Below are 55,533 nucleotides of genomic sequence, written 5' to 3' on the forward strand. Positions count from 1 at the left end.
CGCGCGCGTAGTGGTCGAACCACCAGCGCGCGTCGGCTCCGGTGCTGCCGGCCTTGGGCGAGTCCGGGTGGCGCACGCCCTCCAGGAAGGCCGCCAGCTCGGTGCCGGTCTCGACGACCTGTTCCGGGATGCGGTCGCCCTTGCGGGCGAAGGTGAGCAGTTCCTCGGCGGTGGCGACGTCGCCGCGGTCGATCAGCGCGCTGATCCGGGCGAGGTCCGCCGCTTCGAGCTTCAGCTCGACCAGTTGCTCGCGCAGCTGGTCCGTCTTCTCCACCATCCGGTCCTTCAGCTGGGAGACGACGTCCCGCACCCGTTCCAGCAGCGGACGGAACCGCAGGCTGCGGTCCGAGGTCTTGAGGTCGAGGAGCTGGGCCGCCAGATGGCTCTCCTGCTCGGGGGTGAGCAGGTTCTGCAGGCGGACCTGCGCGAAGAGGTTGTCGGCCTGGCGCAGGGCCGCGTCGGCCCGCTCCCGCCAGTGGGCCTCGGCGTCGCCGAGCCTGCGCCGCCACGCGTCCAGCTGGTTCGCCTCGGGCGCGGCGACGGTGCCCAGCCGGCCCGCCGCCGCCAGGTCGAGCAGTCGCCCGGCGATGTGCAGGTCACCGCGGTCGAGGTGGGCGGCGAAGGCCTTCCCCGGGTCGGCGGGCCGCACGAGCTCCAGCAGCGCGTCCAGGGAGTCCGCGGCGCCGAGGTCGGGCGTGTCCTGGCCGTCGGCCGCCACGGTCCAGGCCAGGCGGGGCAGGACGAGCAGCACGTCGGTGCCGGGCAGGCCGGGCAGGGCCCGTGAGACGCCCCGGGAGTCTCTGGTGCCGATCCAGTCGAGCAGCAGCCGGACCGCCTCGCCGCCGGGGCCCGGCAGCGGCGCCGCCTGCCGCGCCGCCCGCAGCGCCGCGACCAGCTCGCTTCCGAGCCGCCGGCTGTCGCCGCGCGGCGGCATCTCGGCGACCTGGACCGCCTCGCGCAGCAGCGCCATCACCTCCCCGATGCGCCCCCGGAGTTGGTCCAGGGCGGTGGCGATGATCTTGGTCTTCCGCTGGTTGGGCGAACTGACCCGGCGCGTCGCCTCCCTGATGATCCGATCGATCGCGTCGTGTTCCCCGTAGGTGTTCTCCAGGTCCTGACGGAGCTCTTCGGAGGTGGCGCCGCCCGCCGACCACGCCACGATCAGGTTGAGGGTGTGCCCCAGCTCCGCGTCGTCCTTGAGCAGGGTCTGGAGCACCCGCGACGCGAGCTGGTACGCCACCTTGCTGGTCCCCAGACGGGCCTTGAGGGCCTGCGCCCGGTCACGCAGGTCCGCCGGGTCGACGGTGTCGTCCTGCCCGAGCCGGACCTCGTCGCCCGGCTGGACGGACACCCCCCTGCGGATCTCCAGGGCCAGCGTCCGGAAGAGCTCGTTCCAGACCTCGGGCAGGCCCGGGAGCTGGGCGAAGTCGTTGACGATCGGCAGCGCCCACCCCGCCTGCAGTCCGCTGCGCACCGCGGCGGCCAGCGCGATGAGGTAGCCGTCGCGGTCCTCCGCGGTCGGCAGCGCCCCGTCCTCGACGCCGATCTGCAGGGCTATCGCGGCCTGCTGCCCGGGGACCAGCCCGAACGCCGACGTGGCGAAGGCCAGGGACTGGCGCCGCTCCCGGCGCTCCCGGGCGGCCGTGGTCAGCCAGTACGCCTCGGCCAGCCGGCCCTCGGAGATCAGCTGCGCGACCGGGGAGGGGCCGGCACCGGTCCGCGTCCAGACGTCGGTCGGCTCGGCGGTCGACTCGACGGTCACCGGTGCCGCGACCGGCTCGGCGGCCTTCGGCTCGGCCTCGGGCGAGGTCTGCTTCGGGATGCCGAGCGGGTGGACGGCGCGCTTCTCCACCAACTGCTCGGGCACGACCGGCGGTTCACCGATCGCGACCGTGGCGGTGGTGGCGGGCCCGACTCGGCTGTCGGACTCGGCCGCGGTCCGCGGGGACACGGACGGCTCCGTCGGTACGGTCTCCGGGGCCTCGCCGGCCGGCGCCGGCTCGGATCCGGTCGCGCCGTCGCCCGCCGTGGGCTCCGCCGGTACGGTCTCCTGGACCGCGAACTCCTCCTCGGGGACCGGCGTGTCGAGGGTGTCGACGGGCTGCTCGGACGCCTCGACCGCGACCTCCGGCGGCTGCGCTTCGCGCTCGATCGCGGCCGGGACGGCATCCGCCTCCGCCTCCGCACCGGCCGGGGACGGCAGTTCCTCGCCCGCGGCCTCGGCCGCCCCGTCCGGCCCGGCGGACTCCTCGGGGCGGGTGACGTCGGCCGGGCCGGGCACCGGCTGCCGTTCCGTGACCGACCGCAGCTCCCGGAGCCGGGTGTCGATGGCGTCGATCTCCACCTGCAGCGCACTCCGCACGCCCGCGTAGTTCACCGTGGCCACCATGGCGACGAGGTCCGCACGCTCGGCCTCCGCCGCCGCGATCTCCTCGACGACCTTCGCCGAGCGGACGTCCGCCAGGATCCGGTCGAGGTCGTCATGGGTCTGCGCGGCCGTCCACCGGACGTCGGCGCCGAGTCCGAGCGCCAACTCGGCCGTGGCAGCCCGCCGGTCGTACCAGGCGTCCACCGCCGCGGACAGGCCGGCGTCCCGATTCCCCGCTCCCCGGCGGACGTCCACCGCGAGGCTCTCCAGCCGCCCGGCCAGCGCCTCGCCTTCCCTGCGCAGGCGGTGCGCAGCGGCTTCGAGCTGCCCCGCCAGGTCGTCAGACACCAAGTTCTCCCCGTCTGCGGCTTCGGATCGTGTGCTGTGCGGGTCGCCGCACTGGTCCTCCTGCGCGGCCGCGCCGAACCCGGGCGGCTCCGCCCTGCTCGCGCGCCGGCGTTTCGGCTCGGGCCAGTCGGCCGGCGTGACAGCGGCCTCCCACAGTGCGTCCCAGTGCTCCAGGACCCGGCCGCGCTCGGGCATGTCCTCGTCGGCCAGCGGATACCAGTGGAGGGCGAGGCAGGCGAGCGACGGTGGCAGGCTCGTCAACACCGCCGTCAGGCACTCGGTGCCCACGCTCTGTAAGCCCTGTTTCGTGAAGCCGCGCTGACGGGCCATCTGGTCGGCCACCTCGTGGCCGACCGCGGCTATGTGCAGGAGCAGGTCCATGGGCGCCTTGGCGACCCAGGAACGCATGCCCGCGGCGTTCGCGCCAGCCTGCCGGGTCGGTTCGCCCCGGTACGCGAAGGGGTGGCCGTGCACGACGGCGACGAAGGCGAGCAGGTGCTGAAGGGCATCCGGCGGCTGACTGGAGAGCCAACGGCGAAGTTCGGGAGCTGGCGGCACGCCCGCCATCCTCACACGCTCCCGAGCTCGTCCGCAGGGGAATCGGCCAGTTCAGCACTCCCTCTCGGCTTTCAAACATCGGATTGACGAGAGGTCGTACACAACCCGGGCGGCGGGTCAACCGGGGACGGGCCCCGGGCGGCGGGTCAGGGGCGGGCGGCGCGGCGGATGATGAGCATGTCCTGGGTGTGGCCGATGGCGTAGCCGCCGGCGGGGAGGGCGAAGTGCTCCTGGACGTAGGCGGTGAGGGCCGTGCGGGAGGGGCGGGGGTCGAGGGCGGCCAGGTCGGCGACGTTGACCATGAACTCGGCGACGTCCACCGCCTCGGCGAGGTGGGGCGTGCGGTAGTGGAGGTCGAGGGTTTCGAGGTCGTAGTCGTGCTCCGGGTGCCGCTCGCGCAGGCGGTCGGCGAGCGGGCCGAGGTCGTAGCGGACGCCGGTGAAGTGCGCGGCCATCCGCATGCAGGGGCTCTCCGGGTTCTGGAGCACCACCAGGAGGGTGCCGCCGAATGCCGTCCAGTCCAGGGCGCGGGTGACGGTGCCGAGCCAGTGCGCCTCGGGCACGTAGTAGAGCACGTGCGAGAGGTGGACGAGGTCGGCCTGCTCGGGCGGGTGCGCCCGGTCGAGCGGCTCCGGGAGGACCAGGGCGTCGGGGCAGACCGTGCGGAGCTTGTCGCGCATCGCGGCGCTGGGTTCCACCGCGATCGTGCGGTCGAAGGAGCGGCTCAGGTAGGCGGTGGTGCGGCCGTCGCCCGCGCCGAGGTCCAGCAGGACCCGGCGGTGCGGCAGGGCGGCCGCGATCTCGCCCAGCCGGGCGTGGGTGATCGGCTTCTCGTCGGTGCCGGCCAGGAAGAGCTCGAACGCCCGACGGTAGTCGGCGCTCGCCACGTCCAGCACCCGGACCGGATCCGCGTCCCTCGTCCTGGTCTCCACTGTCGGCCTCCCCTGTTGACGGCGTGTCGGGTCGCGCCATTGCACCGCGGGGGCGTGGCGCGGGGGTGCAGTGACGTTCCTGCCCGCGTGTCGGCCGGGTTCCGCCGCCAGGCCCCCCGGGCGACCGGCCCGGCCCCCGGTTAATCGGTGGCCGGGGCCTCGCGGCCGCTCCTACAGTGTCCGCCGGATCAAGAACGCCCAGGGAGCCGGACATGCGTGTGCACTACCCCCGGACGCCGCATCTGCCCTGGTCACCGGGCGCCGCGGCGGACGACGTACGGACCGGGGACCTGTCCGCACTGACCGGCGCCGAGGTCGTCGTCACCGAGAAGCTGGACGGCGAGAACACCACCCTCTACCGCGACGGCCTGCACGCCCGCTCGCTGGACTCCGCCCACCACCCCTCCCGCGCCTGGGTCAAGGGCCTCCAGGGCCGGATCGCCCCGCGCATCCCGGACGGCTGGCGGATCTGCGGCGAGAACCTGTTCGCCCGGCACTCGATCCCGTACACCGACCTGGAGAGCTGGTTCTACGGCTTCTCGGTCTGGACGGGTGCGACGGGCGGAGCGGGCAGGACAGGCGCCACGGGCGGGACGGGCGGGCCCGACGGCCGGGACCACTGCCTGGACTGGGACGACACCGTCCGCTTCCTGCGCCGCCTCGGCATCCCCACCCCCCGGGTGCTGTGGCGCGGCCGCTACGACGAACGGGCCCTGCACGCCCTGCGGTTGGACCTCGACCACCAGGAGGGGTACGTGGTGCGGACCGTCCGGGGCTTCCCCCGGGCCGAGTTCGGCGAGCGGGTCGCCAAGTGGGTGCGCCCGCGGCACGTGCGCACCGACACCCACTGGATGCACGCCGCGGTGGTCGAGAACGGGCTCGGCCCGGGCGCCGCGCTCTGGGCCGTACGGTCCGGTGCGCTGCCCGAACCCCCCGCCCTCGCAGCCGCCCTGGGGATCCCTGAACTCACCTTCCCGCCCGAGGAGTTGGCCCAGGTGTCGGCCCGGCTGGACGACCTGGGCCGGGGCGGCGACGCCCGGCTGGCCGGCGTGCTCGCCACCGCGCTGCGCACCGCCCCCCGCCAGTCGCTGGCCCCTCGGCTGGCCGGACCGCTCGGCCTGCCGCTGGCCCGGCGGGTCGCCGACCTGGTCGGGCTGCACCCGGCCCTCCAGCGGCCCTACCCGGACGAGGAGCGCCGCGCCGGGCTGGTCAGGCTCTCGGCCGCCGCCGACCTCGGGGTACTGCACGCCGTCGCCGCGACCGCCGCCCCCGGCCGGGCGGAGCGCGAGCTGGTCGCGTGGTCGGCGCTGTACGCCGAGGACGCCGGGCTGCTCGACCAGGCGCCGCTCGCCCCGCTGCGGGCCGGCCTGCGCGAGGCGCTGGCCGGCCTGGACCGCGACGCCGCCGACCGCTGCTGGGCCCAGGCCCGCGAGGCGTACGCCCTGGGCCGGATCGCCACCGCCGAGGAGGCCGTGGCGGCCACCTGGCGCTGGCGCGACGGCCGCTTCCCCCGGCTGCTCCACCTCTGCGGCCCCTCCGGCAGCGGCAAGAGCAGCTTCGCCGCCGGGCTCGGCGGCGTGGCCGCCCGGATCAGCCTGGACGACCTGCGTGCCGCCCGGGGCTCGCGCGCCGACCAGCGCGACAACGCCGAGGTGCTGCGCGTCGGGCTGGCCCGACTGGAGGCCGCCCTGGTCCCCGGCGGCCCCACCGGGCCCACCGCCGTCTGGGACGCCACCTCGCTCAACCGACAGCAGCGCTCCCTCGTCCACGCCGTCGCCCAACGCCGCGACGCCCTGGTCACCCAGGTCGTGCCGGTGGTCGGCGCGGACGAGCTGCTGCGCCGCAACGCCGTCCGGCCGCACCCGGTGCCCGCCGAGGTGCTCGCCTCGCAGCTGCACCGCTACGGCCCGCCGTACCCCGGCCAGGCGCACCGCACCTGGTACGTCGGCCCCGGTGGCACGGTGGAGGACACGGCGGGCACGATCGACGAGCAGGAGGACTGATGCGCCCCATCGAACAGATCTGCCAGCGCATCCGCTGGGACGCCCGCTTCGACCCGGCCCGGTTCACCCTGGGCGTGCGCCAGCGCGACGACCGCACCGAGCGCGTCCCGCTGGAGGCCTTCACCGCCTCCGGCGAGATCCCCTGGCACCGGGTGCACTGGGTCGAGGCGGACGGCGTACGGGTCTGGGACCGCGCCTCGGGCGTCGACCTGCTCGACCGCACCGAGGCCGGGCGCCGCACCGACCCGCCCCGGCTGCCCGCGCCCTTCTTCACCGCGACCACCCCGTACGCCTGGCACCCGGACGGCGGCTGGCGGCCCGCGGAGGCCGGTCCGCGGGCCCCGACGGCCGCCGGCCTGCGCGTGGTCACCTGGAACACCCTCTGGGACCGCTACGACACCGACCGCATCGCCTCCGCCCGCCGCAGGCCCCTGCTGCTCGCCGCGCTGGCGGCCGCCGACGCCGACGTCATCGCCCTCCAGGAGGTCGAGCCCGCCCTAATCACGCTGCTGCTGGCGGCGCCCTGGGTCCGCGCCGGGTACACCCTGGGCGCCGACCCGCTGGGGCCCGAGGTCGACGACCACGGCCTGCTGCTGCTCAGCCGGATGCCGGTGCTGGCGGCCGGACGGCACGCGCTGGGCCCGCACAAGGCCGTCACCGCCCTCTCGATACGGACCGCCGGCGGACCGCTGACCGTCGCCGCCGTCCACCTCAGCAGCGACCACTCACCGGACGGCGCCGGCCGGCGCCGGGCCGAACTCACCCGACTGGCCGAGGGCTTGGCAGGGGTCGAGGGCGAGCTGCTGCTGCTCGGGGACTTCAACGACGCCCGCTCCGACGCGTCGGGACCGGCCGCCGCGCTCGGCCTGCGGGACGCCTGGACCGAGGTGCGCGGGCCCGCCGACGACACCCCGACCTTCGACCCGACGGCCAACCCGCTCGCCGCGGTCTCCTCGCTGACCGGCCGGCCGGGCCGCCTGGACCGCGTCCTGCACCGCGGCGACGGCACCCACGCCACCGCCGCCGTCCTGCTCGGCGACCGCCCGGCCGAGGACGGGCTCCTCCCCTCCGACCACTACGGCGTGGCCGTCGACCTCGTGCTCGACGTACTCGACGTACTCGACGGCGAGGGCTCGGCCGGCCGCTCACCGGGCGTCCTGGAGGCGGCGCCCACCGCCCGCACCGCCGTCGCCTGGCTGCCGCCCGAGGAGCTGTGGCCGCCGATCCAGCGGCTGCGCGAGGCGTACGACCCGCAGCTGCGCCGCTGGCCCCCGCACGTCAACCTGCTGTTCGGCTTCGTCCCGGAGGCCGAGTTCGACCGCGCCCTGCCGCTGCTGGGCGCGGCGGCCGCCGAGGTGGCGCCGTTCACCGCGCGACTGGAGGGCGTGCACACCTTCGGGCACCGCGAGGACGCCACCGTCTGGCTGGACCCGGCCGCCGCGTCCCCCGCCCCGTGGGCGGCGCTGCGGCACGCGCTGGAGCGGCGCTTCCCCCGTTGCCGCGGCCGGGCCGAGGGCTTCACCCCGCATCTGACCCTCGGGCGCAGCGAGGACCCACAGCGCGCGGCCGCCGACTGCGCGGCCCGGCTCACCGCGGTCCCGGCCCGGGTCGGCGAGTTGGTGGTGCTCTCCCGTCGGGGCGCCGAGCCGATGCGGCCGCGCGCGGTGGTCTCACTGGGGACGGGCGAGGTGCGGACGGTGCCCGAGCAGCCGATCGCCTCGCCCGCCCCGGAGTCGGCCCGACACACCGACACCGCCCGGGCGTTGGCCCGGCTCGTCGCGGCGGCCCTGCCGGAGGGCGTGGTGCACACGGTCGGCTCCCGGCGGCTGGGCTGCCAGCTCGACGGAGGGGACCTGGACCTGGTGGTCGCGCTGCCCGGCGCCGCCGACCTGCCCGCCGTCCGCGCCCGGGTGGCAACCGCGCTGCCGCGGGCCCGGGGGCTGCGCGAGGTGCGCGGCGCCCGGGTGCCGGGGCTTCGGCTGGCCGCCGACGGCCTGTCGGTCGACCTCGTGGTGGCCTTCACCGGCGCGCTCGATCCGGCCCGAGCCGTCGACCGTCGTGCCGATTTGGGCGAGGCCGAGGCCGTCGCGCTGAGCGCGGTCACGGACGCCGAGGCGATCCTCACGGCGCTCGGCGACCGCCACCCCCGCTTCGTCCGGTTGGCGCGCCAGGTCAAGGCCTGGGCCCGGGCGCGCGGCCTGGACTCCGCGCCCTTCGGTCAACTGCCTTCGCTCGCCTGGTCGGTGCTGGCCGCGCGGACCGTCCTGGAGGCGACCGGCGGCCCCGAGGACGACCTCTTCCTGCGCTTCGCCGAGACCTGGGCGAGCTGGGACTGGCGCCGGCCGGTCGCCCTCACCGGCGACCCGACGCCTCCTTGCTCGGGCCCGCTCACCGTCCTCACCCCCTCCGCCCCGGTCCGCAGCTGCACCACCCAGGTCGGCGCGGAGCTGCGCGACCTGCTCACCGAGGAGCTCTACCGCGCCTGGGAACTGACCACCGAGGCCGCCGAGGCCGGCAAGGCAGCCGAGGCCGGTAAGGCCGGTAAGGCAGCCGCCGCTGCGGCCGCCGAAGCCCCCTGGCCGGCCCTGCTCGCCGCGCCCCCGCTGCACCGCCGGCACGCCGCCTGGGCCGTGGTCGGCACCGACGAGGAGTCACTCGGCCTGGTCCGGGGCCGCATCCGCGCCCTGCTGACCGCCCTGGAGGAGGCCGGGGCCACCCGGCTGCACGCCTGGCCCCACCCGTACCGGACCGCCGACGGCCGCGTCCACCTCCCGATCGGCCTCGGCCCCGCCCCGCTCCCCGCCGCCCGGATCGCCCCGCTCGCCAAGGCCTGGTCCCGGACCCTGCCCGGCGTCCGGGTCGAGTACGTCGACGGCGGCGGCGTCCCCACCCCGACCCGCTGAACCACCGGCCGCCCCGGCCCGCCGAACCACCGGCCGCCTCGGCCCGCCGGACCCATCCCGATCGCCCGCACGACGCCCGCCCGAGGAACCACACCGACCAGCCGAACCACCCCTTCCCGTCCGGCTCTTCTGGACAATCGCCCGCAAAATTTGCCACGGTGAGGACCAGCGGCCCAGCCATCGATCATGCGGCCGAAGCCCCATGGGAGCTCCCCCGTGCCCTCCGCCGACTTCCCCGCCTTCTACCTCGGGCAGAGCGTCTTCTCCGACCCCGGCGCCCACCTCCCCCGCTACACCGAACTCCCCAAGGATCCGAGCCGACTCGCCCGGATCGCCCGGAACCTGATCATCCATCGGCTCGAAGGCCAACTGTTCCACCACCCCATCCCGGCCGACCGGCTCCACCACGACGCCGAGACGCGCTACCTCGACGACATCCTGGACCTGATCGCCGACCGCGACCCGGCCCCGCTCAGCCACCCCCGGGCGCCGGCCGACCGCTTCGTCGGCGTCTGCCGGGACCTGGCCCTGCTGCACTGCTCCTTCCTCCGCCACGTCGGCGTCCCGGCCCGGCTGCGCTGCGGCTTCGCGGACTACCTCGGCCCGGACGGCTTCCACTGCGACCACGTGGCCACCGAGTACTGGGACGACCGTCGCGGCTGGCTGCTCGCCGACCCTCAGCTGACCGACCCGAAGGTCGCCGCCGCCTGGGAGGTGGACTTCGACCCGATGGACGTCCCGCGCGACCGCTTCCTGGTCGCCGGCCGGGCCTGGCGCACCATCCGCTCCGACCGGGCCGCCGCCGACTCCTTCGGCGTCCACCCGCCCGAGGAGGGCCCGCTCAACGGCGAGTGGTTCGTCGCCCACTCCACCCGGCTCGACCTCGCCGCCCTGAACAAGGTCGAGACCCTCCTCTGGGACACCTGGGGCACCGCCTCCACCAACACGCCCCACGCGCCGTACGACGAGGTGGCCCACCTGACCGTCGGCCCGGTCGACCTCCCCTCCGTCCGCCGCCTCTTCGCCGAGCACGACGCCCTGCGCACCCCGAGGACCGTCCTGTCCCTGGCCCCCTTCAACGGCCCCCGCGAGGTCACCCTGCGCTGACGGCCCGGTCGTGGTGTGACCAGTGAGGCTCTCCCCGGGCAGGGGCCGAGGCTGCGGGGCACTGTCAGTGTCAGTGATGTGCCGTACGGTCCTGCCATGGCAGCCGAAATCGATCTGACTCTCGATTGCGCGAACGCGCAACTCCTCGCCGATTTCTGGAAGACGGCACTGGGCTATATCGACGAGCCTCCGCCCGCTCCCTTCAGGACCCGCGAGGAGTGGCTCGCGCAGTTTGACCTGCCGGAGGACGACTCGGAGTACGACGGGGCATGGCTCTGCGATCCCGACGGCGTAGGCCCTCGCCTCTCCATCCTCGAGGTCCCCGAACCGAAGACGGCGAAGAACCGGCTTCATATCGACATTCGGGTGCCGGGACACGGCAGTGCCGGTGAGCGGTGGGCGCAGATCAAGGCGGAGTCCGAGCGGCTGGTGAAGGCGGGTGGGGCCGTCCTGCAGGAGTTCGGCGGGCACCACGTTGTGATGGCCGACCCGGAGGGCAACGAGTTCTGCGTCGCCGCAGCCTCGGCCTGAGGCCGGCAGAGGTCGGGGACGTTTCCCGGCCTCTGCCCTCGCCGGCCAAGCGCTGGGCGGACCGCTACCGCTCGCTCGGCGAGGCCGGCATGAGCGACCGTTCCAGCCGGCCACACCGACTGGCTCCACACCAACACCCTCAAGCAACGCGTCCGCCAACTCACCACCGACAACCGCACGCTCGATGAACGACTCAAGGCCGCCCGCTCCAACCTGCGGTTCCAGGACCGCCGCGTCGCCGACCTCGAAGCGCAGATCGCCATCCCACCGGGATGGTCCGCGCTACGCGGGGCGAAGAGCGGGGTCGATCTCGGCCAGAATGTCGTGCAGTTGACGGGCCCCCAGGGCAACACGGTCGTCAGTGTCCGACAGGATCTCCTCGCACAACTGCAGCGCCTTGTCCCGGTCTTCGGAGAAGATGCTGAACACGTCGACGATTGCGGTGTGGATCCAATCGCTGTGACTCGGATTGGCGACTGCCATCGCGGAGGCGACTATCGTCAGCCCGATCTTGTCCCTTCGCCGAAGCACGGCTTCCGCGGTCACCCGGGTGACGAAGGTGTCACCCGGGTCAAGCACGAGCTCCAGCAGTGGCCCGAGGGCCTCCTGCATGTCGGCGAGGGCCGCCAAGCCGCGACCGGCATCCGCCCGGTCACGGTAGTCCTGGCTTCGCCCGAGCTCGCGGAGCGCCACGACAGCGGCACGCCGCCGATCACTGTCCCCCCGCAGCAGGGCGCGCAGTCGCCTCACCTCAGCAATCAGGCGGGGCATGTCCTGTCGCGCGGAAGCGATGAAATCAAGATCGGCATCCAGTTGCAGGTCCGGACTGACCTGGACCCGTTCCCCGTTGGTGAACCGACTGAGATAGATCTCATCGTCCTCCACAGCAGTGGCCGGGGCGATCTGGATGCAGCTCGCCCCACCGGTCGCACCGCGAGTTTCCAGCACGGGAACCCACGGACCCGTGGATACGGCCGCGATGCGCACTTCCATGGACTCAAGCTCTTCTTCAGTCGGCATGACCGGATCATCCACCCCGACCGGGCAGACCGTCCACAGGATGCCCAGCAGGCCAAGGCGATCACCGCAGTCCGCTGCACAGGATGCCAACGGGTCCTCACCCTCGCAGCGGGCCAGGCGCCGCAGGGTGCGCTCGCTCATGAACCGCAGCCCCAGCTCCTCCGCCTCGACAGCAGGCATCGCCGTCAGCTCAACGGCCTTGGCCCGACGATACTCACCGAACGTGGTCGTCGCCGGATCGACGCCCGGCCGCGGTCCCCCCGGGTAAGGCCCGCTCCGGATACCCGGCCCGGTGTCCGGTCTCGGCCTCCAGCACGTGCTCGGCCCGGATACGGGCCTGCCGCAGCTGTTCGGGCGTCAGATCCGAGAACACCGTCCCCCGCCGGTCCCGGGCCGGCCGGTAGCCGCCGGGCGGGGTGAGCGGGCGGACATCGGGATGGCCGGCCAGCCAGCGAAGCGACCGACGACTCCGCTCGCCGTCAGCGTCCGCGAGGACCACCCGGCCCAGGTGGGGCTCAAGCCCCTACGACCCCTCAGCGTGGATCAGTGAGGATCCCCGAGAGCACGCGTCGCGCGTCACGGGCGTCAGCGCTGTCCTCGCCCAGGCTGTTGGCGCACGAGACGAGCGTCTTCCACAGCGCCCAGCCGCGTCCGCGCGCCCAAGTCGCATCGTCGACGCCCAGCCGCTTCCGGAACACGTCGCGGCCGTCGGCCGAGAGCAAGGTCCACGCGATCGCGAGGTCGCAAGCGGGGTCCCCCACGCCACACGTACCGAAGTCGATGACGGCAGCGAGCTGTCCGTGCTCAAGGAGCAGGTTTCCCTTGGCAAGGTCGCCGTGGAACCAGAAGTCGGTCCCGTCCCACTGAGCTTCGAGCGCCTCAGTCCACAACTCATGTGCCGGCGCGACGTCGATGTGGCCGCGCAGCTCGTCGAGCGCACCGAGCGCCTGCGCGTCGTAGGTCCGCAGCGTCGCTCCACGGAACCAGTTGTGCTTCCCAGGCTGTGGCCCTTCCGAGGCATCGATGCTCTGCAACGCGGCAACGAAGTCGGCCAGGCCCTCGGCGAGGCGGATCGGATCGACAACTGACTCGAACGTCGCGGGCGTGCCGTCGATCCACCCGTAGACCGACCACGCGAACGGGTAGGCCGCACCAGGGCTCCCCTTCGCCAGCGGCACCGGGATCGGCAGCGGGAGAGCGGGGGCCAGCTCGGGTAGCCAACGGTGCTCCTTCTCCACGGCCAGGGCGTACTCCTCCGCGCTGGGCAGCCGGAGCAACATGTCGTCGCCCAAGTGGAAGGTCCGGTTGTCCCAGCCGCCGTTCTCCACAGCCGTCACAGGTAGTGCGGCCCACTGTGGGAACTGTTCGGCAACGAGCCGACCTGCCTGTTCGGCGCTGACGGTGATCCGCTGGGGCATGGGCCCAAGATCTGGAACATCGTTCAACAGATACCCCCTTGTCAGGTAGAGCGCAGCCAGTCGAGGCAAACGGCGCCTCATCTCGACTTGATCATCGAAGTCGAAGCCCCGATCGGAGTCCAGGCCAGGATGCTGGATCGCGAAGGCATCGTCGGGAAGTTGCGCACCAGTTGCCTGGAGATGGGCATTCCAAGCGATGGTCAACGCCGCCTCGCAGTCGATCACCCCGTTGGGAGCGGCAGCACGAACCGCTGGCAGATCGGCCAGCGAGTCCGGATCGGTCAGGACTCGCTCGAACACACGTTGGCCCTGCACTATCAGCCAGCCACGGAAGTAGTCGAACGCGTCATCAGAACACCCGCCGTTGATGATGTAGGCGGCGGCCCACAGCGAGTTCCGGTAGGAGTGGGCCAGCAGCTCCCGCAGGACGTGATCGGCAGCAATGATCTCGTCGCGCGGTCGGGCGGAAAGCAGGGTCACTGCCATGGCGGCAACTGCTTCCCCATCCGCCGGATCGGAGACCCTGCATCGGGCGTCCTCGATCAACTTCCAGAACCTCTGAGCATCCATGACGCCAGAGCATGGCAGTCCCGTCCGACACCAAGCGCGGAGTGTGTTCGGCTACTGACCACTCGGCACCAGGTCCGAAGACCCAAGGTCCTCGACTCAGGACTGGCGCATGTCAGCGTCAGATGCCGGCTCCCGCAGCTCGGCGGGCACATTGGATGCATCTCGCCAGGCGCCCACGATCGCGAGAAGCGCCTCCCATGCTGCCTCGGCGGCGGCACCGGGCTGGCCACGGTCGAGTTCAGCGAGCAGCCGCTTGCAGAGGAGGTTGGTGACGTCATACAGTGCGCCCGAGGCGCGAGACACATCGGCCATACCCGAGTCCGAGGGGTGCGGTGGTTCGCCGGGAAGCCGAATGGCAACCGAACCAGCGGAGTAACTCCGCCCATGAACGAAGTCACGCAGAGCGCGGAGCTGTTCTCGGGTCGGCAGTGTCGGCCGGACAGTTCGCTCGGTCACGAACCGACTCTACCGACGCTGCCTCTCTGCCACTCCCGATGCCTGTTCCGGCTACTGCGTACCGGCTCAACTGCTGAGCCAGGAAACAGTAGTTGGAACCTCAGGCTTCTTGCGACCAGCCGTGAGATGTGTCCGCTCTGCCGGCCGCGCACAGCCGCACCCGGTGACGCTGGAGGTCGACCTCGGCGACCTTCACCGTGATCAGTTCGCCTTCATCGACAAGCTGATCCGGGATCTCGACCGGCCTGTCAGTCAGCTCAGAGAGATGAAGGAACCCCACAACATCGGGAGCAAGCTGCACGAACACGCCAAAGGGAACGATCTTGGTGATCGGCCCGGCGAGGACCCGGCCGACCTGATCCGCAAACCGAATGAGCGGATCTTCCCGCAGCGCCTTCAACGAGAGCGTGACCTGACCGGAGCGCGTCTCGGCGACGATCACCTCAGCGGTGATCCGCTGGCCGGCTTCGACCGCCTCGGAGGGGTGGTTGATCAAGGCCCACGTCAGGTCCGGCACCCGGATGAAGCCGGTGCACAGGCCGTCCGGTTCACCATCGACGTGGACGAAGACCCCGAAGTTGTGAACCTCGGAGACCGTCCCAGCGACGACCTGCCCTCGTTCAAACGCGAGGAGAAAAGACCGCAAGGCCGGAATCTCGCACGCCCTGGCGGAGAGGTGAAGCCGGCCCTCGCGCCAACGCCCGATCTCTTCGGCATCGATCTCCTGACCGACCTCAAACAGCTCGGATGGATGCTCCGTCCGGCGCATCGACGCTTCCTGCCGAGGAATCCGACCGATCTCAGTCGCCCCTCCTTCAGCATCTACGAGCTGCACCAGGACGTCTGCCCCGTCGAACCCGATGACCTTTACCGTTCTCACGACCCCCGGACGGAGGTGGTTGATCAAGGACTGCGTGCGAGGGTCAGGGGCTGGCTCGGACATGGACGCGAGCCTAGTCGGCGCCGGCCTCGCTGGGTCCCAACTCTCGTGACCAGGTTCCAACCAACGCGTCACGGCTCAGCTACGGACTGCAGTCAGAAGGTTGGCGCGGCCAGGTATCGGGCCCCGTGGCCAACAAGCATGTGAGGTCACAGCCGACGGCCTCCCCGCACCCCAGATCCGAAAATTTCATTGCGCAATTTTTCTTTCAGATCTATCGTCGAAGCATGCCCGAAGAGCCCCGGCCCGACCGGATCACTGACCTGTCCCGCCTGAAGGCGTTCACCAACCCGCTGCGGATGCAGCTCTACCGCCTGCTCTACGCCGCCGGCAGCGCGACCGCCTCCCAGCTCGCCGAGCAGGTCGACCAGGCGCCGTCCCTGGTCAGTTACCACCTGCGCAAGCTCGCCGAGCAGGGTTTCGTCACCGAGGCGAGCGGCCGGAGCACCGACGGCCGGGAGCGCTGGTGGCAGGTCGCCTCCGAGGAGGGCTGGGGCTTCCGGGAGTCCGAGCTCGCCGGCACGCCCGAGGGCGCCGCCGCCGTCAACGCGGTGACCAAGGGCCTGGTCGACTCCCGCTCCGCCCAGTACCGCGCCTACCTCGACCAGAGCGCCGCCTGGGGCCGGGAGTGGGCGGACGCGGCGTTCAGCTCCGAGTGGATGCTCGATCTCACCGCACCCGAACTCGCCGAACTGAACGAGGAGTTGCAGGCCCTCTCGCGCCGCTGGCGGGAGCGCGGCAAGGCCGCGAGGACGGCCGGCGACACCGTCGGCCGCGAGCACGTGTCCGTCCACCTGTACGGGTTCCCCTTCCGCCCCTGACACCGGCGCCGCCGTGTCCCCGACCGCCGGAGTCCCCGATGACCCTCGCGGAACCGACCCTTTCCCGCGCGAGCGCCACACCGCCCGCCCACCGCGACGGCAACGTGCTGCGCTGGCTCGCCGCGTACACCGCCTCCCTGATCGGCGACAGCGTCTACTTCGCCGCCCTCGCCTGGGCCGCCCAGCGGTCCGCCGGGCCCACCGAGGTCGGCCTGGTCATGGCAGCGGGCGCCGCCCCGCGCGCCCTGCTCATGCTCGGCGGCGGCGTCCTGGCCGACCGGCTCGACCCGCGCCGGGTGATCCTCGGCAGCGACGCCCTGCGCTGTCTGCTGATCCTCTCGGTGGCCGCCGCCATCGCGCTGACCACGCCCGCACTCTGGCTGCTGGTCGCGGTGGCGCTGGTCTTCGGTGGCGTGGACGCCCTGTTCGTCCCCGCCGTCGGTGCCCTGCCGCCCCGGATCACCCGCCCCGACCAGCTGGCCAGGGTCACCGGCCTGCGCTCGCTGGCGATGCGCCTCGGCCAGATCGCCGGACCGCCGCTGGGCGGCCTGGCCATGGGCCTGGGCGGCCCGGCCGCCGCCTTCGCGACCGCGGGACTGCTGTTCGCGATCTCGCTGCCGCTCCTGCTCTCCGTCCGGATCAGCCCGCTCGAAGCCCCCTCGAACGACGCGCAACCGAACGGCGCGAACGCCGCCCCGCCCCGGCGCGGCACCCCGCGCGCCGAGCTGCTCGACGGGCTGCGCTACATCCGCCGCCACCCCCTGCTCGGCCCTCTGGTCGCCGCCGGAGCCGTCTGCGAACTCGGCCTCACCGGCACCCTCAACGTCGGCATGGTGCTGCTCAACGCCGAGCGCGGCTGGGGCCCGTCCGGCTACGGCTGGATCGTCGGCTGCTTCGGCGCCGGGGCCGCCGCGAGCGCCGCGCTGCTCGCCGTCGTCGGGCGGCTTCCCCGGGCCGGCCTGACCATGGCCGGCACCCTGCTGGCGGGCAGCGTCGGTGCGGCGGCCATGGCGCTGGTGCCGCAGCTGTGGACGGCGGCCGTCCTCGCCGCCCTGGTGGGCCTGGGCGCGGGCGTCTTCGGCAGCCTGGACAACGCCCTGATCCAGACCACCGCCGACCCCGCCTACCTGGGCCGGGTCACCTCCGTCATGATGCTCACCATGGTCGGCCTCGCCCCGCTCAGCTATCCGCTGGTCGGCGCCGCCATCGGCGCCTGGGGCGCCGCCCCGGTCTTCGTCGGCTGCGGCGCCCTCTCCTGCCTCGGCGCCGCGCTGGCCCTCGCCTCCCCGGCGGTCCGCCGCGCCGAGCTCCCGCGCGCCGCCCGTTGAGGTCTCCGACCAGCCCGCTACCAGGTGACCGGGAGCGCCTCGACGCCGTAGACCGTCGAGCCCTCGCGGAAGCGGAGGTCGGCCTCGGGGACGGCGAGCCGCAGGGCGGGGAAGCGCCGCAGCAGGGCCGGCAGCGCCACCTTCAGTTCCAGCCGGGCCAGTTGCTGCCCGAGGCACTGGTGGGCGCCGAAGCCGAAGGACAGCTGGGCGACCGGGCGGCGGCGCAGGTCGAGGTCGTCCGGGCGCTCGGGGACGAGTTCGGGGTCGCGGTTCGCGGTCAGCGGGGAGAGCAGCACGTGCTCGCCCTCGGCGATCCGGTGCCCGTTGACCTCGACGTCGGCCACGGCGGTGCGCAGCAGCGGTGCGGGGATGGCGAGATGGCGCAGCAGTTCCTCCACGGCCGGGCCGGTAGCCTCGGGGTCGTCGCGCAGCGCGGCGAGCTGCTCCGGGTGGCGGAGCAGGGCCAGCACGCTCAGGGCGAGCATCGTCGCGGTGGTCTCGTGCCCTCCGACCAGCAGGGTGGTACCGAAGCCGACGAGCTCCTCGTCGGTGAGCTCCGCGCCGTGCTGCCGCACCACCTCACCCAGCACGCCGCCCCCGGGCGCGGCCCGGTTGTGGGCGACGATCTCCGCCATGGCCGTGTTCAACTCGGCCGAGGCGGCGACCAGTTGCCCGGCGTCCGCGGTCCCGTCCATGATCACCTGGGAGCAGCGCTGGAACATCGCCCGGGTCCCGTACGGGACGTCGAGCAGTTCGCAGATCGCCAGCGAGGGGATGGGCAGGGCGAAGTCCTCGACCAGGTCGGCGACCGGCCCGCGCTGCGCCATGGCGTCGAGGTGGTCGGCGACGATCGTCTCGATCGCGGGTCGCAGCCGCTCGACCTGACGGACGGTGAAGCTGCCGGTGAGCATCCGGCGCAGGCGGCTGTGCTCCTGGCCGCTGTAGGCGGGCAGGAAGCCCGGGTGGTTGAACAGGGTGCGCGGCAGCGAGGGGTCGATGCCGTTGCCCGTCACCAGGCGCTCGTCCGCGAACGCCGCCCGGACGTCGCCGTACCTGGTGATGACGACGGCCTCGATGTCGCCGCGCACCGGGTGGGTCACCCGCAGGCGCGGCAGGCCGTCCTCCTCGCGCATCCGGCGGAGGTCGGGCGACGGGTCGAACGGGCAGGTCCGGTCCCGTTCGGAGGCGACGAAGGACGCCGAGCGGCGGTCGGGCATGGTGCGGGCTCCTCAGCTGGATCGGTCCGGGGAACGCGGGTCGTGGGACGCGGGTCGTGGGACGCGGGTCGTGGAACGGTGGGGCCTCACCCGTGGTAGCGGGTGGAGGCGTGGTGCCAGTCGTAGGCGCCGCGGATGGTGGTCTGCAGCGCCTCGGTGCAGTAGCGCCGCAGCAGGTCGCGTTCGGCCGGGTCGAGGCGGCCGGCCGCCGGGGCGTCGAGCAGGACCCGATGGGCGCCGGTGAACAGCTCCAGGGCTTCACTGCGGCGGTGCAGCGCCCGGTCCACCGCCTCCTGCCGGGTGAGGCCGTGTTCCCGTTCCAGGCAGAGCACCAGGTTGTTCTGCTCCCCCTGGGCCGCGTCCTTCTCCAGGGAGACGATGTCGTTGTCGCAGATGATGAAGGTCTTCGTCATCTCGCGCATGACCGACAGGTGCGGCAGCGCGTACAGGTGGTCGGGCAGGACGCAGGAGGACAGCCGCTCGGCGAGGTCGATGACCGGTGCGACCCCGATGGTGTGGCGCCGGACCCGCAGGTAGGTGCTCAGCGGCAGCGGCGCTCCGGACTGTCGGCTGCGCGCCTCGTGGACGTGGTGCTCCAGGTAGGAGGACCAGTGGGCCGCGGACCGCCGGATCCAGTCTTCCGGCATGCTCTGGCAGCTGCGGCGGCGCATGTCGGCGAAGGCGGCGGCCAGCGGCAGCGGTGACGCCTCGCCGGTGACGCCCTCCCGGACGAGTCCGACGAGGTGGCGGACCCGCTCGGGCGAGGCGCCCCACTGTTCGTCGAGCGCGTCGTCGAACAGGAAGTACCAGCTCTGCTGGTCGACGCCGAGGTCCAGTTCGCTCCCGGTCGCGTTCGGATAGAACATGGCCGCGATCAGCGGGAACTGGCCCTTCAGGTGGTGGGCCCGCTCCGCTTCGGTGGACAGGAAACCGAAGGACTCCGGCCAGGCGAGGTGGCGGTCGTGGGCGGCCCGGAAGTCCGGGCTGATCCGGCGCGGGAAGGGAAGGAAGTCGAGGTCCGCGGCCTGGGCCGGCGCCTCCTGGTCCGGGGACAGGGGCTCTGCCGTCGATGTCATGGTGTGGCGCACCTCCGGGAAGGGGACCGGTCGGCCCCGGGGACGGAGCCGGCCGGTCGGGACGGGGCCGGTGGGCCGGTCGGAACGGGACCGGTTCAGCCCGCCGGCCAGGGTGAGACGCGCATGGGCAGCGCGTTGGGCCGGATCAGCGCCTGGACCACCGGCCGGACCCGGTGCCCCGCGACCGGCCGCGGACGCCACCGGGAGACGATCGACCGCAGGACGACCAGCATCTCGGTCATCGCGAAGTGGTCCCCGATGCACTTCCGGTTGCCCAGGGCGAACGGGACGTAGGCGCCCGGCGGCAGGTCCTTCTCGGGGCGGACGAGCCAACGGTCCGGGTCGAACCGCAGCGGGTCGGGGTAGTACGCCGGGTCGCGGTGCATCGTCAGCGCGCTGTAGATCAGCTCGGCCCCGCGCGGGAGGTCGACCCCGCAGATCCGCGCCGGCTCCAGGGCGCGCCGCATGAGCAGCCAGCTGGGCTGGTGCAGCCGGAGCACCTCGCGCAGGAAGCGGTCGGTGAACGGGAGCGTCGCCGGGCCGGGCAGGGCGCCGGCGGGCAGCGCGTCGCACTCGGCCTTCATCCGTTCGGCGAGGTCCCGGCGCCGGCCGAGCTCGTGGAGCGCCCAGGCCAGGGTGGTGGACGTGGTCTCCGCCCCCGCCATCAGCAGGGAGAGCAGTTCGTCACGGGCTTCCAGGTCGGTCATCCCCTCGGGCTTGCCCGGGGTGCCGGCGAACATGATCGACAGCAGGTCGCCGCGGTCGTCGGGGTCGTGTCGGGCCTGCCGGACGGCGGTGTCCGCGAGTTCGCGCAGCGCCTCGGCGGCGGCCAGGTACCTGCGGTGCCCCAGCGCGGGTGAGGAGGCGATCGGAGCGGGCAGCAGGGTGCCCACGAAGACCCCGCGCATCACCGTGGTCAGGTGCTCGGCGACGCGTTCCCCCAGCTCGGCGACGGCCGCGGCGCCGTCCGGGCGTTCGGTGCTGAACAGCGTCGCCACGAGCATGGCCGTCATCATCCGGCGCAGCACCAGGTCCATGGCGATCACCTCGCCGGTACGCCAGGCCGACACCTGCTCCTCGGCGAGGTCGGTCATCGTGTCGACGCACGCGGCGATGCTGTCCCGGTGGAAAGCCGGTTGGAGCGCCCGCCGTTGGCGGATGTGGAAATCCCGCTCGGAGGTGATGATGCCGTTGCCGATGAAAGGCCGTGCGACGTCGAACAGTAGCCCTTTGCCGAACTTCCGGCTCTGTGTCAGGAGAACCTCGTGGACGGCCTCCGGCGAGTTCAGGACGAACACCGGGCGATTCCCGAGGAATATCCTGACGATGCCGCCCTGCGCCCTGATCGACTGCAGGAACTCGACCCGTCTGACGGCCAGCTGCGGCAGGTGACCGAGTAGTGGAAAGCGCCCCTGTGCCACGGGCGCCGCCACGGGAGCGGTGGTGGAACGCACAGCCCTGCACCTCCCTGAAGCCTCGGATCGAAAATCCGTCGGACAGTGGAACATTCACTCGCTCGCGGTGCACGGTGATCATCGTTCGCCACCTCCGGAGAGGTCAAGGGACCGGCTGGAATTGCGACTGCCGGGGTGGTTTTGAGCCGAACGGCGTGAATTCCCCCCACCTGTCGAAGGTTTCAGGCCACCCGCACCGGATTGGACCGGGACGCCGCCCGCCCCGGTGGCTAGCCTCCATCACACCGCCCGACCGACCAACGGAGAAATGCCATGCACCCCGAACTCGCCGCCGATCTGGGCCAGTTGCCCGAGGTCCTGGAGGAGGCCCGGCGGCACGCGCTCGCCTTCCTGGCCGGCCTCGACGAGCGGCCCGTGGTCGCCCGGCCCGAACGGCCCGAGGCCGAGCCGACACAGCCTCCCACCGCCACCCCGCTCGCCACCGAGGGCGGCGGGGTGCGCGCCGCCCTGGCGGAGTTCGAGCGGCGCTGGGAGCCCCGGCTGTCGGCGAGCGCCGGGCCGCGCTACTTCGGGTTCGTGACGGGCGGGGCGACACCGGCGGCACTCGCCGGCGACTGGCTGACCTCGGCCGTGGACCAGAACTCCAACTCCTCGCTGGATCCGGCCGGTCAGCAGCTGGAACGGGAGACGGTCGGCTGGCTGCGCGAGCTGTTCGGCCTCTCGGCGGCGCACCACGGCACCTTCGTGAGCGGCGCGGCGATGTCGAACACGGTGGGGCTGGCGGTCGCCCGCGAGTGGCTGGGCGAGCGGCTCGGCGTGGATGTCGCCGAGGACGGCGCCGGCGCACTGGGGCCGGTGCGGGTGCTGTCCGGCAGCGCGCACTCCAGTGTCGCCAAGGCGCTGTCGGTGCTGGGCCTGGGCCGCGCGGCGCTGCGGGCGGTGCCCGTCCTGCCGGGCCGGGAGGCGGTGGACGTGGCGGCGCTGGAGCGGACGCTGGCCGAGGCGGACGGGCCGTGCGTGGTGGTGGCCAACGCCGGGACGGTCAACACCGTCGACTTCGACGACCTGCGGGCGATCGCCGCGCTCCGCGAGCGGTACGGGTTCTGGCTGCACGTGGACGCGGCCTTCGGCGCCTTCGCCGCGCTGTCGCCGGAGCACGCGGAGCTGGTGGCGGGCCTGGACCTCGCCGACTCGGTCTGCGTCGACCTGCACAAGTGGCTCAACGTGCCGTACGACAGCGCCGTGCAGTTCACCCGCCGCCCGGACCTCCAGGCCAGGGTCTTCCGCAACGCCGCCGCCTACCTCGGGCCTCTCGGCGAGCAGCCGGACCTGGTCCACCTGACGCCGGAGAACTCCCACCGACTGCGCGCCCTCGCCGCCTGGTTCACCCTGCGGGCGTACGGCCGCGCCGGGCACCGGGAGATCGTGGAGCGCTGCGTCGCCGGTGCCCGGGCGCTCGGCGCGGAGGTGGCCCGGATCGACGGCCTGGAACTGCTCGCGCCGGTGCGGCTGAACGTGGTCTGCTTCACGCTGGCGGCGGACCCGACCCCGGAGCGGCTGGCCGAACTCGCCGCCGAGCTGGCCGAGGAGGCCTTCCTCACCCCCACTCACTACGCGGGGCGGCCCGCCCTGCGCGCGGCGTTCAGCAACTGGCGCACCACCGAGGCGGACGTCCGGCGGACGGCCCGGGCGCTGGCCCGGGCCGTCCGGAAAGCGACGGCCTGAGCGTCACGGCCTCGGCCCCGTCGGCCCGCCTCCGGGCCGACGGGGCCGACGGGGCCGACGAGGTCAGCGCCGGTCGTGGTCCCCCGTCCCGCCGTCGATCAGTTCGCGCAGGATGTCCATGTGCCCGGCGTGCCGCGCCGTCTCCGTGTTCATGTGGGTCAGCACCCAGCGCAGCGAGACGGTGTTGCCCGACCAGGAGGTGCCGAGGTCGTCCAGCGCGAGCTCCCGGATCGCCTCGTCGGCACCGGCCCGGGCCCGCGCGTAGAAGGCCAGGACGTCCGCCGTCGACTCGTGCGGCGCCACCCGCATGTCGGACTCGTCGTCGGCGTCGATGTCGAACGGCAGCGGGCCCATCTCCCGGCCGAACGTCTGCCGGAACCAGCCGAGTTCGGCGCCGCCGAGGTGCTTCACCAGCCCCAGCAGATTCGTCCCGGAGGGCGTCATCGGACGGCGCAGCTGCTCGTCGTCCAGCCCCTCCAGCTTCCACAGCACCACGTCGCGGTGCCGGTCCAGCGCCGCATGGAGGATTTCCTTCTCCTCGCCCGTGAAGGGCACACTGTTGCTCATGCGCGGGACCGTACCAGCCGCCACCGACAGCCCGTTCCGGGAGCGGCTACGGCCACCGCCCCCGGCCGCCCGGGATCACGGGTGCGCCCCCTGCCCGTAGACGCCGCCCGCGCGGTCGGTCAGGCCGTCCATGAACTCCGCGTGCGCGAGGTTCATGAACTTCAGCGGGCGCCAGCGGGATCGGTGGTCGGGGTGGTCGCTGAACCGCGACGCGGTGTCGCAGAGCCGCCGCCACCACAGCATGGCGTCCTGGCGCATCCGCTGCGTCCAGCCGGGCTCGTCGTTGCGGCCCTCCAGGACGATCTCCTCCCAGGCCACCAGGACGTCGGAGAGGAAGACGCAGTCGCCGGCGGTGATCTGCGCCAGCCGCTCGGCGGCGAACCGGGCGCTGGTGCCCTCGGGTTGGGCCTCGACCAGCTCGCGCATGCGGGCGGCCAGGAAGTGCTGCAGCGGGGTGACGTCGTCGGTGTGGAGGTCGTCGGAGAACTCCAGCAGTTCCACCGGCCTGCGTTCGCGTGCCATCGTGCGCTGTCCCCTCGGGTTCGGACGGTACGCACTCGTTGACGCACCGTCACCGGTCTCACGCCCGACCCTAGCGGCTCGCGCCGGACGTCGCGGCGGATTTCCCGACCTCCCGCACCGGCCCGGCCGGCCCGTGCCGTCATGCGGGGCCTCCTCTCCCAACACGCGTGGCGGACCTTGCCCTCACACCGGTGTGAAGGCCGATGATGCTCCCATGACCGCCACTCCTTTCGACCCGTACGCGCTGCTCGCGCAGAGCCGCCTCGGCATCCTCGCCACCATCAAGGCGGACGGCCGGCCGCAGCTCTCCCCCGTCCTGCCGTTCTACGACCGGGCGGCGAACGCCGTCCTGATCTCCACCCAGGAGGGGCGGGCCAAGACCGCCAACCTGCGCCGGGACCCGCGGGCCAGCCTGGAGGTGACCGGGCCGGACGGCCGCTCCTGGGCCACCGCCGAGGGCGTGGCCACCCTGACCGGCCCGGGCACCGACCCCGACGGGCCGGAGGTCGAGGCGCTGGTGGACTACTACCGCCGCGCCGCCGGGGAGCACCCGGACTGGGCGGAGTACCGCGAGGCGATGGTCTCCGACCGCCGGGTGCTCCTCACCATCCCGGTCGACCACGTGTACGGCTCCCACATCTGACCGGCTCCGGCGCCGGCCACCGCCACGGGGGTGCGGTGGCCGGTTCCGGCACTCGAAGTCCCCTGCGCCGACCGGCGGTTCAGCGCAGTGTCGCCGAGACCACGGTGGCGTCCAGGTCCTCCTGCCAGTGCTCGACCGCCGCCAGCCCGGCCGCTCCGGTCACCGCGAGGGCCGTCGGCGCCTGCCGCTCGCTGGTCTCGAACAGCAGCGACCCGCCGGGCGCCAGCCACCGCGGCGCCTCGGCGACCACCCGCCGCAGCACGTCCAGCCCGTCCGCCCCGCCGTCCAGCGCGGGCCGGGCCTCGTGCAGCCGCGCCTCGGGCGGCAGCAGGCCGATGTCCCCGGTCGGGACGTACGGGACGTTGGCGATCAGCACGTCCACCCGGCCGCGCAGGTCCGCGGGCAGGGCGGTGAACAGGTCTCCCTCGAAGACCCCGGCCGCGACGCCGGCCAGGTTGCGGCGGGCGCAGCGGACCGCGCCCGGGTCGATGTCGGCCGCGTACAGCTCGACCGGGTGCGCCGCCGTGGCCGCCACCGCGGCGCCCAGCGCGCCGCTGCCGCAGCACAGGTCGAGCACCACCGCGCCCGGGGCGGTCAGCGCGGTGGCGGTGGCGGCCAGGAACTCGCTGCGGCGGCGCGGGACGAAGACGCCCGGGTCGACGGCGATCCGCAGACCGGCGAACTCGGCCCAGCCGACGACGTGTTCGAGCGGCCGCCCGTCGGCGCGGGAGCGGACCATGGCGGCCAGACCGGCGGGCGAGGCGGCGGCGGAGAGCAGGATCCGCGCCTCGTCCTCGGCGAACACGCACCCGGCGGCGCGCAGCCGGGAGACCACCGAGGAACGGAGGGAGGCGGAAGGGAAGATCGGCAAGAGAACCCCTTGGGGGGAGACGGGAGGGCTGACGACTCCGTCAGGGCTCCCGCGAGGGCCGACACCGCGTCGGCGCGCCGGCCGCGCTATGCGCGGACGGCGCCCGCACGGCCGCGCTCCGGGAGCACCCGCTCGGACATTCCGTTGATGGGTCTCACCTCCTGAGTCGCGGTCACGATCGACGTCGGCCACCTTACCGCATCCACCGAGCGAGGATCGTTGGAATGATCCTGGAAGACCCTGGGTCACCCTGACACCCCGTTACCCATCGGGCCGCCCCCTCCGACTCGCTCGTCCGAGCGATTGAATAGCTCCACTGACAGTACTTCAGTGATAACGGTGCGTAGCGCCCGCGCATATTAACGGCATGACGAGACATTCCCGCGGACCGTCACGGCTTCGTGCCAGAACGGCCCGCTTCATCAGCGCCGCGGCCACGCTGGGCCTGATCGGCGCCGGCCTCACCACCTCACTCGCCCAGGCCGTCGCCCCCGCCCACCACCTCGCCGCGCCGCTGCCGGAGCGGGTCCGGGCCACCGGTACTCCACTGCTCCACGAGACGTTCACCGGTGCGACCGCCGACCCGCGGTTCGTCGCCGTCGGCTCCGCCTGCCTCACCGGTGCACCCATCTCGACGATCGGGCCGGACGGTCGCCCGCTCGGCGGCTGCCCCGTCCCCCAGACCGGCCCGGTGCCCCCGCTGGACAGCGCCCCCCTCGGCTACCTGCGGATCACCGACTCCAGCAACGACCAGAGCGGCGCGGTCCTCTTCGACCAGGCCCTACCGGCCGGCAACGGCCTGGACGTGTCCTTCGACCAGTGGCAGTACGGCAGCACCACACCCGCCACCCCGGCCGACGGTATCTCCTTCTTCCTGGTCAACGGCGATGTCTCCCTCAACCACCCCGGCGCCTTCGGCGGCAGCCTCGGCTACGCCCAGAAGCTTCCCGACGACAACCCGAACCTCACCTTCCTGCCCGGCGTCGACGGCGGGTACCTGGGAGTCGGGCTCGACGTGCTCGGCAACTACTTCGGCGACTGGGAGCAGCGCGGCAACGGCTGCTCCCAGCGCTCCCCCGCCGGTACGGGCTTCCGCGTCCCCGCGCCGGGCGCCAACATGGTCACCATCCGCGGGCCGGGCAACGGCCTCCTCGGCTACTGCTTCCTGACCGCGACGACCAGCAACTTCACCACTAGCGGCCCGTGGCCCTCCACCCTGCCCGGCACCCTCCAGGGCCCGCTCACCTCGCTGCCGCCCGGTGTGACGCCGGACCAGGCGCAGACCCTGCTGGAGCCCTCGCGCCGCCGGGTGAACGTGCACCTGACGCCGGCGCCCTCGCCGGTGCTCACCGTCTCCGTCGACTTCAACGACGGCACCGGTTCGCACCAGGTGATCCAGACGCCCGCGCCGCAGCCGCTGCCCGCGACGTACAAGTTCGGCTTCGCCGGGTCCACCGGCCTGTTCACCGACGTGCACCTGATCCGCAACGTGGTGATCAGCACCGAGCGGCCGCTGCCCGAGCTGAACCTGGTCAAGCAGGCGCACCAGCCGCTGCCCGGGTTGATCACGGTGGGCACGCCGATCCAGTACGACTTCGTCGTGACCAACTCCGGGAACGTGCCGATCAACAACCTGGCCGTCAACGACCCCAAGGTCGGGCCGATCAGCTGCCCGGCGATCGCCCTGCCCCCCGGTGAGACGGTGACGTGTACGGCGACGTACCTGGTCACCGCCGAGGACGCCGCCGCCGGCCACGTCGACAACACGGCCCAGGCCACCGGGACCACCGACGAAGGACCGGTCACCTCTCCGCCGTCCTCGGAGAACGTACCCGTGGTGGCGCCACCGGGGCTCGAGGTGATCAAGCACGTCGACGCGCCGGAGCCGTTCCACGTCGGTGACACCGTGCCGTACACCTACGTGGTCAACAACACCGGCGGAACCGAGATCACCAACCTCACGCTGACGGACGACAGGGTCACCGGGATCACCTGCGACACCGCCACCCTGGCCCCGCGCGGCAGCCCCGGCGACAGCACCAGGTGCCACGGCAGCTACGTCGTGACGGCGGCAGACGCCCAGGACGGGAAGGTCACCAACCACGTCTTCGCCGGCGGGACGTCCAACGGCGAATCCGTCACCTCGCCGGAGGCCGAGGCCACGGTCACGGTGGTCGGCCCGTCCTCCATCGACCTGACCAAGCAGGCGGACACCCTCGGACCGGTCCGTGTCGGTGACACCGTCCACTACACCTACACGGTCACCAACACCGGCTCGACGGTGCTCCACAACGTCACCGTCACCGACGACCACGTCACACCGGTGACCTGCGACGCGACCACCCTCAACCCCGGCCAGAGCACCACCTGCCACTCCACGTACGTGGTGACCGACGCCGACCTGGCGCTCGGCCACATCACCAACACGGCCGAGGCGTTCGCCATCAACCCGCGGGTCGACACGGTGGTGAGCCCGCAGCGCGAGGTGACACTGCCCGTGGCGGGTGTGGCACAGCTCGGCCTCGCGAAGAAGGCGGACAGCGCCGGGCCGTTCCACCTGGGTGACACCGTCACCTACACGTACACCGTCACCAACACCGGCACGGCCGCGGTCGACAACCTGACGGTGACCGACGACCACGTCACCGGGATCACCTGCGACACCACCAGCCTCAACCCCGGCCAGACCGCGACCTGCCACGGCAGCTACGTCATCACCGCGGCCGACGTCACCGCCGGCCACGTCACCAACACCGCCGTCGCCAACGGCACCAACCCCGCGGGCCAACCCGAGCAGAGCCCGCCGGCCGAAGCCACCGTCCCCGTCATCGGCGTCGCGGAGCTGAGCCTCGCGAAGGTCCCGGACAGCGTCGGCCCGTTCCACCTCGGTGACACCGTCCACTACACCTACACGGTCACCAACACCGGCACCGCGGTCGTCAACAACCTCACCGTCACGGACGACCACGTCCAGAACGTGACGTGTGACGTGACCACCCTCAACCCCGGCCAGACCGCGACCTGCCACGGCAGCTACGTGATCACCGCGGCGGACGTCACGGCCGGTCACGTGACCAACGTCGCGCACGCCCACGGCACCGGTCCGGAGGGCCAGCCGGTGCAGAGCCCGCCGGCCGAAGCCGGCGTTCCGGTCGCGGGCGTCGTGGAACTGACCCTCGCCAAGGTCCCGGACAGCGTCGGCCCGTTCCACCTCGGCGACACCGTCCACTACACCTACACCGTCACCAACACCGGCACCGCGGTCGTCAACAACCTCACCGTGACCGACGACCACGTCACCTCGGTCACCTGCGGCGCAGCCTCCCTCAACCCCGGCCAGAGCACCACCTGCCACGGCAGCTACGTCATCACCGCGGCCGACGTCACGGCCGGTCACGTGACCAACACCGCGCACGCCCACGGCACCAACCCCGCGGGCCAACCCGAGCAGAGCCCGCCGGCCGAAGCCACCGTCCCCGTCGCCGGCGTCGCGCAGCTCACCCTCATCAAAAGGGCTGACAGCGCCGGCCCCTTCCACGTCGGTGACACCGTGCGCTACACCTACACCGTCACCAACACCGGAACGGCGCCCGTCACCAACCTCACGGTGACCGACGACCACGTCACCACGGTGACCTGCGACGCGGCCTCCCTCAACCCCGGCCAGAGCACGACCTGCCACGGCAGCTACGTCATCACGGCAGCGGACGGCCAGGCCGGACACGTCACCAACACGGCCCACGCCAACGCCACCGACCCCCACGGCCGGCCCGCCCAGAGCCCGCCCACCGAAGCCACGGTCAAGGTGGTTCCGGCCGGCGCGTCCTCGCTGACCATCACCAAGCGGTCCGACGCCGACGGGACCGTGTTCCCGGGTGACATCGTCACCTACACGTACACGGTGGCCAACACCGGCTCCACCACGCTGACCGACGTCGCCGTCAACGACGACCGGGTCCAGAACGTGACCTGCGAGCAGACCACCCTCGCACCCGGCGAGAGCACCACCTGCCGGGGCACCTACACGGTGACCGAGGAGGACGCGAAGGCGGGCAGCATCACCAACACCGCCCGGGCCACCGCCCGCGACCGGCAGGGTGAGGTCGTGGAGAGCCCGCCGGTCGAGCTCTGCATCGTCGTCGCGCCCTGCCCGCCGAAGGGGCACGACCACAAGGGCGGCGGCAGCCACGGCTGCCCGAGCCACCCGGGCCACCACCCGATTCCGCCGCAGGGCGGCGGCAAGGGCGGGCTGCCGACGACCGGTGCCCCGACCGCTGCCGCGAGCGCGAGCCTGGCCGGGGGCGGGCTGATCGCCCTCGGCGGTCTGGCGCTGCACCGGGCCCGGCGCCGCGCTGCCGCCAAGCAGCCCGTCGCGTAACGCCGACGATCCCGCCGTGTGACGGCGGTCGGGCCGCCCCCGGTGCCTTCGGGTACCGGGGGCGGCCCGCTGTCGGTCCGGCGTGGCAGGGGCCAGGCAGCCGCAGCCGCCGACCGTGCCCGGCGGGGAATAGGAAACCGAACGTGCTGTTTGTTACTGCCGAGGGCGTGGCTCCACACGGATCCCGTGGTCCCGTCGCCGCCGGTTCGCCCGTACCCGTCAGGAGTCCTGCGGGCAGGAGGGCATGGGCCGCCGTCAGCCCACGCCGATCTCCGTCGGCACCTCGGCGCGCACGGGGCCGCCCGTTCCGCGCGAGTCACCGCGCGACTCACCGCCCGGGGCCGGGTCGACGGCCGGGCCTCCGTCCTCCGCGGCCGCACGGGCCGCCGCGGCCTCGGCGACCACCTGGGCCCCGCGGTTGGGCCCCATCTGCAGCGAACCGAGCACGCCCGGCACGGCGATGCTCGGCATCAGGTGCTGGTACAGCGCGGACACCCGCGACTCCAGGTCCGCCCGGCCGCTGAGCTTCTGGGACTGGATCTGCACCCCGGTCCACGCGGCGACGAGCAGCCACGCGGTGTCCGCCGGCACGACGTGCGGAAGCAGCTCGCCACGCTCACCCGCCGCGGTCAGCAGCACCTCGAACCGGCTGACCCAGCCGGGGATGGCGCCGCTGCCGAGGTCGTCGAAGAGGTCCTGGCCGAGCGAGAGTCGGGCACCCGCGCTGAGCAGCGGGTCACGCGGCATCAGGTACGCGACCACCATCCCGGTGTCCACGAACTCCTGGAGCTTGCAGCTCCGTTCGGGAACTCCGTCCTGGACGAACTGCTCCTCCACCACGCCCTGCGCCAGATCGCGCTTCGAGGCGAAATGGAAATACACCGCGCCACGCGTCACCCCGGCCCGGGAGACCACTTCGCCGATGGTCGCGCCCTCGTACCCGAACTCGTCGAAGACCGAGGCCGCCGCCTCCAGGATCAGCCGACGAGTCCGGAGCGCCCGCTCCTGCCGTACCACCGAAACCACCCCGCCCTGAACTCCCGGAAAACAAAACCAAACACCCCGTATCTTAGCTGCGCGCCACCGGCGACCGACAAGGCGATGTCGGTGAATCCCGCCGACCCCTCGCCTTCCTCACATCCCGTCAGGCCCGACCACCTGCTTGGCGACCACGCACGCCGACCCGGCCCGACGATTCGATCTCCGGCCCGCCGTCCTCGCACCGCCCGGAAACCGAATGAAGGGTTTCTTCCAGGTGTTCGTCCCCGTACACACGCGTCGGCCTCCTGCGTGCGCAGGAGGCCGTCCGGGTCGAGGAGCTACCGAGGCCGCGCGGGAAGTCGGACCGGCCGACTTCCCGCGCGGAGCGGGCCGAACCGGCGGCGCCGGGTCAGGCCGGAATGCCGCAGTACTGCTGCTGCTTGCCGATCGCGCGGTAGACGCAGTCGGCCGTCTCCACCAGGCGAAGGACCGCTTCGCGGTTGCGGCTGGTCTCGCGGTCGATCACCTCGTCGGGCGGGTAGAAGCCGCCGCCGCTGCCGGTCTCTCCGGGGTACATCTCGAAGGTGTAGGCGAAGATCCGCTGGGCTCCCCAGAGCCAGTCGTCGATCGCTCCGTCGGTGATGTAGAGGTCGCTCGACTGCTCGGGCGTGTAGCCGTTGGTGGCGGCCATGCCGCGGCCGAGGGCGGCGAAGGTGTTGTACTCGTCGGCCGTCATGCCGGTGGCGGTGTCGGCGGTGGTCCAGCCGAACGGCCAGAGCACGAGTTCGCTGTAGGTGTGGAAGTCGATGGCGGCGGTGATCTGCTGCTTGCCGCCGACGACCCGGCTGCGGACGAAGTCGGCGACCACCTTGGTCTCCTTGGCGGACTCCGGTGCGCTGCCCCGGTAGGTCTCGCTGGAGGTGGAGCCGGAGGAGCCGCCGCAGCAGCCCCACTTGTAGTTCCAGTTGCGGTTGAGGTCGGTGCCGACGCTGCTGCTGCCGCTGTTCGGCTGGCGGTCCTTGCGCCAGCTGCGGTAGCGGCCGGTGGCGATGTCGTACTCGCCGCCGTCCGGGTTGAGGTCGGGGATCACCCAGATCTCGCGGCTGTTGACGGCGTTGGCGATGCGGCTGTCGGTGGCGTACTTGTCGCCGAACTCGTGCAGCAGGTAGAGGGACATCTCGACGGTGAGGTGCTCGCGGGCGTGCTGGTGGGCGGTGAACAGCACCTCGGGCTCGTCCTCGTCGGTGCCGACGTTGTCACTGATCTTCACCGCGACGATCGGGCGGCCCTCGTAGGAGGTGCCGATGACGCGCTTGCTCATGATGTCCGGGTGCGCGGCGACCACCGCGTCGATGTCGGCGGTGGCCTCGGCGTAGTTGTGGTAGCCGGCGTCGGCCTGCGGGAAGTCGTACACCGGCGCGGCCAGGCCCTCGTCGCCGGGTTCGGCGCCGTAGCGGGGGCCGGGCAGCGCGACGGGCGACCAGCCGAGCGCGCGCAGCCGGGCGGCCTCGGCGGGGGTGGCGGTGACCACCACCGCGTCGGGCAGGACGGCGTCGACGGAGGCGCCGGTGGCGGCGACGGCGGTGCGCTCGGCGACGGTGCGGGGGCCGTCCAGCCGGTACTGCCGCGCGGTGTCGGCGGCGCTGTCGGCCGTGAGGGACGCGGGCGCCGGCGGGCGGTCGGTGGTGGCGGCCTGGGCGGTGAGCGGGGCGGCGAGGGCGAGGGCCAGCAGCACGGCGGTGGCCGCGGCGGGCTTCCCTCGGCGGGGCAGTCGCATGACTGTCCTCCTGTGGGGGTCCGTGGGGGCGGAACGGTGGAGGAGGTGGCGCGCGCCAGCTTGATGGTCCGTCAGTGTCATGGGTTCGTCAAGGCATCGGAAAGTCCGGGTCCGGCGGCGGACGGCGCGGGCGGCTCAGGAGGCCGCACGGGTCCCACAGGTCGCCAGACTGCACCAGCGGCGCCGCCCGCTCGCGTCCAGGAACAGCCAGCCGCAGCCGGTGCTGGGACAGCGGCGGATGGTGAACCGCCGTGGGTCGGCGAGCAGTTCGGCGGCGGAACGGGCGGCGGCGTACAGCGGCAGTCGCAGGCCGGCCTCGCCCCGGGTGAAGACCGCCGACCGCCCGGCCTCCTGCACCACCGTCGCCACCGCACCGAAGGCTGCGCCGTCCTGCGGGTCGGTCAGGGCCGCGTAGAGGGCCGACCGGAACGCGCGGGCGTCGGCGAGCACACCGGCGGCCTCCTCGGGCCGCTCCGCCGCCCGGCGGAGCAACGCCTCGACGACCGGTTCGTCGGCGAGGTCGTGGTGGCCGGCCCAGACGGCGAGCGTGGGGTAGCCGCGCAGCCAGTCCGACCCGGGAGCCGGCGCGGCGCCCGGCTCGGCGCCCCAGCCGGCGTACGTGTTGCAGAACTCCAGCGCGGGGTGGCCGCCCGCGCTCCACGGCAGCCACTGGTCGCCGACCCGCACCGCGTACAGCGGCGCCGGAGGGCGGTCCAGCCGGGGGTCGGCCCGCAGGATGCGGTCGTGCAGGGCGGCGAGTTCGGCGCCGGGCTCGACCCCGAGGCCGTCCACCAGCACGCGCCGGGTGCGGCGGTAGAGGGCGAGCGCCTCGGTCTGCCGACCGGCCCGGTAGAGGGCGGTCATCAGGGCGAGGACGAGGCGCTCGCGGGGCAGCAGGTCGTCGACGGGAAGGCCGGTCGGGGTCTCGGCGGGCACGGCGGGCACGGCGGGCGGCGCCCCGGCCGAGGGGGCGGCGGGAGCGGGGGCAGTCGAGGCGGGTGCGGCCAGGTCGGGTGCGGCCGGAGCGGGTGCGGTCAGGTCGGACGCGGTCAGGTCGGCGAGCACCTGTTCGTGTCGGCCCATGGCGAGCAGGATCTCGGCCCGCTGCTCCAGGGCGGACAGCCGCAGCTCGGCCAGCCGACGGCCGAGCCGCCCGCGCAGCGCCTCGTCGACGACGCCCGCGAGCAGCGGCCCGCGCCAGAGCGCGAGCGCCCGGTCGTGGCAGCGCAGCCGTTCGCCGGGGTCGCCGGTGGCGGCCGCCCGGGTGGTCAGGTCGATGAACTCCCGCACGTCGACGGTGTGTTGACCGGCAGCGAGGGCGTACCCGTCGTGCCGGGTCCCGATCACCACGCCGTACGGACGCAGCCGGGCCCGCAGCCGTCCGATGTACGTGTGGACGGTGCCGCGGGCCGAGCCGGGCGGGTTGCCGCTCCAGAGCAGGTCGATCAGCCGGTCGGTGCTGACGACCCGGCCGTCCTCCAGCAGGAGGACGGCCAGCAGGCACCGCTCCTGGCGGCGGCTGCCGGCCAGGACGGGCTCACCCCGGTGGTCGGCCTCGAACGATCCGAGCAGTCGGAACTCCATGGCGGGTCACCCTAGAACTCCGAACGGCCGTACGAGGAGACCTCCGGAGGCACGATCTCGATCGGCGTGCGCCGGGCGGCGGCAGTGCCGGGCTCATGGTGAGAATCCGGTCAGGGGCGCCTGCCACGCTGGGCCTCCGAACGCCCGACACCTCGCCAGGAGGCCCGATCATGCGCCGAATCCTGCCCACCGCCGCGTCCGCCGCGCTGGCCGCCGTCACCGCCGTCACCCTCAGCGGCCTGGCGGCCGCCCCGGCCGGCGCCGTCACCGGTCGGGGCGGGTGGGAGCCCTCGCCCACACCGGCGTTCGACCTCCCGGCCGGCTCCCGCTGCGACTTCCCCGTGCACATGGAGCCCGTCGTCGACGAGGTCCAGCGGCGGATGCTGGAGTACGCCCCGGACGGCACCACGGTGCGCCGCGCCGCCTTCCGGGGCGCCCTCGTCCTGCGGCTCACCAACACGGCGACCGGTGCCTCGTACGACGCGGACGCCGGCGGCCGGGCCGTCGTCGACTACCGTGCCGACAACTCCCAGACCTGGCACGCCCACGGCCCGATCCTGCTCGGTGTCGGCCCGGACGGCGGCAACCTGCCCCGCGACCTCTACACCGTCGACGGCGTCTACACCCTCGACATCAGTGCCACCGGCTACCGCACGCTGAGCTTCGAGCGGGGCTCCGCCGAACCGCTCTGCGCGAGGATCGGCTGACCGACCCGCCCGCGGGGCGCCACCGGCCACGGAACGATCGGCCACGGCCCAGCCACCTCGTCCTGCTGCCCCATCCGGCGCAGCAGGACGCGCGGGACGGGCGGGTTGCTGCGATCTTCGGAGGGCACCCGGCCACGCCCGACGGCCGGGTCCCGTCGTCCCGAGACCGTGGAGGCCCGGATGTGGCAGGCTCCCCCCGCCCCCGTCAGCCGCGAGTGGCTCCCGGTCCTGGACATGCCGGCGCCCGGCCCGCAGAACCGCTGGACGGTGCTGCTGCGGGCGCTGCTGCTGATCCCCCAGTTCGTGGTGGTGTGGGTGCTGACGGTGGTGGCGTTCCTCGTCACCGTCTTCGGCTGGTTCGGCGCGCTGGTGCTGGGCCGGCTGCCCGATTTCGTGGCGGACTACCTGACCGCGTTCCTCCCGTACGACACACGGGTCACCGCGTACCTGATGCTCACCGTGGACCGCTACCCGCCGTTCCGGTTCGAGGTCCCCGACTACCCGGTGCAGGTCGACCTGCGGCCCGGTGAGCTGAACCGGCTCGCCGTGCTGTTCCGCATCATCCTGGTCATTCCGGCCTCGATCGTGCAGGGCCTGGTGAACGCGGGGTGGTGGATGGTGTCGTTCGCCCTCTGGCTGGTGGTGCTGGTCCTCGGCCGGATGCCGCAGCCGCTGTACGAGGCGACGGCCGCGATCGTGCGCTACCGGATGCGCTACGCCGCCTATCTGGTGATGATCTCGTCCGCCTACCCCAAGCGCCTGTTCGGCGACGAGCCGGGCAGCGAGCCGCAGGGCCCGGCCTCGGCCACCCGGCCGCTGGTCCTGAGCGGCGCCGGGCGCGGCCTGCTGGTCCTCTTCCTGATCCTCGGCCTGGCCTCCTGGGCGACGGGCTCGATCACCGCCTCGGTGAACTCGGACGAGAACGACGACAACGACGTCCACACCGGCCCGGCCGAGCGGGTCGTCGCACCGCTCGTTCCGGGACCCGCCGACCACGTGCCCCGGGAGTGACGCGCAGGTTCGCCCGATCGGGGGGCGCGTACGCACCGGCGCGCCCCTGCCGCGCATGCGCCGCCTGATCGAGAAAGTCAGGTTACCGGCCGTATGTGCACGGCTACGTTTGGCATATGACGCACTCTCGAGTCCGCCGACTTCTCGGCCGTACGGCCGGGGCCCTCGTGCTCCTGGCCGCACCCCTCGGCGTACAGGCCGCCTCCGCGCACACCCCTCCCGGGGACCAGCGGACCGTCATCACCGCCCTCGGCGACGGCGACCGCGACGCGCTGCAGCGGTCGGTGGACGCCCAGCTCGCCACGAGCCGGGGCGGCAGGCAGACCGCCGCCAACGAGGTCAGCTACCCCGACGGCGCGGTGGTGGTACTCCCCCTCCCCGGCCAGGCCCAGGCGCCGGCCTGGAGCGGCGACCACCGCCGCCGCACGCCCCGGGGCCCGGACTGGAAGAACTGCCCCACCCCGGCCACCGAACCGTCCTACTACTGCTTCTACGCCGACAGGAACTGGGGCGGCCGCCGGCTCCAGTTCAACCTCTTCCACGAGGAGGCCGCCGTGTACTTCGCCGACTACGGGTTCCGCGACCAGGCGAGCAGCTGGGTGAACACGGCGCGCGGCCTGGAGGTGATCGTGGACAACGACCCGGGCGACGGCCAGTGGCAGATGCTCTGGAAGGAGCCCGCGCAGGCGCTGTCCGGATCGGTCGCCTACGACAACATGGCCGACCGCTTCTGGGCCGTCAGGCAGTAGCCGCCGACCGACCCCCCGACCGTGCCGCCGGCCGCGCTACCGGCCGCCGGCCGAAGGCGGCGGCGACACCGCGCCGCCCGTGGCGACCGGCTCCGGCGTGACCATGATGTACGTCGGCGCGGGAGCCGTCTGCCGGGAGTCCGCCGCGAACCAGCCCGCGCCGAACGCGACGATGCCGAGCAGGAGGCCGCCGAGGACCAACGTGACGATGTGCTGCTTCATGGCCCAAGCGTAGGGTCGCCACGGCCAACTTCCTTGCCGCCACGGCCCGATGGCCACACCGAGCGTCAACCGCGCTTGACGGCGGCGCCGGATGGGAGGATTTCCCCATGACCTCCCCGCTCCGTGTCCTCCGCGTGCTCGGCGACCGCCCGTTCGCCGAGGTCGGCCGCCCCGCCCTCGCCGTGCCCGACGAGGGGCGCGGCCTGCTCGCCGTGGCGGGCGAGCGCGGCTTCGCCCGGACGGCGACGGTGGGGGTGTACGGCACCGGGGACCTCGGGTGCCGGGCCGTGCTCCGGACGCGTTTCCCGGTGCACGCACTGGCCTTCCACCCCCACGCGCCGCTGCTCGCCGTCGGCACCGGCGCGTACGACGGCGGCTACTTCTTCGAGGGCGAGCTGCTCCTGCTCGACTGGGAGACGGGCGCCACGACCTCCCTTCTCGAACACGACTTCGGCCGGAAGGTCCTCGGACTTTCCTGGCTCGACGACCGGGCCCTGCGCGTACTGATGGCGCCGCCCGACGACTGGAAGGACCGCAAGGCGCACGTCGAGGGCCACGTCGCCGTCCTGCGCCGGCCCGACTGGCGCACCACCGCACCCCGTTCGGTCACCCCCGCCGACCTGGCCGGGCCCCGGGTCCCGGCCCCGCGCCCCGACGGACGCGAGGAGGCCCGCCGGGCGCTCGCCGCGCTGAGCCCGGACTGGGAGCCCAGGCGCCACGTGCTCGCCGTCGAGGAGCTGCCGGACGGCGCGGTCCTGGCCACCCTCGCCCGGGACGAGGACGCCCCGGAGCGGCCGGGGCGCACCGCCCTCGCCGACGGCCTGCTGCTCCGGCACCGGACCACGGAGTACCTCGACCGGCAGGAGCGCCTGCGAATCCGGCACGGCAGCCGGGACTACGTCAACGAGGTCCCGCCGGACGGCCGGGAGCAGTACTGGCTCTCGGTGCGCTCCCCCGAGGGGCCGGGCGTCCGGCCGCTGTTCCCGTTCTCCTGGGAGCCCGGGGAGACGCACTTCCCCGGCCCGGGCGTGGAGACCGAGGACGGCGACCTGGTGCACACCGGCACCGTGTACGACGGCCGCGGGCTGCGGCCCGGCGGCTCGTTCGTCGTCCGCCGCGCGGCCGCCGACGGGGCGCCCCGCTGGGTCTTCCGGACCGACCACGTCGCCACCGACCTCGACGCCGACGGGGACACCGCGCACGTCGCGTACCGCGACGGCGAGTTGCTGGCCCTGGACCTGCGCACCGGCACCGTCCGTCGGCGCCACCGGCCGACGGTCGCCGGCGTGCCCGCCGTCCCCACCGCGCTCACCGTCCCCGGGCCCGGGCGTCTGCTCGTCGGCACGGCCGACGGCCGGGTCCTGGACTGCGCGACGGAGTAGCCGTCTCCCCCGCCGGGCGCTCGGTCACACGCCGGCGCCGGCGGCCCCTCACCCCCGCGACAGCAGGGTGCGCACCTCGCGGGGCCTGACCTCGCGCTCGTCGAACACGACCGCCTCGCCCGCCTCGCGCCCCACGGCGGCGAACGCCCCCTGGAACGCCTCCTGGGACCCGAACTCGCCGGTGGTGACGACCGCGTCGCCCTCGGGGGTGACCCAGACCTCGGCCCGCAGGAATCCCGGCTGCGCGGCCAGCACCTCGCGGACCCGGTGGCAGCGGTCGACGAACTCCTCGACGTACTCGGGCTTCGGGTAGTGGAACGCGACGAAACCGAACGACATGACGGTGCCCTCCCAGCGTTGTACGATTACGTATAACCAGAGGCTAGGCCCGTTGTACGCCTCCGCACAACGGGTGGGATCGTGAGGTGGACCACACCATGGGCGCGTTGCGCACACCGCGTGAGAAGTGGGTCGAGGCCGGACTGCAGGCACTGGCCTCGGGCGGTGTGGACGCCGTACGCGTCGAAGCCCTGGCCAAGTCCCTCGGCGTGACCAAAGGCGGGTTCTACGGCTACTTCGCCGACCGCGACGCCCTGCTGACGGAGATGCTGGACACCTGGGAGCACGAGGCCACCGACGACGTCCTCGACCGGCTCGCCCACGAGGACGCGGACACCCGGGCCAAGGCCCGCCTCGCCGGGAAGCTCACCTTCTCCGACCGTCTGCGCCCCATCGACCTAGCCGTCCGCGACTGGGCCCGACGCGACCAGGCCGTCGCCGAACGCCTGCGCCGCGTGGACAACCGGCGCATGGACCTGCTGCGCGAAGCCATCGGCACCGTCTGCACCGACCCCGACGAGATCGAGGCCCGCAGCCTGCTCGCCTTCTGCCTCGCCATCGGCAACCACTTCCTCGCCGCCGACCACCCCGGCCGCACCCGCGCCGAAGTCCTCGACCGCGCCGGCGGCCTCATCCTCAAGCGACCGTCCGACGACCCCGCCCACTGACACCTACGGCCGGCCCGACGGGCGCGCCGGGGCTTCGTCAGCCCTCGGCCCAGACCGAACGCGCACGCCCGTCGTCGGCCTCTCCTGAACGGCCGTCGGACCGTTCACCGGCGAACTCCCCTCCGCTTCCGGGCCGTTGCGTCCGCGATTCACCGTTGCGGGTGATGGCGGACCGGCCCGTCGGAGCGGAATGCTGGTACGTGCGCCCGGGTACCACGCCCCCGAGCGCCCACCCCTCGCCGCCGCCACAGCACCGGGAGGCACCGTCATGCAGCCCCAACCATCCGGCCCCGACCAGACCTCCGGAGTCCGTCGACGCCGCATGCTCGGCCTCGCGCTCGGGGCCGGCCTCGTCCCGGCGCTCGGCCCGGCCGCCCAGGCCGCGTCCGACGCCTCAGCCGAGGCCGCCCGATCGCTGCCGGCCGCCGCGCTGGGCCGCCGGGTCGCCGACGTGGCCGCGAGCCAGCTCGGCGTGCCGTACGCCTGGGGCGGCGGCGACCGGCTGGGCGCGAGCCTCGGCTTCTGCGACGCCGACAACGGCTGGCTGAACGGGGTGTGCCTGGGCGAGAGGACGGTCGGGTTCGACTGCAGCGGCCTGTCGCTCTACTGCTGGTACCGGGCCAGCCACGGCACCGTCGAACTCGGGCACTACACGGGCGCGCAGTTCAACCTCGGCGCCCCGGTGGAGCTCGACGCGCTCGCCCCGGGCGACCTGCTGTTCTTCTCCCGCCCCGACGCTCCGCTGCACCACGTCGGGATCCACGTCGGCGAGGGCGCGATGATCCACGCCGAGCGGACCGGCACCCTGGTCGCCCGGGTCGAGAACGTGCTCGACGTCCCGCGCTGGGCGGGCGAGTTCGCCGGTGCCCGCCGCCCGGGGCAGCCCACGGCCTGAGCCGGCCGACCGGCCCGGGCGGTCACGGGCCGCCGCGCCACTCCCCCGTCCCGTGGTGGACCCGCAGCAGCAACTCCTGCAGGGCCCGCCGCTCCCCGGCGTCCAGCGGCGCGAGCACCTCGTCCTGCACCGCCCGCGCCAGGGCGTCCAGTTCGGCGAGCAGCGCCCGTCCGGCGTCGGTCACCGAGACCGAGACCCGGCGCCGGTCGGCCCGGTCCCTGGCCCGCTCGACGTACCCGGCGGCGGCGAGCTGGTCGGCGACCTTGGCCAGGTCGCTCGGGTCGATGGCCAGCCGCCGCACCAGGTCCCGCTGGGCCTGCGGGCCGAAGTCGGCGAGCGCGGCCAGCACCGCCATGTCCCAGAGCCGCAGGCCGCGTTCGGCCAGGCGCTCGGCGAGCCGAGCGCGCGCCGTCCGGCCGATCCGGGAGAGCAGGTAGGTGCTGAGGTCCAGCAGCGACGGGGGGAGGCCGTCGACGGGCGGCGGGTTCTCGGAGGCCATGGCGGCAGTCTAGGGTCTCTCCCTATAGTGGGTGTCGACCCACTAATTCGCCACGCCTATCCGCCACACCGGTCCGGCCCGCGCGTTCGGAAGGCCGCCCCGTCGCCCAGGAGTTCGCCCGTGGACGCCCTGTACTCCCGTCTGCTCGTCACCCGCTTCGCCGAGTGCTTCGGCTTCTACCGCGCGGTCCTGCCGGCCCTCACCGGCGCCGCCCTGGCCAAGGGCGCACCCGAGGGCCCGTACGCCAGTTGGGACCTCGACGACCAGACCCTCCTGGCCCTCTTCGACCGCTCCGCGATGGCCGCCACCCTCGGCACCGGGCTGCAAGCAGGGCCGCACGCACAGGACGCCACGATGCTGGTCCTGCGGGTCGACGACGTGGACGCCGCCCTCGACCTCTGCCTGCGCCACGGCGGCACCCCGGTCACGCCCGCGACCGACCGCCCGGAGTGGGGCCCCACCCTGCGCAACGCCCATCTGCGCGACCCGGACGGCCGCCTGGTCGAGCTCCAGTCCTACTGACTGACCCCCGGCCCGCACCGCACGGGGCTCGCGTCTCGTGCGGTGCGGTACGGACCGGGGGACGCGCCCGCCGGACCTACTGCATCGGCGGGAAGGGCCGCCCCATCGGCCCGAAGGATCCGAAGCCGGCACCGGCCTGGGCGAGTTGATCGGTCCTGAAGTCCGAGGAGCAGGCCCGCCCGAGGGTCTGCGAGGCGGTGTCGGCCCCCGGGACGTGCCCGAGCACGGCGGCGCAGTACTGGACGGCCGGGATGGGCAGCGGGCGGAGTTCCGCCGAGCCGGCCGGGGAGGCGGCCACGGCCCCGGCGAGGGCGAGCGAGCCTGCCAGGGCGGGAACGGCGAGGCCACGGGGGATGCGCATCGGGGTACCTCCGTACGGGTGGGGACAGCGGCGGCCATCGCCTCGGCCGCCGGGCCCATTCGACGGTCGGCCGCCATCCGCCGCCCGGCCGACACACCGCGCGCCGCACTAGTCGTACGGACGCCACCGGCGTGCCCGCCGACGACCCCGCCGCCGCCACCATCGCGGCCCCCGGTTCAGCGCTCGGCACCCTCCGCCCAGAGTTCCGCGTCGCAGGCCGCCACCAGCGCGCCGATCCGCGCCCACGCCTCCTCGGCCGGCAGCGGCTCCAGCCGGCGACCGTCCCGCAGCCGCAGCGCGACCCGGTCGTCCACGGCCTCCTTCGCCCCGATCACCGCCTGGTACGGCACCAGCCTGGCCTCCCGAATCCGGGCGCCCAGACTGCCGTGCTCGGGACCAGCAACCTCGGCGCGCAGTCCGAGGTCCAGACAGCGCTGCCGGAACCGTTCGGCCTGCGGCAGTTCGGCCTCGGAGACGGGCAGCAGCGCCACCTGGACGGGCGCGAGCCAGGCCGGGAACGCGCCGCCGTACAGCTCGATCAGGTGGGCGACCACGCGCTCGACGCTCCCGATCACGCTGCGGTGCACCATCACCGGGCGGTGCTTGGCGCCGTCCGCGCCGATGTAGTGCAGGTTGAACCGCTCGGGCTGGTGGAAGTCGATCTGCACGGTGGAGAGGGTGAACTCGCGCCCGGCGCCGTCGGCGATCTGCACGTCGATCTTGGGCCCGTAGAACGCGGCCTCGCCCTCCGCCGCCTCGAAGGGAACCCCGGAGCGCTCCAGCACCTCGGTGAGCAGCGCGACGGCGCGCTCCCAGAGCGCCGGATCCGCCACGTACTTGCCGCCCTCGCCCGGCAGCGAGAGCCGGTAGCGAACGGGGACGACACCCAGCGCCCGGTGCGCCTCGCGGATCAACTCCAGTGCGGCGACGGCCTCGTCGGCCGCCTGCTCGGGGGTGCAGAAGACGTGGGCGTCGTTCAGCTGGATCGCCCGGACCCTGGTCAACCCGCCCAGCACCCCGGACGGCTCGGAGCGGTACATGCCGCCCAACTCCGCCATGCGCAAGGGTAGTTCACGGTAGCTGTGGGAGCGGGAGCGGTAGATCAGGGCGTGATGCGGACAGAGGCTGGGGCGCAGCACCATCTCCTCGGAGCCCAGTTCCATGGGTGGGAACATGTCCTCGCGGTAGTGCGCCCAGTGGCCGGAGATCTCGTACAACTCCCGCTTGCCGAGCACCGGGGAGTACACGTGGCGGTAGCCGGCCCGGCGCTCGCGGCCGCGGATGAACTCCTCCAGGGAGTGCCGGATCGCGGCGCCGTCGGGGAGCCAGTACGGCAGGCCGGAGCCCATCAGCGGGTCGGTGTCGAACAGGTCGAGTTCACGGCCGAGCTTGCGGTGGTCGTGCTTGGGGTGGTCGTGCTTGGGGTGGTCGTGCATGGCGGTGGTCTCCACTCGGGTCTGCGGGCGAGTGGGTCCGGGAACGGCGAAGCCCCGGGGCACTCGCCCCGGGGCTTCGGACTAGGTCAGCAGTCAGCGCGCCGGGACTCTCTCCGGCGTCGTCGTGACGAGTGCAGCGCGCTTCATGCGTTCCACGGTAGCAGCTCCGCGCCGGTGGGCGCCGGTCCTTTACGGACGGTGCCGGCCGGGCCCGGAAGGCCGGCCGGGCTCAGAAGAGCGTGACGCAACCGCGCGCGGCCAGCTCCGCCACCAGCCGGGCCGACGGCCGCGCGTCGTTCCACCGCAGGTCCAGCTTCTCCAGCGCGGGCAGCGCACCCGGATCGGCCAACCAGTCGGGCAGGTCGGCGATCCGGTTGCCGCGCAGGTCGAGGCGGCGCAGCCGGGGAAGCCCCGCGAGCACGGCGGGGACCTCGGCGAGCGCGTTCTCCCGGAGCTCCAACTCGCGCAGCTCGCCGAGCCACCCGAACGATTCCGGCAGGCCGGTCAACTCGTTGCCGCGCAGCCAGAGTTCACGCAGTGAGCGGAGTCCGCCGATCGACTCCGGCAGGGCGGTGAGCCGGTTGTGCTGCGCGCGCAGCTCGACCAGCGAGGCCAACCCGCCGATGGTGGCGGGGAGTTCGGCGAGCTGGTTCTCACCCACGTTGAGGTAGCGCAGCGCGGTGAGCCGACCGAGCTCCTCGGGCAGGGCGGTCAGCGCGTTGTCGTGCAGGTAGAGGAAGTCCTCGAGCCCGGTGAGGTCGAAGAGTTCGACGGGCAGTTCGGCGAGCCGGTTGTGCCCCAGGTCGATGGTCCGCAGCCCGGTCAACCGGCCGATGCCGGGCGGCAGTTCACTGATCCCGGTCTCGGCGAGGATGAGCACCGTCAGCTCGGTGCGGTCCCACACCTCGGCCGGTACCTCGTCGAGCGGCCGACGCCAGAGGTTGAGCGTCACATCCGTCGGACCCGTCATCGCGCCCACGTCCCCCATGCCTGCCGCCTGGTCGGCGGTGATGCGGAACTCCGCCAGCTCCCGGCCGTACCAACGGTCGGTCAGCCCGGTGCTGGTCATCCCCAGGCGCCGGCACACCGCCGCCGACCGGGCGTTGTCCGGGGCCAGCACGGCCCGGATCTCGGTCAGGCCGTCGGCGAATCCCCTGGCCAGGACGGCCCGGGCGGCCTCGGTGGCGATGCCCTGCCCCCAGCTGTCGGGATGGAGGTGCCAGCCGGCCTCGATCTCCCCGTCACCGTCCGGCAGCGGCACCAGCAGGACGGTGCCGGCGACCACCCCGGTGTCACGCCGTTCGATCGCCCAGGCGCCGTAGCGCGGATCGACGGAGCGCTTCCGACAGCGCTCGATGAAGGCCCGGGCCTCCTCGGGCTCGGTCATGGCGCGCGGGGTCCGCCCGATCCACCGGGCGACCTCCGACCGGGAGTAGATGTCGAAGGCACGGTCCTGGTCGGCCATGGTCCACTGCCGCACCACCAGCCGTTCGGTGGTCAGCACCGTCTCCGGCCCCTCTTCCGTTCCCGCCATGACCCAAGCCCCTCTCCGATGGTGTGTGAATCACCGTACGCACCCGGGCCACCGGGTGGAACTCCGGCCCGGGCACCGCCCGGTACCGCTCGCGGAGCTCAGGTCGCCGGTCTCGGCTCGCCCGTCTCAGGTCGCCCGCGGGAGGTGGCACTCCACCGCGAGCCTGGCGATCGTCCGGAGCCTGCCGAAGTAGGCCGCGCAGTACTCCTCGTTGATCAGGGGCACCACCCGGTCGAGCTCGGCGATCAGCGACCAGAGGCCGGCGACGCCGGAGCCGTCGAGCCCGCCGTCCAGATCCCGCCGGAGGTAGCCGGCGACACGGGAGTCCAGCAGGATCAGCGTCGAGCCCGCGATGTCCGCCGCGACGAAGCTCCGCGGGAACGGCGCCTGCCAGTGTTCCTCCCACAGCCGGGCGAGTCGCTCCCGGACCGACCCATCACCCGCGTCCGCCGCCGCAACCGGGCGGAGCAGCGCGGAAACGGCGGCGAAGACGGCGAGGGTCAGCCCGGCGGCCCGCTCCGGACGGACGTCGGCGCTCGTCGCCGCGCCCCGCGCGAGCCGGTCGCGCAGCCGCACGCCGTGGCCGAGTTCGGCGGCCGATCCGTCCCCGAGGAGCCCTTCGGCGACGGCCCGCTCGATCAGCTCCGGGAGCGGCCCGTCGGCGGCCAGCCGCTCGGCGAGGACCTGCTCCAGGGCGAACAGCGCGTGCGCGACGGCCACGGTGGCGAACTCGTAGCGGAAGTACGAGTGCCGGATGAGCTCCCGGGAGGTCTCCAGCACGCTCATCACGGAGCTGGACGCCCCCGGCCGGCAGCGCCAGACCGGCGACCAGGGCGTCCATGCCCGCGTAGTCGGGGGCGACGCAGTGGGCGCGCGGGTCCGGCACGGGCAGCAGCGGCAAGGGGTTCACCGGTGCAGTCTCACCACCCGGCGACGCCGATGCCACCCCTTTTCCCCCGGGCACTCGTCCTCCTCGGAACCGCGGGAACGGCGGGCGGTCAGCCCAGCTTCGGCGCCACGGCGGTCGACCCCTGTGCCACCCCCGCCGCCGCCTCCGGCGCCGCCGCGCCGGTCCCCCGCTGCCCGGTGCCGCAGAACGCCTGCTCCAGGAAGCCGCCCTCCGCCTCCAGCTGCGCGACGAACTGCGCCTCGTCGCCGCGCGGGGTGACGGACAGCGACACCTGCCGGTCGCCCGAGCTCCACAGCTGGGTGCTGTACCCGGGCACCGAGCCGTCGTGGCCGTAGACCGGACCGCAGGAGAGCTCCCAACGGGCCAGCCCGAGCCCGTAGCCCAGCGAGGCCGGCACGCCGTCGACCACGATCGGGGTGGTCGTGGTCATCTCCTCGAGCAGCGGTGGCGGCAGCAGCCGGCCGTCCAGGAGGGCCCGGTGGAAGCGGTTCAGGTCACCCAGGGTGGAGATCAGCTCACCGGCCGAGTTCGCCCAGGTGAGGCTCGCGACCGTGACGTCCCGGTCGTTGCGGTCCTGCGGGCCGGGGCCCTCGGGCAGCGTCAAGTAGCCGTGGGCGTGCGGGCCCCGGATGCCGGTGGCCGTGCCCGGGAAGTACGTGCCGGTGAGGCCGAGCGGGCGCAGGATGCGCGCGGTGACCTCCTGGGCGTAGCCGTGCCCGGTCACCTTCTCGATGATCATGCCGAGCAGGGTGTAGTTGACGTTGGAGTAGCCGAACCGGGCGCCCGGCGGGAAGGCCGGCGGGTGCGCCACCGAGGAGGCGACCACCTGGGCCGGGGTGATGTGCCGGGTCAGGCCGCCGTGGTCCAGCCAGTCACGGATGCCCGCCGGGTCCGTCCGGTCGGGGAACACCCCGCCCTTCTCCTTGGTGGAGTCCCAGAGGCCGGAGCTGTGGTTGAGCAACCGGCGGACGGTGATCTGGTCGCCGTTCGGGACCAGCCCGGGCAGGTACCGCTCGACCGGGTCGTCCAGGCCGATCCGCCGCTCACCGACCAGCTGGAGCACCGTGGTGGCGGTGAACACCTTGGTGACGCTGCCGACCCGGAACCGCCCGTCCGCGCGGACCGGTGCGCCGGTGGCCAGGTCGGAGACACCGGAGGCCCCGCGCCAGACCCCGTGGCCGTCCCTGACCTCCGCGATCGCCCCGACCGCACCGGCGCCCGTCACGGCCCGCAGCGCGGCCGCCCTCGGGTCACCGGCGCCCGGCTGCCCGCCCGCGGGCTCGACGGCACCGGCCGAGACGACCGGCCCGGCCAGCGCCAGACAGACCGCCCCCACCAGCGCGGAAAGCGTACGACGTGCCATGCGACCCCACCTTCGCCGTCGGCGAGCAGTTCCTCGCCCTCGCCGCCCAGCCTCGCCGCATCGCTGACGGTCCGTCATCCCCCGCCGGGAGGAGCCGGTTGTACACCGGCCAACGGATGGCCTCCATCGGACGGCGGAGGCCCGTCGGTGGAGGGTGGAGACCCTCCGGCGCGCGCGGCTACCGGGCGGCGGCCGGACGGACCGGGTGCTTGCTCAGGATGGACACCCGGTTGAAGGCGTTGATGGCGATGGACACCCAGACCGCCGCGGAGATCTCCTCGTCGCTCAGCACCTGGCGCGCCACGCCGTACGCGGCCTCCTGGAGCACCGCGTCCGCCGGGGCGGTGGTCGCCTCGGCCAGCCCGAGCGCGGCCCGCTCGCGGTCGCTGAACACCTCGGTGTCGCGCCAGGCGGCGAGCACGCCCAGGCGCTGGGCGGTCTCGCCCTCGCGGATCGCGGCCCTGGTGTGCACGTGCAGGCAGTAGGCGCAGCCGTTGATCTGCGACACCCGGAGGTTGACCAGTTCGATCAGCCGACGGTCCAGCCCCGCCGCGGCCGCGACCTCGCGCGCCGCCTCGGCGGCCGCCAGCATCGCCCGGTACGCCTGGGGGCTCTGCTTGTCGATGAACACCCGCCGGTCCGTCGGGACCACCGTCACATCACTCACCTGGACTCCTTAGGCTGATCGCAACTGTCGTCCGTCACTCTGCCATGGCATGATAGTTGAATATAGAACTAATTGACACCCGGGAGGGACCCACCCGTGAGCACCGCCGAGACCGACCGCGTCCAGACCGACCGCGCCGGGACCCCCGCCGCCGACCCGCGGGTCGAGGTCCTGCCCGCCCGTGACGTACCGCTCGGCGGCCCGCGCGCGATGACCGTACGCCGCACCCTGCCGCAGCGCTCCCGCACCACCATCGGCGCCTGGTGCTTCGTCGACCACTACGGCCCCGACGACGTCGCGACCACCGGCGGCATGGACGTCGCCCCGCACCCCCACACCGGACTGCAGACCGTGAGCTGGCTGTTCACCGGCGAGATCGAGCACCGGGACAGCCTCGGCGTGCACGCGTACGTCCGCCCGGGCGAGGTCAACCTGATGACCTCCGGCCGCGGCATCGCCCACTCCGAGGTCTCCACGCCGGCCACCACCGTCCTGCACGGCGTACAGCTGTGGGTCGCCCTGCCCGAGGAGCACCGCCACACCGGACGCGACTTCCACCACCACGTGCCCGCCCCGGCCGCCCTCGACGGCGGCGAGGCCCGGGTGTTCCTCGGCACCCTCGCCGGCGACACCTCCCCCGTCCCCACCTTCACCCCGCTGCTCGGCGCCGAACTGACCCTGCGCCCGCACGCCACCGTCACCCTCGACGTCGACCCCGCCTTCGAACACGGCCTGCTGGTCGACAGCGGCGAGATCCGCCTCCTCGACACCCCGCTGCACCCCGCCGACCTCGGCTACGTCGCCCCCGGCCGCCGCACCCTCACCCTCACCAACACCGCGGGGACCGACGCCCGGCTGGTCCTGCTCGGCGGCACGCCGTTCGAGGAGCAGATCGTCATGTGGTGGAACTTCATCGGGCGCTCCCACGAGGACATCGTCCAGGCCCGCGAGGAGTGGCAGGCAGCCGCCGACCGCTTCGGCGCCGTCACCGGCTACCCGGGCGACCGCCTGCCCGCCCCGGAACTCCCCGGCATCCCCCTCAAGCCGCGCGGAAACGTGCGCTGACCTGCACGTTAGGCGATCGAGGGCGTGGTGGCCCGGGCCACCACGCCCCCGCCCCGAAGTACCCCTGCGCTCACCTCGAAGCGCCCCCGTCGGCACTCGCTTCCGCACTCGACGCATGACACGGTTCGACCATCCGCGACAGCCCCTGACAGGACCAATGCTGACCCAATGCCGAGTTTGCTGACGGTCCATCAGAACCGGCCGGGGCACTTACGGAGTCCGGGAAGTCATCGTCGGGTGCCCCCGCGGGAACCGGCGAATTGCCCTCGCGCGGCCCCCTCGCCGGCTGCCGAAGGACAGTCACCACCGAAATGGGGCAGGCCGGAGAAGACAGCCACCATGCCGCCCGCGCCCCACCGACGATCTTGCGTCAGGCCAGTTATTAGACCTGAGACCTTCTGCGGGGCCTTCCGAGCCCCCTCCCCCGGCAAGAGCCCGCCGACCCGTCCCGACCCGGCGCTAGAGTGACTTCATGGTGGACGCCCCGACGACAGCAGCACCCTCGGTCGAGGCGCTGGAAACCCTCCTCAAGCGCGCCTGCGAACCACCGACCGGCACATCTCGGGCGAAGCAACTGCGCTGGGTCGCCGGCGAGCTGCGCACCGCCCTGGAACGGGGCGCGATCGTGCCCACGACCGCCGACTCACTCACCCAGCTCTTCGCGCCGGACACCCTCACCGACTACCTCGCAGCCGCCGAGCGAGGCCTGCTGCGGCGCAAGCCCGCCGCACGACCGGGCCAAGCCTCACCCGCCTCCATGCGCGTCCGCAAGGACTGCCTCCGCATCCTCGGCGCCCGAGCCGGCATCACCGTCACGCTCCCGGACCGCGATCCGCCGCGAGTCGAGCTCCGGCCTGTGGTCGCCGCCCGCCCGCGCAGCATCCTGCTGGGCCACCTGGAACACTCAGCCCACCCCGGCCGGTCCGAGTCCCGCATCCGGATCCTCGCCATCATCGGCACCGTACTGGACACCGGCTGCCGCGCCGGCGAACTCTGCGCCCTGCACACGGACGACGTCGACCTGCGCCGCGGCACGATCCGCCTCACCCTCCTCCCCCAGCACCGCAACCCGCACACCACGCCCGCCACCGAAACGGTCACCCTGTCCAGGCCCGCCCAGGCCGCGATGCGCCATTGGCTCACCGTCCGCAGCCACCTCGTCGCACGCGACACCCGAATCAGGAGGTTGCCGCCGAGCTCGGCATCTGGCCGCAGACGGTCGGCAAGTGGCGGCGGCGCTTCCTGGAGCGCCGGTTGGAGGGGATCGCGGACGAGCAACGCCCTGGTGCTCCAAGGAAGATCAGCGACGAGCGGATCGAGGAACTCGTCGTCGCCACCCTGGAGCGGGCCCCCAAGGATGCCACCCACTGGTCCCGGGCGTCGATGGCCGCCGAGATGGGACTGTCGAAGTCCACTGTCGGCCGGGTCTGGCGGGCCTTCGGTCTCAAGCCGCACCAGGTCGACACTTTCAAGCTGTCGAAGGACCCGCAGTTCATCGACAAGGTCCGCGATGTCGTCGGGCTCTATCTGGACCCGCCGGAGCGGGCTCTGGTCCTGTGTGTCGACGAGAAGTCCCAGATCCAGGCACTCGACCGCTCCGCCCCGGTGCTGCCGATGATGCCGGGCATGCCCGAACGCCGCACCCATGACTACCTGCGCAACGGCGTCACTACCCTGTTCGCCGCCCTCGACGTGGCCAACCTCCGCCTGCACCTGACGGCTGGCATGAAGGCCTTCATCGACGCGAACGCCGAGTGGCTCACGGTGTTCCACCTGCCCACCTATGCACCCGACCTCAACCCGCAGGAGGGCATCTGGTCGCTGGTCAAACGCGAGATCGGCACCCTCGCCGCCGCGGACCTCACTCAGATCACCCGAGCCGTGAAACGGCGGCTCAAGAGGATCCAGTGCCATCCGAAACTCGTCGACGGCTGCCTCGTGACCACCGGCCTGACCCTGGACTGAGGTGACTCAGTCCTCCTCCCAGGGCGGGTAATCGTACGGGAGGTAGCGCCAGGGGACGCCGGTGCGGTCGACATAGAGGATCGCGTCCAGCAGATCCCGCAGATCGTGCTCGGGCGGCCGGCCGAACGCGAGGGCCCGTTCGGTGCGTTCCCGGCGCCAGGAGGTCAGGGTGGGCTCGACCAGGGCCCAGCGGGCGTCGGACAGGTCGCTCGGATACGGTTGACGATCCGTCATAACGACGGCATGCTGCGGAATCTCTCCTCCGGCCAGAGGCTGCGGGCTCCAGTGGACAACCGTGCTCCAGCCCGGCCTCTTGGGATGAGACAGGACAATGTGCGTAGTTTCGGCGGGAATTCGTATACAGGCAGCACTCCCATCGCATCAGCCTCCGGAATGCCCGCAGAAGAGCTGGCCAGGCAGTCCGGAAATCCGGATCGACTGCCGCTTTCATGGACGAAACGCCCAGTGAGGCTGCGTTTGAGATCTGACATGGGACGATCGGTCGGTGACTCAACTCGTGAACCGTGACCAGTCCCTTGAGAAGCTTGAGGGCGTCCGCTGGTCGGCCCCAACGGGCAGCGAAACCCGTCTGATGGCGGCCATGCGCGAGCTTCGGCGCAAGCCAATCGGCGGCCTGACGGTCGAGGGCATGCGGTTGCTGATCAGGCAGGACGCGGGCCTTGCCTATCTCCTGCCGCTGGCGGTGGAAGTCCTTCGGGTCAACCCACTGGCGGAAGGCGACATGCATGAGGGCGACTTGCTGGCAGGCCGCGCTCACCAGGGGCCCGGAGGTCTGGAGTGAGTTCCCCGAACTCAGGCAGGAGGTCCGCATGATCGTCTCGGAGTCGGCTGCCGTGCTGCCTGCTCTAAAACGTGATGTCGAGGGGTTCCCGGCTCGGTAGGTCGCCGACATAGTGGGCGGTAGAGCGCACCTTCTCGTGGCCCACCGCCCACCGGCGCCTCGCCCGATGAGCGGGGTGCTTGGGCCGAGTTCTATCCGAACAGGCTCGGGTTCAGCGTGCCGAGGGGCGGCTCGTATGACACGTGAGATGGTGCGCGCGGTCACGGGCCTGGCGGGGTTGCCTGACCCTGGAAATCAGGTTTTAGGGGCCAGATAATAAACCTCTCGAACCTCTTCTCAGTTTCTTCGTCTGACAAATCACCTCCGATGGCGTGCCAGCGTGTGAACTTTCCGGCTATGGCCAGTCGAATATTGAAGGCCAATGCCATGTAATTAACGACCTGGAAGGCAGTTCCGCCGCGATCGTCGGACGGGTCTAGTTCATCCACTAATTTTCGCAGTGTTGACACGACCGATTGCTCGGCAATCCAGCAGTCGCGGATCGATTGAAGATCCTGCTTCGGTTCATTTCATATTCATCGGGCTTCATTCGATACTCCGGTGCTGTGTGCTGTGTGCTGTGTGCTGATTGCGTGGCGGTTGAGCAGGACCAGGCGCCGCCCCGAAGCGACGGTGTGCCGGACGGTGTAGGCCGCCACGACCAGCAGCCTCGCGTGGTGGTCGAGGTGGGCCTCGTCGTCCAGTTCCTGCTCAACCGCCGACAGTGCGGCGAACTTCTCCTCGGACAGGAGCCGTGGTGGGGGAGGTGCCTCGGCGACGAACTGCCGCCGGCCCTCCAGACACCTCACGACTGCAAGGAGTCAAGCAGCGCCTTCGGTCTTGGAGTTCGGTGTCCGAAGGTTCAGCTCGATTCGGCCGGCGGGGACTCAGCCCGCGCCAGAAGTTGGACGATACCGACCCAGACGGACTCGCCCGCCCAGGTGTGGAACGCGCGTACCCTCCCAGGACCCCGGCGGCACAGGAACCGGGGCCGTGGAAGGCTCGCGGTGCCCGTGCGGGTACGGCTTTCCGAGGTCCTGGCCGGCTTCACCCGAGTCCATGAGGACTGCAGGTCGGGAGCAACCCCCGCGAGCGCGGGGCCGACGTCTGTGCCACCACGGTCGCCCAGCTCGACGATTCCCTGGACGCGGTCGACCTCGACCTGACCCCGGCCCAGCGCCGCCACCTCGACGAGGCGTGACCAGCCGGCAGGTGAGCCGACAGGCGGGCCGGGCCGGGCCGTCCCCCAGGAGGGCGGGTCACGCACGTGGGGCGCCGCCCGCCCGCCGGGAGTGCGGTCACTGCTCCGGGATGCGGGCCGCACATCACGGTGCCGGGCTCGGACGGGTCGGCGCTGATCCAGAACTGCTCCCACAGCAGGGCGGATGCGGATCGGCTGAGATACCCGTCGCCGTCCAGGTCGAGCAGGTCGAAGACGTCGTCGGTCTCCACGCTCCGGCCGTGCCAGGTGCCGACGAGGCGGCGGTGCTCGGCGCGCGAGATGCGGCCGTCCCCCGTTCTCGTCCACGGCGTCGAAGACGGTGTCGGCGGTTGCCGTGACGACCGCGCGCAGGGTGGGGAGCCGGTCGACGAGGGCCAGGAACTCGTCCATGTCGATCTTGCCGTCGTGGTTGGTGTCGGCCACCGTGAGCAGGTGGTCCCACCAGCCCGTCATGAGCGCCTCGACCCTGGCCCTCAGCTCCGCGCCCCGCTGGACGCCGGCAGGCGGCTCCAGCGCTCCGTCAGGGCCCCGAAGTCGTCCTGCCGCAGGCAGCCGTCCCCGTCCGGGTCGAAGACGGCGAAGACGTGTCCGCGTCCAGGACCCGGCGGAGTCCGGCCGGCGCCTCGGCAGGGCGCCGAACCGGACGGTAGTATCCGTTTCCGTACTGACTGAATATCAAGTACACGCCGTTTACCGGCAATTGCCGTCGGTGACGTCGGCCCACCCTCAACCGGTGACGACCTGGGAAGTCGCGCCGCGCCGCGTCCCCTGCGACCACCTTCCGTACCGGAACCGGCCACCGGAGACCCCGACCGCCGGAACCGGCAAGAACCAGAAAGCGTCCATTGGTTGCCATCGCACATTCCGAGCTCGACGTCTTTCCACTCTGCCTCGGCGGCAGCGTCTTCGGCTGGACCGTCGACGAGCAGACATCCTTCCGCGTTCTCGACGCCTACGCCGACGCGGGCGGGAACTTCATCGACACCGCCGACTCCTATTCCCAGTGGGTCCCCGGAAACACCGGCGGGGAGTCCGAGTCCATCCTCGGCAACTGGATTGCCGCGCGCGGCCGTCGGGACCGTTTCGTCATCGCCACCAAGGTGGGCCGGCTGAACGGGCTGTCCGGGCTCACGGCGAAGGTCGTCCAGCAGGCGGTGGAGGACTCCCTGCGCCGGCTGCGGACGGATCACATCGACCTCTACTACACGCACGCGGACGACCCCGGGACGCCCCTCGAAGAGACCCTCGGCGCACTCGACGCCCTGGTCGCGGCGGGGAAGGTGCGCCACATCGGCGCCTCGAACATCAGCGGCCCCAGGCTGGCCGAGTCCCTTGAGGTGTCGAAGCGTTCGGGGCTCGCCTCGTACGTGGCGGTCCAACCTCCCTACAACCTCGTGGAACGCGAGCCCTTCGAGAGCGGGATCGCCCCGGTCTGCGAGCGCGAGGGCGTCTCCTGCGTCCCGTACTTCGCCCTCGCCCAGGGCTTCCTGACGGGCAAGTACCGCGAGGGCGCTCCCGCCGTTGCCAGCGTCCGCACCGGCGCGGCACAGCCGTACGGCGAAACGCCCCGCGGCCGTACGGTCCTCCGGGCGTTGGACACGATCGCCGCCGAGCACGGCACCGCGGTCGCCGCGGTGGCCCTGGCCTGGCTGAGAGTGCAGCCCCACGTCGTCGCCCCGCTCGCCAGCAGCAGGACGCCCGAGCAGCTCGCCGAGCTGATCCCGGGAGCGATGCTGGAACTCTCCCCGGCCGAGCTCCAGTTGTTGGATCTCGCGTCACGGACCGCCGCAGCGGACGACCATGCGCACGTCGGCTGAAGGAGGAGGAGCCGCCATGATCCTCGCACCCCACACCGCCCTGATCGGATTCGACGCCCTCAAGTCGTTCATCTCCGTGGCGCGCGATGAATACGAGTCCTGTACCCCGGAGGAACCGCCCTCCTGTTTCGCCCTTCTGCTCGGCACCGTCGTCGACGGTGTCGCGGCCGTCACCGCGGTCCAGTTCGCGACCAACGTCCGCGCCACCGACCCGACCGCGGTCGAGGAGTTCGCGCGTTCCGTAGCGCCGTGCTTCGGGGGCGCCTACCGCAATCCCCGCCGGGGATTCTGGTGCAGCTCGCGGGACCTGCTCCGCATCCACCGGGAGGCGGACCGCGACGGGGTCGAGATCCTGGGCTCCATCCACCTGCATCCCGACTGGCACCGAATCGGCCCGCCCGAGGAGCGGGGGCTGCGAATAAGCGAGCAGCCGACACCGATGGACCGCTACATGTCCGCCAACAGCCGGTACCCGGTGAACATGATCTGCTACCTGGAATCCGGCCCGCAGGGGGTTTCCGCCGCACTCGCGGCATGGGGTCCGCCCCCTGAGGGCGAGACCGCGGCGCCGTGTCCGCGGCTCCACCTGACGTTCAGCACGTCCTGACGAGCCGGCACGGCCACCCCTCGACGCCGGCGGGGCTCCGCCCCGGTTACGCCCTAGGGTGCGACCGGGGCGGAGGCGGGATGCCTCAGAAGAGACGCTTCATTCACATAAATGGCAAACTTTCCATATTTAACAGATGGGAAAGAATCCACGCTCCGACCCGCCACGCCGGTTTGCATATGGATAACCCACAACCGGTTCCGGATCTGCTCCAATGGGGCCCGCGCCTGAATATCCGTGCGGCACACCAGGGAACGGCGGGACATATCGCGATCATGGGTACGTTCTCCGACACCGCATTGCTCGCACTGAGCGATCCCGACCGTCTCAAGGGCGCCTTGGCCCCGGCGGACGACAGCAGCGGGATTCTCACCCTGATCAACGCGACCCATGAGATCGCATTCGCCCGCATCGACCGGGTCGCGGACATCCGGGTCGGCGACATCGTGCTGCAGCAGCCGTTCTTCCCGGTCCGGCGCGTCAGCGGCGACCTCAGCCGGACCGTGCCGAACTACGTCCGGGACGATCTGCGGCTGACCGTGACGCACGAGCCGATCTGGGCCGATCTGCTCGCCCGCGTCCACGTCGACCTGGTCGCCTAGTACTCCGGCTGTAGATCGTGATCTTCATGGTTGCTCGGCCTCTTGTCGTTGGTAGTGGCTGGCACGAGTGCGTGCTTGGTGACGGCGACG

47 protein-coding genes and 5 pseudogenes (1 of these 52 only partly in view) are annotated in these 55,533 nt (G+C 72.8%); 24 read left to right on the top strand and 28 right to left on the bottom strand.

Annotated elements, in window-relative coordinates:
• Both ACGF13_RS32555 and ACGF13_RS32560 read right to left on the bottom strand, forming a co-directional pair.
• Positions 1 to 3,274, bottom strand: the 5' portion of a protein-coding gene (locus tag ACGF13_RS32555) for a hypothetical protein (RefSeq protein WP_392882158.1). The gene continues 2,651 nt to the left of window position 1, outside the view; only the first 3,274 of its 5,925 coding nucleotides appear in the window; its start codon is at positions 3,272 to 3,274; its stop codon lies off the left edge, out of view.
• Between the two features lie 146 nt (positions 3,275 to 3,420).
• A complete protein-coding gene (locus ACGF13_RS32560; protein WP_392882160.1) occupies positions 3,421 to 4,206 on the bottom strand; it encodes a class I SAM-dependent methyltransferase in 786 nt (261 codons plus the stop codon).
• Positions 4,207 to 4,418: 212 nt separating this feature from the next.
• Between ACGF13_RS32560 and ACGF13_RS32565 the strand changes: the two genes are divergently transcribed.
• From ACGF13_RS32565 to ACGF13_RS32585, 5 genes and pseudogenes are all read left to right on the top strand, one after another.
• The gene (locus ACGF13_RS32565; protein ID WP_392882163.1) at positions 4,419 to 6,209 is read left to right on the top strand and encodes an RNA ligase family protein; all 1,791 of its coding nucleotides are present in this window, start codon (positions 4,419 to 4,421) and stop codon (positions 6,207 to 6,209) included.
• On the top strand, positions 6,209 to 9,112 hold the full coding sequence (locus ACGF13_RS32570) for an RNA repair domain-containing protein (protein WP_392882165.1): 2,904 nt from the start codon (positions 6,209 to 6,211) through the stop codon (positions 9,110 to 9,112). Before ACGF13_RS32565 ends, ACGF13_RS32570 begins: the two co-directional genes overlap by 1 nt.
• Positions 9,113 to 9,298: 186 nt before the next feature.
• Entirely contained in the window at positions 9,299 to 10,219 is a 921-nt protein-coding gene (locus ACGF13_RS32575) for a transglutaminase-like domain-containing protein (RefSeq protein ID WP_392882168.1), read from the top strand.
• A 96-nt stretch (positions 10,220 to 10,315) separates the two neighbouring features.
• Positions 10,316 to 10,750 (top strand): VOC family protein, encoded by a 435-nt coding sequence (locus tag ACGF13_RS32580; protein ID WP_392882170.1) that lies wholly within the window; start codon positions 10,316 to 10,318, stop codon positions 10,748 to 10,750.
• Positions 10,751 to 10,794: 44 nt separating this feature from the next.
• Positions 10,795 to 10,899: pseudogene (locus tag ACGF13_RS32585) on the top strand (leucine zipper domain-containing protein); the annotation flags it as partial.
• 133 nt (positions 10,900 to 11,032) lie between these two features.
• Here the strand turns inward: ACGF13_RS32585 and ACGF13_RS32590 are convergent.
• From ACGF13_RS32590 to ACGF13_RS32610, 5 genes and pseudogenes are all read right to left on the bottom strand, one after another.
• Positions 11,033 to 11,950: a hypothetical protein gene (locus ACGF13_RS32590; protein ID WP_392882172.1), complete on the bottom strand. Its 918-nt coding sequence runs from the start codon at positions 11,948 to 11,950 to the stop codon at positions 11,033 to 11,035.
• 353 nt (positions 11,951 to 12,303) lie between these two features.
• On the bottom strand, positions 12,304 to 13,215 hold the full coding sequence (locus ACGF13_RS32595) for an aminoglycoside phosphotransferase family protein (RefSeq protein ID WP_392882268.1): 912 nt from the start codon (positions 13,213 to 13,215) through the stop codon (positions 12,304 to 12,306).
• A gap of 168 nt (positions 13,216 to 13,383) precedes the next feature.
• Positions 13,384 to 13,758, bottom strand: a pseudogene (locus ACGF13_RS32600) (DUF4240 domain-containing protein); the annotation flags it as partial.
• A 96-nt stretch (positions 13,759 to 13,854) separates the two neighbouring features.
• Positions 13,855 to 14,214, bottom strand: coding sequence for a hypothetical protein (locus ACGF13_RS32605; protein WP_392882174.1), 360 nt, complete (start codon positions 14,212 to 14,214; stop codon positions 13,855 to 13,857).
• Between the two features lie 100 nt (positions 14,215 to 14,314).
• Entirely contained in the window at positions 14,315 to 15,157 is an 843-nt protein-coding gene (locus ACGF13_RS32610) for a S1 RNA-binding domain-containing protein (RefSeq protein WP_392882177.1), read from the bottom strand.
• A gap of 224 nt (positions 15,158 to 15,381) precedes the next feature.
• Here ACGF13_RS32610 and ACGF13_RS32615 point away from each other — a divergent pair, with 224 nt between their 5' ends.
• Together ACGF13_RS32615 and ACGF13_RS32620 are read left to right on the top strand one after the other, a co-directional pair.
• Positions 15,382 to 15,975, top strand: a complete 594-nt coding sequence (locus tag ACGF13_RS32615; protein ID WP_392882179.1) for an ArsR/SmtB family transcription factor — start codon at positions 15,382 to 15,384, stop codon at positions 15,973 to 15,975.
• A 38-nt stretch (positions 15,976 to 16,013) separates the two neighbouring features.
• The gene (locus tag ACGF13_RS32620; RefSeq protein WP_392882181.1) at positions 16,014 to 17,303 is read left to right on the top strand and encodes an MFS transporter; all 1,290 of its coding nucleotides are present in this window, start codon (positions 16,014 to 16,016) and stop codon (positions 17,301 to 17,303) included.
• 17 nt (positions 17,304 to 17,320) lie between these two features.
• Here the strand turns inward: ACGF13_RS32620 and ACGF13_RS32625 are convergent, their stop codons facing one another.
• From ACGF13_RS32625 to ACGF13_RS32635, 3 genes are all read right to left on the bottom strand, one after another.
• Positions 17,321 to 18,520, bottom strand: a complete 1,200-nt coding sequence (locus tag ACGF13_RS32625) for a cytochrome P450 (RefSeq protein WP_392882184.1) — start codon at positions 18,518 to 18,520, stop codon at positions 17,321 to 17,323.
• Positions 18,521 to 18,606: 86 nt separating this feature from the next.
• Positions 18,607 to 19,596: a pentalenene synthase gene (locus ACGF13_RS32630; protein WP_392882186.1), complete on the bottom strand. Its 990-nt coding sequence runs from the start codon at positions 19,594 to 19,596 to the stop codon at positions 18,607 to 18,609.
• 95 nt (positions 19,597 to 19,691) lie between these two features.
• Positions 19,692 to 21,050, bottom strand: coding sequence for a cytochrome P450 (locus ACGF13_RS32635; protein WP_392882189.1), 1,359 nt, complete (start codon positions 21,048 to 21,050; stop codon positions 19,692 to 19,694).
• 273 nt (positions 21,051 to 21,323) lie between these two features.
• Here ACGF13_RS32635 and ACGF13_RS32640 point away from each other — a divergent pair, with 273 nt between their 5' ends.
• Positions 21,324 to 22,736 carry a pyridoxal phosphate-dependent decarboxylase family protein gene (locus ACGF13_RS32640; RefSeq protein WP_392882191.1) on the top strand — a complete coding sequence of 471 codons (1,413 nt, stop codon included), beginning with the start codon at positions 21,324 to 21,326 and terminating at the stop codon, positions 22,734 to 22,736.
• 63 nt (positions 22,737 to 22,799) lie between these two features.
• On the opposite strand, the gene ACGF13_RS32645 is transcribed toward ACGF13_RS32640, so the two are convergent.
• Complete coding sequence (locus ACGF13_RS32645; protein ID WP_392882193.1) at positions 22,800 to 23,303, bottom strand: DinB family protein; 504 nt, start codon at positions 23,301 to 23,303, stop codon at positions 22,800 to 22,802.
• A 75-nt stretch (positions 23,304 to 23,378) separates the two neighbouring features.
• Complete coding sequence (locus ACGF13_RS32650) at positions 23,379 to 23,825, bottom strand: hypothetical protein (RefSeq protein ID WP_392882195.1); 447 nt, start codon at positions 23,823 to 23,825, stop codon at positions 23,379 to 23,381.
• A gap of 214 nt (positions 23,826 to 24,039) precedes the next feature.
• Between ACGF13_RS32650 and ACGF13_RS32655 the strand changes: the two genes are divergently transcribed.
• Positions 24,040 to 24,468, top strand: a complete 429-nt coding sequence (locus ACGF13_RS32655) for a PPOX class F420-dependent oxidoreductase (protein ID WP_392882198.1) — start codon at positions 24,040 to 24,042, stop codon at positions 24,466 to 24,468.
• 79 nt (positions 24,469 to 24,547) lie between these two features.
• Here ACGF13_RS32655 and ACGF13_RS32660 read toward each other — a convergent pair whose 3' ends face one another.
• Positions 24,548 to 25,339, bottom strand: coding sequence for a putative protein N(5)-glutamine methyltransferase (locus ACGF13_RS32660; protein WP_392882201.1), 792 nt, complete (start codon positions 25,337 to 25,339; stop codon positions 24,548 to 24,550).
• Positions 25,340 to 25,706: 367 nt separating this feature from the next.
• On the opposite strand from ACGF13_RS32660, the gene ACGF13_RS32665 reads away from it, so the two are divergent.
• Positions 25,707 to 29,717, top strand: coding sequence for a hypothetical protein (locus ACGF13_RS32665; RefSeq protein ID WP_392882204.1), 4,011 nt, complete (start codon positions 25,707 to 25,709; stop codon positions 29,715 to 29,717).
• A gap of 255 nt (positions 29,718 to 29,972) precedes the next feature.
• Here ACGF13_RS32665 and ACGF13_RS32670 read toward each other — a convergent pair whose 3' ends face one another.
• The 3 genes from ACGF13_RS32670 to ACGF13_RS32680 all read right to left on the bottom strand — a co-directional run bounded on the left by ACGF13_RS32670 (position 29,973) and on the right by ACGF13_RS32680 (position 34,059).
• Positions 29,973 to 30,734: a ScbR family autoregulator-binding transcription factor gene (locus ACGF13_RS32670; RefSeq protein ID WP_392882206.1), complete on the bottom strand. Its 762-nt coding sequence runs from the start codon at positions 30,732 to 30,734 to the stop codon at positions 29,973 to 29,975.
• 373 nt (positions 30,735 to 31,107) lie between these two features.
• Entirely contained in the window at positions 31,108 to 32,475 is a 1,368-nt protein-coding gene (locus ACGF13_RS32675; RefSeq protein ID WP_392882209.1) for a M14 family metallopeptidase, read from the bottom strand.
• 135 nt (positions 32,476 to 32,610) lie between these two features.
• Positions 32,611 to 34,059 (bottom strand): BTAD domain-containing putative transcriptional regulator, encoded by a 1,449-nt coding sequence (locus ACGF13_RS32680; protein WP_392882212.1) that lies wholly within the window; start codon positions 34,057 to 34,059, stop codon positions 32,611 to 32,613.
• 170 nt (positions 34,060 to 34,229) lie between these two features.
• Between ACGF13_RS32680 and ACGF13_RS32685 the strand changes: the two genes are divergently transcribed.
• From ACGF13_RS32685 to ACGF13_RS32695, 3 genes are all read left to right on the top strand, one after another.
• A complete protein-coding gene (locus ACGF13_RS32685) occupies positions 34,230 to 34,766 on the top strand; it encodes a hypothetical protein (RefSeq protein WP_392882214.1) in 537 nt (178 codons plus the stop codon).
• A 180-nt stretch (positions 34,767 to 34,946) separates the two neighbouring features.
• Positions 34,947 to 35,777: a DUF4389 domain-containing protein gene (locus ACGF13_RS32690; RefSeq protein ID WP_392882216.1), complete on the top strand. Its 831-nt coding sequence runs from the start codon at positions 34,947 to 34,949 to the stop codon at positions 35,775 to 35,777.
• Positions 35,778 to 35,893: 116 nt separating this feature from the next.
• Positions 35,894 to 36,526 carry a peptidase inhibitor family I36 protein gene (locus ACGF13_RS32695; protein ID WP_392882219.1) on the top strand — a complete coding sequence of 211 codons (633 nt, stop codon included), beginning with the start codon at positions 35,894 to 35,896 and terminating at the stop codon, positions 36,524 to 36,526.
• A gap of 36 nt (positions 36,527 to 36,562) precedes the next feature.
• Here ACGF13_RS32695 and ACGF13_RS32700 read toward each other — a convergent pair whose 3' ends face one another.
• Positions 36,563 to 36,748, bottom strand: a complete 186-nt coding sequence (locus tag ACGF13_RS32700) for a hypothetical protein (RefSeq protein WP_392882222.1) — start codon at positions 36,746 to 36,748, stop codon at positions 36,563 to 36,565.
• A 107-nt stretch (positions 36,749 to 36,855) separates the two neighbouring features.
• Between ACGF13_RS32700 and ACGF13_RS32705 the strand changes: the two genes are divergently transcribed.
• Positions 36,856 to 38,130 (top strand): hypothetical protein, encoded by a 1,275-nt coding sequence (locus ACGF13_RS32705; protein ID WP_392882225.1) that lies wholly within the window; start codon positions 36,856 to 36,858, stop codon positions 38,128 to 38,130.
• Positions 38,131 to 38,178: 48 nt separating this feature from the next.
• On the opposite strand, the gene ACGF13_RS32710 is transcribed toward ACGF13_RS32705, so the two are convergent.
• Positions 38,179 to 38,469, bottom strand: coding sequence for an antibiotic biosynthesis monooxygenase (locus ACGF13_RS32710; protein ID WP_392882228.1), 291 nt, complete (start codon positions 38,467 to 38,469; stop codon positions 38,179 to 38,181).
• Positions 38,470 to 38,567: 98 nt separating this feature from the next.
• On the opposite strand from ACGF13_RS32710, the gene ACGF13_RS32715 reads away from it, so the two are divergent.
• The gene (locus tag ACGF13_RS32715; RefSeq protein WP_392882270.1) at positions 38,568 to 39,137 is read left to right on the top strand and encodes a TetR/AcrR family transcriptional regulator; all 570 of its coding nucleotides are present in this window, start codon (positions 38,568 to 38,570) and stop codon (positions 39,135 to 39,137) included.
• Between the two features lie 268 nt (positions 39,138 to 39,405).
• The gene (locus ACGF13_RS32720) at positions 39,406 to 40,032 is read left to right on the top strand and encodes a C40 family peptidase (RefSeq protein WP_392882230.1); all 627 of its coding nucleotides are present in this window, start codon (positions 39,406 to 39,408) and stop codon (positions 40,030 to 40,032) included.
• A gap of 22 nt (positions 40,033 to 40,054) precedes the next feature.
• Here the strand turns inward: ACGF13_RS32720 and ACGF13_RS32725 are convergent, their stop codons facing one another.
• Complete coding sequence (locus ACGF13_RS32725) at positions 40,055 to 40,531, bottom strand: MarR family winged helix-turn-helix transcriptional regulator (RefSeq protein ID WP_392882232.1); 477 nt, start codon at positions 40,529 to 40,531, stop codon at positions 40,055 to 40,057.
• A 120-nt stretch (positions 40,532 to 40,651) separates the two neighbouring features.
• Here ACGF13_RS32725 and ACGF13_RS32730 point away from each other — a divergent pair, with 120 nt between their 5' ends.
• On the top strand, positions 40,652 to 41,053 hold the full coding sequence (locus ACGF13_RS32730) for a VOC family protein (RefSeq protein ID WP_392882234.1): 402 nt from the start codon (positions 40,652 to 40,654) through the stop codon (positions 41,051 to 41,053).
• A gap of 76 nt (positions 41,054 to 41,129) precedes the next feature.
• On the opposite strand, the gene ACGF13_RS32735 is transcribed toward ACGF13_RS32730, so the two are convergent.
• The 6 genes from ACGF13_RS32735 to ACGF13_RS32760 all read right to left on the bottom strand — a co-directional run bounded on the left by ACGF13_RS32735 (position 41,130) and on the right by ACGF13_RS32760 (position 47,324).
• Positions 41,130 to 41,414, bottom strand: coding sequence for a hypothetical protein (locus tag ACGF13_RS32735; RefSeq protein WP_392882236.1), 285 nt, complete (start codon positions 41,412 to 41,414; stop codon positions 41,130 to 41,132).
• A 176-nt stretch (positions 41,415 to 41,590) separates the two neighbouring features.
• The gene (gene thrS, locus ACGF13_RS32740; protein WP_392882238.1) at positions 41,591 to 42,850 is read right to left on the bottom strand and encodes a threonine--tRNA ligase; all 1,260 of its coding nucleotides are present in this window, start codon (positions 42,848 to 42,850) and stop codon (positions 41,591 to 41,593) included.
• A 229-nt stretch (positions 42,851 to 43,079) separates the two neighbouring features.
• Positions 43,080 to 44,384, bottom strand: a complete 1,305-nt coding sequence (locus ACGF13_RS32745) for a GNAT family N-acetyltransferase (protein WP_392882240.1) — start codon at positions 44,382 to 44,384, stop codon at positions 43,080 to 43,082.
• A 126-nt stretch (positions 44,385 to 44,510) separates the two neighbouring features.
• Positions 44,511 to 45,170: a hypothetical protein gene (locus tag ACGF13_RS32750; protein WP_392882242.1), complete on the bottom strand. Its 660-nt coding sequence runs from the start codon at positions 45,168 to 45,170 to the stop codon at positions 44,511 to 44,513.
• A 212-nt stretch (positions 45,171 to 45,382) separates the two neighbouring features.
• A complete protein-coding gene (locus ACGF13_RS32755) occupies positions 45,383 to 46,657 on the bottom strand; it encodes a serine hydrolase domain-containing protein (RefSeq protein WP_392882244.1) in 1,275 nt (424 codons plus the stop codon).
• A 178-nt stretch (positions 46,658 to 46,835) separates the two neighbouring features.
• Positions 46,836 to 47,324: a carboxymuconolactone decarboxylase family protein gene (locus ACGF13_RS32760; protein WP_392882247.1), complete on the bottom strand. Its 489-nt coding sequence runs from the start codon at positions 47,322 to 47,324 to the stop codon at positions 46,836 to 46,838.
• A gap of 96 nt (positions 47,325 to 47,420) precedes the next feature.
• Between ACGF13_RS32760 and ACGF13_RS32765 the strand changes: the two genes are divergently transcribed.
• The 3 genes and pseudogenes from ACGF13_RS32765 to ACGF13_RS32775 all read left to right on the top strand — a co-directional run.
• Positions 47,421 to 48,389, top strand: coding sequence for a pirin family protein (locus ACGF13_RS32765; RefSeq protein ID WP_392882249.1), 969 nt, complete (start codon positions 47,421 to 47,423; stop codon positions 48,387 to 48,389).
• 757 nt (positions 48,390 to 49,146) lie between these two features.
• A pseudogene (locus tag ACGF13_RS32770) lies at positions 49,147 to 49,482 on the top strand (hypothetical protein); the annotation flags it as partial.
• An 83-nt stretch (positions 49,483 to 49,565) separates the two neighbouring features.
• Positions 49,566 to 50,354, top strand: a pseudogene (locus ACGF13_RS32775) (IS630 family transposase); the annotation flags it as partial.
• Between the two features lie 24 nt (positions 50,355 to 50,378).
• Here the strand turns inward: ACGF13_RS32775 and ACGF13_RS32780 are convergent.
• Positions 50,379 to 50,588 (bottom strand): annotated as a pseudogene (locus tag ACGF13_RS32780) (transposase); the annotation flags it as partial.
• Between the two features lie 271 nt (positions 50,589 to 50,859).
• On the opposite strand from ACGF13_RS32780, the gene ACGF13_RS32785 reads away from it, so the two are divergent.
• Positions 50,860 to 51,156 carry a contact-dependent growth inhibition system immunity protein gene (locus ACGF13_RS32785; RefSeq protein WP_392882251.1) on the top strand — a complete coding sequence of 99 codons (297 nt, stop codon included), beginning with the start codon at positions 50,860 to 50,862 and terminating at the stop codon, positions 51,154 to 51,156.
• A 575-nt stretch (positions 51,157 to 51,731) separates the two neighbouring features.
• Here ACGF13_RS32785 and ACGF13_RS32790 read toward each other — a convergent pair.
• Together ACGF13_RS32790 and ACGF13_RS32795 are read right to left on the bottom strand one after the other, a co-directional pair.
• Complete coding sequence (locus tag ACGF13_RS32790) at positions 51,732 to 52,004, bottom strand: hypothetical protein (protein WP_392882254.1); 273 nt, start codon at positions 52,002 to 52,004, stop codon at positions 51,732 to 51,734.
• Positions 52,005 to 52,242: 238 nt separating this feature from the next.
• On the bottom strand, positions 52,243 to 52,647 hold the full coding sequence (locus ACGF13_RS32795; RefSeq protein ID WP_392882257.1) for a hypothetical protein: 405 nt from the start codon (positions 52,645 to 52,647) through the stop codon (positions 52,243 to 52,245).
• 615 nt (positions 52,648 to 53,262) lie between these two features.
• Here ACGF13_RS32795 and ACGF13_RS32800 point away from each other — a divergent pair.
• The 3 genes from ACGF13_RS32800 to ACGF13_RS32810 all read left to right on the top strand — a co-directional run bounded on the left by ACGF13_RS32800 (position 53,263) and on the right by ACGF13_RS32810 (position 55,443).
• Positions 53,263 to 54,234 (top strand): aldo/keto reductase, encoded by a 972-nt coding sequence (locus tag ACGF13_RS32800; RefSeq protein WP_392882260.1) that lies wholly within the window; start codon positions 53,263 to 53,265, stop codon positions 54,232 to 54,234.
• A 16-nt stretch (positions 54,235 to 54,250) separates the two neighbouring features.
• Positions 54,251 to 54,841 (top strand): hypothetical protein, encoded by a 591-nt coding sequence (locus tag ACGF13_RS32805; protein WP_392882262.1) that lies wholly within the window; start codon positions 54,251 to 54,253, stop codon positions 54,839 to 54,841.
• Positions 54,842 to 55,020: 179 nt separating this feature from the next.
• Positions 55,021 to 55,443, top strand: coding sequence for a hypothetical protein (locus tag ACGF13_RS32810; RefSeq protein ID WP_392882264.1), 423 nt, complete (start codon positions 55,021 to 55,023; stop codon positions 55,441 to 55,443).
• The last annotated feature ends 90 nt before the right edge of the window (positions 55,444 to 55,533 follow it).

Source organism: Kitasatospora sp. NPDC048286, assembly GCF_043201735.1.
In the GTDB taxonomy this organism is placed as follows: Bacteria; Actinomycetota; Actinomycetes; order Streptomycetales; family Streptomycetaceae; genus Kitasatospora.

Bases quoted from the DNA above. Each gene is read 5' to 3' on its own strand.
- ACGF13_RS32745 (WP_392882240.1), bottom strand. From the start codon at position 44,384: ATGGCGGGAACGGAAGAGGGGCCGGAGACGGTGCTGACCACCGAACGG.
- ACGF13_RS32695 (WP_392882219.1), top strand. From the start codon at position 35,894: ATGACGCACTCTCGAGTCCGCCGACTTCTCGGCCGTACGGCCGGGGCC.
- ACGF13_RS32715 (WP_392882270.1), top strand. From the start codon at position 38,568: ATGGGCGCGTTGCGCACACCGCGTGAGAAGTGGGTCGAGGCCGGACTG.
- ACGF13_RS32755 (WP_392882244.1), bottom strand. From the start codon at position 46,657: ATGGCACGTCGTACGCTTTCCGCGCTGGTGGGGGCGGTCTGTCTGGCG.
- ACGF13_RS32700 (WP_392882222.1), bottom strand. From the start codon at position 36,748: ATGAAGCAGCACATCGTCACGTTGGTCCTCGGCGGCCTCCTGCTCGGC.
- ACGF13_RS32805 (WP_392882262.1), top strand. From the start codon at position 54,251: ATGATCCTCGCACCCCACACCGCCCTGATCGGATTCGACGCCCTCAAG.
- ACGF13_RS32675 (WP_392882209.1), bottom strand. From the start codon at position 32,475: ATGCGACTGCCCCGCCGAGGGAAGCCCGCCGCGGCCACCGCCGTGCTG.
- ACGF13_RS32645 (WP_392882193.1), bottom strand. From the start codon at position 23,303: ATGAGCAACAGTGTGCCCTTCACGGGCGAGGAGAAGGAAATCCTCCAT.
- ACGF13_RS32580 (WP_392882170.1), top strand. From the start codon at position 10,316: ATGGCAGCCGAAATCGATCTGACTCTCGATTGCGCGAACGCGCAACTC.
- ACGF13_RS32720 (WP_392882230.1), top strand. From the start codon at position 39,406: ATGCAGCCCCAACCATCCGGCCCCGACCAGACCTCCGGAGTCCGTCGA.
- ACGF13_RS32610 (WP_392882177.1), bottom strand. From the start codon at position 15,157: ATGTCCGAGCCAGCCCCTGACCCTCGCACGCAGTCCTTGATCAACCAC.
- ACGF13_RS32640 (WP_392882191.1), top strand. From the start codon at position 21,324: ATGCACCCCGAACTCGCCGCCGATCTGGGCCAGTTGCCCGAGGTCCTG.
- ACGF13_RS32680 (WP_392882212.1), bottom strand. From the start codon at position 34,059: ATGGAGTTCCGACTGCTCGGATCGTTCGAGGCCGACCACCGGGGTGAG.
- ACGF13_RS32705 (WP_392882225.1), top strand. From the start codon at position 36,856: ATGACCTCCCCGCTCCGTGTCCTCCGCGTGCTCGGCGACCGCCCGTTC.
- ACGF13_RS32650 (WP_392882195.1), bottom strand. From the start codon at position 23,825: ATGGCACGCGAACGCAGGCCGGTGGAACTGCTGGAGTTCTCCGACGAC.
- ACGF13_RS32685 (WP_392882214.1), top strand. From the start codon at position 34,230: ATGCGCCGAATCCTGCCCACCGCCGCGTCCGCCGCGCTGGCCGCCGTC.
- ACGF13_RS32565 (WP_392882163.1), top strand. From the start codon at position 4,419: ATGCGTGTGCACTACCCCCGGACGCCGCATCTGCCCTGGTCACCGGGC.
- ACGF13_RS32725 (WP_392882232.1), bottom strand. From the start codon at position 40,531: ATGGCCTCCGAGAACCCGCCGCCCGTCGACGGCCTCCCCCCGTCGCTG.
- ACGF13_RS32665 (WP_392882204.1), top strand. From the start codon at position 25,707: ATGACGAGACATTCCCGCGGACCGTCACGGCTTCGTGCCAGAACGGCC.
- ACGF13_RS32625 (WP_392882184.1), bottom strand. From the start codon at position 18,520: ATGCCCGACCGCCGCTCGGCGTCCTTCGTCGCCTCCGAACGGGACCGG.
- ACGF13_RS32590 (WP_392882172.1), bottom strand. From the start codon at position 11,950: ATGCCTGCTGTCGAGGCGGAGGAGCTGGGGCTGCGGTTCATGAGCGAG.
- ACGF13_RS32575 (WP_392882168.1), top strand. From the start codon at position 9,299: ATGCGGCCGAAGCCCCATGGGAGCTCCCCCGTGCCCTCCGCCGACTTC.
- ACGF13_RS32735 (WP_392882236.1), bottom strand. From the start codon at position 41,414: ATGCGCATCCCCCGTGGCCTCGCCGTTCCCGCCCTGGCAGGCTCGCTC.
- ACGF13_RS32615 (WP_392882179.1), top strand. From the start codon at position 15,382: ATGCCCGAAGAGCCCCGGCCCGACCGGATCACTGACCTGTCCCGCCTG.
- ACGF13_RS32655 (WP_392882198.1), top strand. From the start codon at position 24,040: ATGACCGCCACTCCTTTCGACCCGTACGCGCTGCTCGCGCAGAGCCGC.
- ACGF13_RS32710 (WP_392882228.1), bottom strand. From the start codon at position 38,469: ATGTCGTTCGGTTTCGTCGCGTTCCACTACCCGAAGCCCGAGTACGTC.
- ACGF13_RS32620 (WP_392882181.1), top strand. From the start codon at position 16,014: ATGACCCTCGCGGAACCGACCCTTTCCCGCGCGAGCGCCACACCGCCC.
- ACGF13_RS32690 (WP_392882216.1), top strand. From the start codon at position 34,947: ATGTGGCAGGCTCCCCCCGCCCCCGTCAGCCGCGAGTGGCTCCCGGTC.
- ACGF13_RS32810 (WP_392882264.1), top strand. From the start codon at position 55,021: ATGGATAACCCACAACCGGTTCCGGATCTGCTCCAATGGGGCCCGCGC.
- thrS (WP_392882238.1), bottom strand. From the start codon at position 42,850: ATGCACGACCACCCCAAGCACGACCACCCCAAGCACGACCACCGCAAG.
- ACGF13_RS32750 (WP_392882242.1), bottom strand. From the start codon at position 45,170: ATGAGCGTGCTGGAGACCTCCCGGGAGCTCATCCGGCACTCGTACTTC.
- ACGF13_RS32570 (WP_392882165.1), top strand. From the start codon at position 6,209: ATGCGCCCCATCGAACAGATCTGCCAGCGCATCCGCTGGGACGCCCGC.
- ACGF13_RS32630 (WP_392882186.1), bottom strand. From the start codon at position 19,596: ATGACATCGACGGCAGAGCCCCTGTCCCCGGACCAGGAGGCGCCGGCC.